We start from the raw sequence: 57,671 nt of genomic DNA on the forward strand, positions 1-57,671 counted from the left end.
CAATCGATAAGCTTGACTAAACTTCATTCTTACCTTTAGTTAATTTTAATCCTGTTTTTACCTAATTTTAGTTTCAACCAATAAGTGTGTTTAAAAACCAAAAGTCTGACTTATTGCATACAACGTCTAGTATAAGAATAGTAGCGGGTTTATAAACACTAACTTTTCGGATTAGACTTGACTATAAATATAAAAAAGCGATTTCGATTAAGCACCGAAACCGCTATTATTTTTATACATTGTTGTACGCAGTTTTATTCTGTCAGCTTTTTCCAAAAGACGATTTTGTCATCTCCTTTTTCATAAAATTCTGGGATTACAGCTTGTTTAGTATAATTACATTTGATGTAAAATTCTCGCGTTAATTCAAACTCTGGTTTTCCTGATGTTTCCACAATCAAAATTCGGTTACCATTTTCTCTTAACTCGTTTTCAATGTATTCCATCATTTTTTTACCAATACCATTTCCTTGTTGGTTTTTATTGACAGCTATTGCATAAAGGTTGTAAGTTCCTTCGGTTAACCTTTCTGGTGCACAGTAGCCAATCGAAATGGGTTTCCCGTTATCTATTGTTGTAAACCAAATATCTGTTGATTTTTCATTGTTGAGATAATCACTTATCATATCATCGAGCAAGTAAGAAGGAAACAATTCGCTTGAATCAAGTACTTTCTTTAATTCTGGAATATCTTGTTTCTTTACTTTTCTAATTTGTCCACTCATTTTCTTTGTTTTGAACACAAAGTTAAAGTTGATTTATGGGCTATGATTGTAAGATTCTGCTATTGTAGGCTTTTGATGGACTTACACCCAAAACATTTTTAAAGGAATTAGTCATATGGGCTTGGTCAAAGAATCCGCTTTGCAGAGAAACTTCCGTTAGGTTAGTATTATCATTCAAGTACAAGTTGATTGCTTGTCGTAGTTTGTTCCAAACAAGGTACTTTTTAATTGAAATTCCGATATGCTCTTTGAAAAGGTGTGAAAGCCTACTATCTGATAGAAATACCTTTGAGGTCAGTCCCGAAATGAGATTTTTGTATTCAAGTTCATTTTCTTCTATGAATTTAATGCTTTCGATAATTCGCTTGTCTGTTGGTGTTTTTAAATCTCTTGTTTTTGTAAAAATATTAAGTTTCGTCAATAACTCATTTTTCTCTGGGAACTTGGTTTTCACGAAAACACCATTTTGAAATGCAATTCCCTCACTAGCCAAAAAATCGGACAAATGGGAATTATGGCTTTCTATCATTAGTATTTTGACTGAACAGTTATTTGAAATGACTTTATGTTCGGTATTCGCGTCAACAATGGCAAAAACTAAATTTTCATTAATCTGTCCATTAGATTGTAATGAAAAAGTGCCATTAATTGCATTTATTATTTCGACAACAGGATGCGAATGGTTTTCCGTATTCAGTTCATTGAATTCGAAACTATAAATCCCTTTTTTTATGTCAAAATCAAAAATTTTCATTGAAAGATTTAGGTTATCTTTAATTGCGTACAACGTTTGTATATACAGTAATGCAGTATATCTGCATTTATGCCGTTGTTGTTTAAATGTTTGTTTTATAGTTCTTTGTTGTCTAGAAATGTATCTAACGGACTTTTAATTTTTGCAAGAGATTTACTAGAAACTCGTGTGTAAATCTCAGTTGTCTTACTGCTACCATGACCTAAAATATTTTGAATATATCGTAAATCAATACCTTGTTCTAACATATGAGTCGCGAAAGAATGACGTAACATATGAGGCGTAACATTTTGTGTTATTCCTGCTCTTAAAGCTGCTCTTTTTAAAATTTTAGCAACACTGCTACTACTATATTGTTTTCTGTTAATTCCTTCAATCAACCAATAATTAGGTTTAAATTCATCTAAATACAAGCGATGTAATTTTTTCATATGTTCAGCAAAAATTGTAGTCCTATCCTTGTTTCCTTTTCCAGACCTAACAAATATAAGATTTTTGTCATATAAAATGTCTTCTTTTCTTAAGTTCAATAATTCACTTATTCGTAATCCAGAAGAATACAGTAAGGCTAGAATAAACTTGTGTTTTAAATTATCAGAATGCTTAAGTATGGCAAAAATTTGATTTTCACTTAATACTTTAGGTAACTGTTTTGGTTTTTTAGGTCGTTCTATATAATATGTTTTTCGATCTTTTTGTAAAATTTGTTCAAAATAAAACTTAATAGCATTTATAGCTTGATTCTGAGTACTAATAGCAACTTTTCTTTTATGGATTAAATAATCTTGAAAATTACGAACATCATTGTCCGTTGCTTCTTCAATAGTTTTTGGATCAAGAAAATTAATGAACTGTTGTAAAAAAGAAGTGTAAACTTTTATGGTGTTCTTACTGTATCTTTTTCTTTTTAATGTTCTTTCGAAAGTTTCAGGAATTGTTTTGTCTTGTTTTTTTGATTGAAGAGGAAGTTGAATCAAATTTCTTACAGAAATATTATTTTCTCGTAATAATTTAATGAGAGTATTTAAGTTATTTTTCGAATGTAATAAATACCATGTTTTTAAACTTCTGCTCCAAGTGGAACCTTTTAGGGTTTTTATTAAATTAATGATTTTAGTATCGTACGGAAATTGAATCGCAATTTGTGATTCGTTTTTGTATGTAATTCCTTTTAAAATTACAACAGTTTTAACTTTCATAACATTCTTTTTATAGCACAGCTAAAATAATAATTTAAATGAAATTAGTTTAAAATGAATGTGATACGGAAGAGTTGTGGTCTGAAGAATAAAATGAGTGAAATAAAAAAAAGTCTAACATTTCTGTTAGACTTTTTTGCTCCCCCTCTTGGGCTCGAACCAAGGACCCTCTGATTAACAGTCAGATGCTCTAACCAACTGAGCTAAGGAGGAGTTTGCGACACAAGATTTGTGTTTTGCGAGTGCAAATATAGGATCATTTTTTAATTATACAAACCATATTATATGTAATTCTTTTTAGTTTTTATCAGAATAATTAAACAGATTAAAAATGAATAAGATACAAAGCGAAAAAAAAGATGAGGTTTTTTAAAAGTAAAAAGGCATAAAAAAAGTTCAACATTTCTGTTGAACTTTTTTGCTCCCCCTCTTGGGCTCGAACCAAGGACCCTCTGATTAACAGTCAGATGCTCTAACCAACTGAGCTAAGGAGGAGTTTGCGACACAAGATTTGTGTTTTGCGAGTGCAAATATATAATCATTTTTTTATTCTACAAACTTTTGTTGAAAAAAAACGATTTTTTTTTTAATTAGTGTCTCAAAATTAAAATCTTAAAATTAAAGAATGCTATTTTACTAAAAGTTGTACTTTTGTATTAGTTATTCTTATTACAGAAAAGTACAATTGTTTTATATGGACAAGTTTTCGTTCTTAAATGCAGCACACATCGGTTTTATTTCAGATTTGTATGAACAATATCAGAAAAACCCAGACGCTGTTGAACCAAGTTGGAGAAGTTTTTTCCAAGGATATGATTTAGCAAACGAGAATTACTCGTTAACTGATGAAGAAGAGATAGAGATTCCTGAAGAAGTTCGCAAAGAATTTCTAGTAATCGATTTAATAAATGGATATCGTACTAGAGGACACCTGTTCACTAAAACGAATCCTGTAAGAGAGCGTAGAAAATATACGCCAACCTTAGATTTAGTAAATTTCGGATTAACGGATCAAGATTTAACAACGGTTTTTAATGCCGGACAAATTTTAGGTATTGGACCGCAAACGTTATCTGTAATCGTTAAGCATTTACAAAACATCTATTGCGATAGTATTGGTGTTGAGTATATGTATATCAGAAATCCAGAAGAAATCAAATGGTGGCAAGATCGTTTGAATAAAAACGACAATCACCCAAGTTATAATTTAGAGGAAAAGAAATACATCTTATCTAAATTAAATCAAGCCTCTACTTTCGAAAGTTTTTTACAAACAAAATACGTAGGTCAGAAACGATTCTCTGTTGAAGGAGGAGAAACTCTAATTCCAGGTATTAGTGTGGCACTTCGCGATGCTGCTGAAAAATACGGAGTTCAAGAGTGTGTTTTAGGTATGGCTCACCGTGGTCGTTTAAATACATTAGTGAATATCTTTAAAAAACCTGTTCGTGATTTATTTAGTGAGTTTGAAGGTAAAGACTTCGAAGATGAAACTATCGATGGAGATGTAAAGTATCACTTAGGTCTTACCTTAAGTAAATCGTACAGAGGTGGCCAAGAAATGAAAATGAACTTAGTTCCTAACCCTTCTCACTTAGAAACTGTAGATGCGGTTGCTGAAGGAATTGTTAGAGCTAAAGTTGATTTAGATTATGATGGAGATGATTCTAAAATTCTTCCAATTTTAGTACATGGTGATGCTGCAATCGCAGGTCAAGGTATTGTGTATGAAGTTGTGCAAATGGCACAATTAAACGGATATAAAACGGGAGGAACAATTCACGTTGTAGTTAATAACCAAGTTGGTTTTACAACGAATTATTTAGATGCTCGTTCTAGTACATACTGTACAGATGTTGCAAAAGTAACATTGTCTCCTGTATTACACGTTAATGCAGATGACGTAGAGGCAGTTTGTCACGCAATGCAAATTGCTGTAGAATACAGAGCGAAATTCAAAAAAGATGTATTTATTGATTTATTAGGATACCGTAAATATGGTCATAACGAAGGTGATGAGCCAACATATACTCAACCTAAATTATATCAATTAATCAAGAAACATAAGAACGCTAAGAAGATTTATGTAGAAAAGTTATTACAAGAAGGGTCAATAACTGATGCTTATGTTAACCAAATTACGGATGAATTCAAAACTCATTTAGAAACTGAATTTAATGAATCAAAGAAGAAAACTACTTCTAAGATTCAAGATTTCATGCCAGATGTTTGGGATGGTTTTGTACGAAGGCAGTTAGAAGATATGTTACAGCCAACAGACACTACTTATTCTGTTGATGCATTAAAAGATATTGCAAAAGTGATTTCTTCAACTCCTGAAGGACATAAATTTCTTCGTAAAGCCGAGAAAAATATTCTTGAGAAACGTAGAAAAATGGTTTTTGAAGATAATAAGTTAGATTGGGGAACTGCTGAAAACTTAGCCTACGGAACTTTACTAGAAGAAGGATTCGATATTAGAATTTCAGGAGAAGATGTAGAAAGAGGAACGTTCTCACACCGTCATGCAATTTTACGTGATGAAAACACTTTAGAACGTGTTAACTTATTAAACACAAATACTAAGAATAAAGGGAACTTCACTATCTACAACTCTCATTTATCTGAATACGGAGTTTTAGGTTTCGATTACGGTTATGCAATGGCTGCACCAAATACTTTAACAATTTGGGAAGCACAGTTTGGTGATTTTGCCAACGGAGCACAAATCGTTTTCGATCAATATATTTCTTCAGCAGAAGACAAGTGGAAGTTACAGAACGGATTAGTAATGTTATTACCTCATGGATACGAAGGTCAAGGACCAGAGCATTCATCAGCAAGAATAGAACGTTTCTTACAATCGTGTTCTACAGATAACTGGACAATCGCAAATTGTTCTACACCAGCAAACATGTATCACATTTTACGTCGTCAGATGAAACGTGAGTTCAGAAAACCTTTAGTGGTATTTACTCCTAAGAGTTTATTACGTTTACCAGCTGCAGTAAGTACAATTGAAGAATTAGCTGAAGGAACTTTCCAAGAAGTAATCGATGATACAATCGATACAGCTAAAGTGAAGAAAATGGTATTCTGTACGGGTAAATTCTATTACGATTTATTAGCGGAACGTAATGAATTAGGTAGAGAAGATGTTGCTTTAATTCGTGTTGAGCAATTATTCCCATTGCATAACGACAAAATTAAAGAAGTTATGGATAAGTATCCAAACGTTGAAAGTTATGTTTGGGCACAGGAAGAACCTAAAAACATGGGAGCTTGGTCGCACATGTTAGAGCGTTTTGAGCACGCAAGATTAGAATGCGTTTCAGATGCATACAGAGCTGCTCCAGCTGCAGGTTCTAAAAAACGTTCAGAAGAGCGTCACAAAGCAATTATTGCTAAAGTTTTTGATAAATAAAAAAGAATAAAATAAATTTCAGATATAAAAATAAATACTGATGGTTTTAGAAATGAAAGTTCCTTCTCCGGGGGAATCAATTACAGAAGTAGAAATAGCAACTTGGTTAGTTGAAGATGGAGACTATGTAGAAAAAGATCAACCAATTGCCGAAGTTGATTCTGACAAAGCTACGTTAGAATTACCAGCGGAAGAAAGCGGAATTATCACTTTAAAAGCAGAAGAAGGAGATGCAGTAGCAGTTGGTGCTGTAGTTTGTCATATCGATATGAGTGCTGCAAAACCAGAAGGTGGAGTAGAGAAAAAGGATGATGCACCAAAAGCTGAAGAGAAAAAAGAAGCGCCTAAAGCTGAACCAGCAAAAGATACATATGCAACAGGAACTGCGTCGCCAGCAGCTAAGAAAATTTTAGCTGAAAAAGGAATTAGTGCAGCTACTGTTAAAGGAACAGGGAAAGACGGAAGAGTTACTAAAGAAGATGCGGTAAAAGCTGTTCCATCTATGGGAACTCCAGGAATGGGAGCTCGTGGTTCTGAGCGTAAGAAATTATCGATGTTACGTAGAAAAGTTGCAGAGCGTTTAGTTTCTGTAAAGAATGAAACGGCTATGTTAACTACGTTTAACGAAGTTAATATGAAGCCAATTTTCGATTTACGTAACGAATATAAAGAAGCTTTTAAAGCAAAACACGGAGTTGGTTTAGGATTCATGAGTTTCTTCACATTAGCTTGTGTAAGAGCATTACAAATGTATCCAGCTGTAAACTCTATGATCGATGGTAAAGAAATGGTTTCTTTCGATTTTCAAGATATTTCAATTGCGGTATCTGGACCAAAAGGTTTAATGGTTCCTGTAATTAGAAATGCTGAAAACTTAACGTTTAGAGGTGTTGAAAGCGAAGTAAAGCGTTTAGCGATCAGAGCTCGTGAAGGTCAAATTACTGTTGATGAAATGACAGGAGGTACTTTCACTATTACAAACGGTGGTGTATTTGGATCTATGTTATCTACTCCAATTATTAATCCTCCACAAAGTGCGATCTTAGGAATGCATAATATTGTGAACAGACCAGTTGCAGAAAACGGAGAAGTTGTTATTCGTCCGATTATGTATGTAGCTTTATCTTACGATCACAGAATTATTGATGGTAAAGAATCTGTAGGTTTCTTAGTTGCTGTTAAAGAGGCTTTAGAAAATCCTGTAGAGTTACTAATGAACGGAGATATTAAGAAAGCTTTAGAAATGTAATTTTTTTATAGCGAATATAAAATCAGAAAGTCCTATGCCTAAACAGTGTAGGATTTTTTTTGTCACATGATTAACCAAGAAAATGAAACTACAAGACCAAGAAACTGCTACAACGAAAAGAATAGAAATATTAGATGTGTACAGAGGATTCGCAATTTTCGGAATTTTTGCTGTGAATATTGTAATCATGAATTCTACATTTTTAAATCAAGATGAATTCGCTTTACAATGGACTTATAGTATAGACACTATTACGCAGAAAGTTTTACAGTTATTCTTTTATACTAAGTTCTTCCCAATTTTCTCTTTATTATTCGGTTTAGGAATTTCAATGCAAGCGATTAAATTGGCTGAAAAAGGGAAGATGAGTACTACATTTTTTGTGAGAAGAATGTTCTTTCTTTTTTTATTTGGAGTATTACATATCAGTTTACTGTGGTCTGGAGATGTATTAAATATGTATGCTTTTTTAGGGTTATTAACGGTGTTTTTTATCAAGAAATCTAACCGACTGATTTTAGGATTATCATTATTGTTTTTACTCTTTCCTTTTTATGATTTAGTATTTGAACAGATATTCTACACCGTGGGTTTTAATCCAAGTCAATTTTTAAAAGATCATTCAGGAGAAACAGTTAGTAAAATAATTAAAAGCGGATCTTACCTAGAAGGTATGCAATTACGTTTTTCAGAATATGGAGCGAATTTTCCTATGTTAGTCGGATTTCTAGCGCCAATAGCTTTATCAATGTTTTTATTGGGATTGTATCTTGGTAAAAATAAGATATATGAATCTCTAGAAAGTTTTATAATTAAAATTAAAAAACCAGTGCTAATTATAGTTGTTATTTCTAATGTATACCGAATATTGTTTCTTTATGTTTTCGTGAAACTAAATGTTTATAAGATTGAAATCGTAAGACAACTTTTTATAAAGTTTATGGTGATTTCTGATGTGATTATGGGATTGTTTTATTTATGGATTATAGGTTGGTTATGGTATAAAACCAAATTCAGAAAAATATTATCCCCTTTAAAGTACGCGGGTAAAATGGCATTAACAAATTATCTAATGCAAAGTTTTATTGGGTTGTTATTATTTTCATCCGTAGGTTTTTCATTATATGAAACAATGAGTCCGTCTTTAGCTTTTTTAACAGCAATATTAGTTTTTGTATTTCAGATTATTATAAGTAAAATCTGGTTGTCTTATTTTAAATTCGGTCCGTTAGAATGGCTCTGGAGGTGTTTAACGTACAGAAAGCTTTTCAAGTTAAAAAAGGATGTAAATTAAACAGGATATGATCATATTTTTTATATTTAACCTGTCACCCTAATAAATCCGTTTTTAATGCACGCTAAGCATTTGTTTTTTGCTTTGTTTATTCTATTGAGTATCATAGATGTTTCTATGATTTATTTTGATTTCAAAGAGTTTTTATGGCTACCTCGTGGTTTAAGTTTAACTGCAATTGTTTTGCACGGTTATTTTTCAACCAAACAAGTTCACACTAGTTTTTGGCTATTGTCATTCTTTATTGTACTTACCGGAGTTTTGTTTTCTTTAAATGCCTATACATTAATAGGGATGTGTAGTTTGTTAGGATTACGATTGGCCTGGCTAAAACTATTATTAGATACAAATACGAAGATTGATCGAGAGATTTTTTTGAAAGTTTTTAGCATAACAACAATGTTTTTTGGTGTTGTTTTATATCTCTTATATGTAGATACAATTTTCTATTACCTCTCTATAGGAACTACACTTAGCTTAATCGCTTTATTAGCTGTCTCATTTTCGTTATTTACTAAAAAAGGTGGAGCTTTCGGAAATAGAGAAATGCTATTTTCTATCATTATTTTTATTATTTCTGATGCGCTTTCAGGTTCAAAAAAAATCACAGGAACTTCAATGTTCTTTATCATTTTAAGTGTAGTGTTATACAATACAGCATATTATTTTTTGATGAAAGCTGTGATGAAAAATGCTAAAAAATAATAATTACTTTTTCGAAAATTTAATCTTCAAACTAGGAAAAGTAACATTGTCTATAACCGTTGTAGATGAAATTTTATAGGCGTAAATAGAATCTTTTATTGTTTTTTCTGAAGTAACAAAATCGTAATTAACTTTAATTTTTTCAATAGAATCTGATACAATAATAATTTGATCAGTTACATGAATATTTTCAATTTTACCATCTTTACCTGAATTGATTTCTAATATTTCATTTTGAGATAATTCGTGTAGTTGATTGACTATATTTTCTTCAAAATCAGGATGTGTCCTTTTTAGTTGCAGTAGTTCAAAATAACGATTAAACTTTTCAGAAATAACTTCACTATTCGTAGTTTCTAAACTAGAAGTTTCTGTGTAACTTTCAGCAACGAAATCATAGGTTTTATTCATCTCTTTATTCGCACAAGCCATAAATAATAAAACTAAAATTATGTAGAGGAACTGTTTCATTGTACAATAAATTTAAGTTTTACAATCTTTCCATTATCAATAACCTTATCTAAAATCTTTAGTCTTTTTAAGGTTTTAGTTGGTGTAGAAATTAGTTGAATAAAGTTCAATTTTGAATATACTTCTACACCTAAATTATTGCCGTAAAAGCGGTAAATTTCAGCATTATTGGCAATCAATTTGTCTAAGTTCTGTTTGTGAGCTTTCCAGTCTTTAATATTGTTATTAGCATAATAATCTAACATTAAAGAATAGTCATCAGAAGCGATTCTTACTTTACTATGATTGTTAGATAAAATACGACGCGTAATGGTATCTGTTTTATGATAGGGAGAACTCACTACGAAAGTGATTTCCTTTGCTGTAGTTTTATATCGAAAACAACCTAAGCTATCAGTTTTAAAATCTAAAGGAGATTCTGTTTTAGATAATACAGTAATATTTAAATGAGATTTGGTAATCGGCACATCTGTAATTTGATCAACAAAACAGAATACAAACTCATTAGTTCTAGGTTTAACTAAGTTCCATCCGATAATACCAATTAAGAGAATTAAAATTCCGAAGAGTATAGGTTTTTTAGGAATAGTGTTACTTCTTTCTTTTTCATTTTTAGTGATGAAGTCATTCCAGTTTTCATAACCAACATACTTACTTAATAAATTTAAAATATCAATTCTTGGTAACTTATCAGAAGTATTCTTGCAGTAGGTATAAAACCATTTTTCACTTACTTTTCCTTTTACTTTAGCGAATAAATCTTCTTGAAAAAGAACAATGTTTTCTCCTTTCCAATCTTCTATTTTTTTTGGAGCACTATGTGTGCTTAAAAAAGTAGCAACAAGCTCTTTTTTAAGTAACTCAAAGTGATAAGATGCAGTTTTCTCCAAAGTTTTAATAGCGTTTTTGATCTTGTAAAATAGTTTACAAAGCTTTTACAAGTGTTTTACAAGGCTAAGTATAGCAACAAAAATAGGTTTGTAAAACGAATTATTAAATATAAAGTTATGAAAGTTTATTCAATCAAAACCCAATTAAAATTGTTGATGCTGTTTTTATTGTTATCACAAGTTTTTGCATGCAGCGACAAATCTTCATCTTATAATGAGAATATCAGTGTTTCAGAAAGCTTTGCTAAGGAAAGTGATTTGAAAGCATTTTCTTCTACTGAGGGAATAAAAAGTAAACCGACTTCAGAAGATATTCAAAAACAGAAGTTAAAAATCATTAAAAAAGGAGAGTTAAAACTTAAAGTTAAAGATGTAAAAGAAACTACCGAACAGATAAAAGTTCTGATAGGAAAATACAATGCATATGTTTCAAATTTACGATATGAAAATACATCTTATCGTCATCAAAATAATCTCACAATAAAAGTACCTAAAGCTCATTTCGATGCTTTAATAGATTCGATAAGTACTTATGCTGAGGTTTTAGATTATGAAAATGTCAGCACACAAGATGTTACTGAAGAATATTTAGATATTGAAACTAGATTGGCGACAAAACTACAGGTTAAAGAACGTTATGAAACAATATTGAAAAAGAAAGCAAAAACAGTAGAAGATATTATTTATGCGGAAGATAAGCTAGGATATATTCAGGAAGAAATTGAAGCCGCACAAGGACGATTAAAATACTTGTCAAACAGAGTTGATTTTAGCACCATTCAAGTAATTCTATATAAAGAAATCACCTATAAAGGAACAAAAATAAAAGGTAAAAATTTCGGAAGTAAATTTATTGATGCACTTTCTTTTGGTTGGACTTTCCTTGAAAATTTAGTGTTAACTCTAATACATATTTGGCCAATAATTGTATTAACAATTGTGGGAATTTTGCTATACAGAAAAAGAAAAAAGTAATTTGAAAGTAAGTTTTAATGGCTTGTTTTTATATCAGAATGCTAGTTTACAAATAATTGTAAGTGTTTCACGAAGAATTTTAAGGGTTACAAAAAGTATAGTCTTATTGTAGTGAAATAGGATTTAACTTGTAGTCAATACTTATTTTAATTAACCAAAATCAATAATTATTATGAAAAAACAGATTTCAAAATTAGGTAAAGCTTTAAGTAAATCAGAGCAAAAAGAGATTAGTGGAGGTATTAATCATCCAGAAACACGTTTTATGTGTCATTTCTGTCTAGGTGAGTGGGTAGTTTGGAATAACATAGGTCATTGTTTCTTAAGATTCGATTCACCTTGTTATAATGATAATTAATTTAACTGGTTTCAAGTGAGTTTTTTACAGCTAAATTTTATTTTCTATTTTTATAAGAAACAATCAAATTATGAAACTAGGAGCATTCTCAATTAGTTTAGCTGTAAAGAGTTTAGAAAAGTCAAAAAACTTCTACGAAACCATTGGATTTTCAGTTTTTGCTGGATCTATGGAACATAATTATTTAATTATGAAAAATGGAAATTCGTTAATAGGATTATTTCAGGGAATGTTTGAAAATAATATTCTGACATTCAATCCGGGTTGGGATGAGAATGCCAATATTGTTGAAGATTTTGATGATGTAAGAACGATTCAAAAACATTTAAAAGAGAATCATATCAAACTAGAAAAAGAAACAGATGAAACTACAACTGGTCCTGCAAGTATAGTTTTTTTCGATCCAGATGGAAACACAATCTTAATTGATCAACACGTATAAAGAAAAATACCTCTCAATTTGAGAGGTATTTTGTTTTAGTTATTTTTTGATCACTTTTTTAATGGTAGATTTTCCATTTAAAGTTACTCTACAGAAATATATTCCGCTAGCTAAATTGCTTTGAGTTTCATTCAGCTTAAACTGATGAATTCCAGAATTAATATTGGTATTCACTATAGTTTGTGAAGCACCATAAATCGAAATAAATTCTATTCGTACAGCAGCTTTTTCTTTAGAGTTAGTAATTTCTACAACAGAGTTTTCATTTAAAGCATTAGGATAAATTAATACTTTGTCTTCTATGAAACCTTGAACAGGAATACTGTTTCTAGAGGAAAGTGTATTCGGATTTTGATCGTACCAAGTTCCGTTGTAATACCAACCTTCAGAACATCTAGATAAATCAGCTGTTTGAGAACTTCCATTATTACTGAAAATTACATTTGCGCAATTGGTATCGGTAAATGTATAACTATACCAACCGTTTACTTCTGTTTGCATACTTTCTCCAGGCCAAGATGTAGTTAAATTAGATGGAGATGTATTCCAGAAGTAAATTTCAGGATCGCTAAAAGAATCCGATTTAAAGTATACTTTTAAATCATTACTATTAGGTTGTTCATCATACCAAGTTCCGTTTAAATACCAACCATCTCCACAACGTTGTAAATCGGCAGTTTGGTTAGCTCCATTATTGCTGAAAATTAAGTTGGTACAATCAATTCCATCAAAAGTGTAAGAAAACCAACCATTTCCAATATCTGTCATGTTTTCTCCAGGCCAAGATGTAGTTAAAGAAGCTGGATTTGTATTCCAGAAATAGATACTAGGATTTGTAAGATTTCCTTTATAATAAACTGTCATACCACTCGATTGCTCAGTAAAAGTATATGTTTCTGAAATGATGTTAGAGGCTAAACCTTCTGCATCAAAAGCAACTGCTTTTACAGTTGTGTTTGTTATGATACTTATCGGACCGTTATAAAGAGGAGAAGAATTTGTTGGTGTAGAATCATCTACAGTATATCTAATTACTGGGTTCGGATCACTACTATCTATAGCAGTTAAACTAACTTCAACTGTTTCTCCTACAGTATATTCACCACCAACTGGACTTACCGATAAACTTGGAGCTTGATTTCCTGTTGTACATGGAACAGGCATTTGATTATCTAATAACAAATCTTCTGTTTGTCCACCACATTGATTGATAATGTAATTTGTGCTCAATATTCCTGGGAATTCATATTTGTACCAGCCTTCACAACCTTCACCTAAAGGAGTCATTTCTACTCCAGGCCAAGCTACATTTGGTAATACGTTTGGTTCTTCTAGCCAATAATAAACTTTAGGAACTTCGCCGCAATCAGAAAAAGCATACAGTGTAAATCCATCAATTTCACCAATAGAATATTTTCTAGTAATTACAGATGATAATTCTCCGTTTGCATTCTGAGCTACGATTTGCACGTCTACGGTTTCAGTAAAAGTTACATCGCCACTATAAACCGTCCAACTGTTTAAGTTGTCTGTACTTAAGTTTAAGTCAGTAGTGTAATATATCGTCGGATTTGGATCGTCTTTATCCGTTGCTGAAGCTGTCATTGTTATAGTATTTGGATCATAACTGCTTTCAGGTGTAACTGTTAGCGAAGGTCTGTTTGTAGGATTTGTTTCTTCTATTAAGATGATTCCATTGCTATGTGCATTGAAAGTCACAGATCCGTTTGAAACTGTTGCTACAGCTTCTGTATAAAAGTCACGTAATTCAGTTCCATTAGGAAATAGAGAAGATACATTCACTGAAGTGTTACCTGATGCACCTACAACAACTACAACTCTATCATCATTTAATGTTCTTGAAAATGTATACGGACTACTAGATAATCTTTGGTGAGTTCCTCCACCAACTGCTAAGTGATTTCTTCTAAATTGCCCTAATCGTTGCCAGTGGTTTTGAACATTGGTGTTTATATTATTCCAGTTCATATAAGAACGAGTTCCTTGTTGTGGATCACCACCTTGCGGACCTTCAGGTCTTCCCGTTTCATCTCCGTAAAAAATTTGTACAGATCCAGGTGCTAATAATAAGCTAGTTCCCCCATTAATTAAATTTCCTCTGTCAAATAAAGAAGTATCATGAGAAGAAATATAACTTAAAGCATTCCAATCTGAAGCTGAATTGATCGAGTTTGCATAATTAGAATAAATATTTTCTAAATCGTTTATATTTCCAGCTCTTCCTTGAAAATCAAAGTTAATTAAACCATCGAATCCATTATCGATATGATATTGAGATCTTCCGAATCCGTAGCCAAAATTTTCTCCAACCATCCAGAATGGTAAATCATCTATTTTTTTAGTCGGGTTATTATTTTTCCAATCTTGTAAAGCAATTACAGCCTGTTCTTTTAAAATTCTCCATGATTCTCCTTCTACATGTTTTTCAGTGTCAACTCTAAATCCATCAATTCCATATTCTCGAACCCAGTCAGTTAACCATTTTACGAAGTGATTTCGTACTGTTCTACGATATCCAGTTCTGTTAAAAAAGTCATTTAGTTCTGATTGTTCTTGCGCTAACTTACTTGAAGACCATTTTCTAAGTAGAATAGGAGGTAATCCAACTTCAGAGTTAGATTCGGTAACAATATCTGGTAAACCTGCTAAAGTTTGTGTGAGTTCGTCACCACCAGGAGATGGATAACCAGGTAATCCTGCACGCATCCAATCACCAGACCACCAATTTCCCCAGTTATTACAACTGTTAGAATAGTTAATAAATAAATCGTGAATACTTGCCCAAGTTTGCCCATTTGAAGGTCTCCAACCTTTCCAGTTATCGTTTACACAACCAAAATTGAATTCTTGCATGTCGTGTAGCGTGTTGTAACCAACATGATTCATCACTACATCCATAACTAAACGAATACCGTGATCGTGTGCTGCATCTACAAAAGTTCTAAACTCATCTTCTGTACCAAAGTTAGCATCCATTTCTGTCCAGTCTAATCCGTAATAACCGTGATAAGCATAATGTCTAAATCCTCCATTTTGACCACCAGAAACCCATCCGTGGATTTGTTCGTACGGAGCAGAAAACCAAATGGCATTAACTCCTAAATCATCAAAATATCCTTCATTGATTTTTTGAGTTAATCCTACAAAATCTCCTCCATAGAAATTACCAACTTCATCAAATCCATAATCGTTTCCATTTCCATCTTTTCCTCTTCCATAAGATTGATCATTGCTTGTTTTTCCGTTTTCAAAACGATCTTGGATTACAAAATATACAGTAGAGTTATCCCAACTAAATGGTTTATCTCGGTTTTCGTTTTGTCCCGCTACAAAAAGACTGAATAGCAAGAAAAAACTTATTAAAAGTGTTCTCATTTGTTTTAATTTTTAAATAAAAGGTTAAATAGGAAGATGCTATCTAAAAAGTATTTGAAAACGTCATTCTGAATTTATTTCAGAATCTCATTTATCTGATTGTCAATTATAGTGAGAAAAAGAAACAAGTTCAGTTTGACGAAATAATTTCTCTATAGATAGCCTCTTTTAAGCTATTTTTTAATAACTTTTTTAATCATAGATTTTCCATTCAGAGTAACTCTACAGAAGTAAATTCCGCTAGCTAAATTACTTTGAACTTTATCTAGTTTAAATTTGTGAATTCCAGAGTCTATTTTAGAATTAACAATAGTTTGAGACGCTCCATATATATTGATAAATTCAATTTTTACAAGCGAATTATTTGCTGAATTTGTTACTTGTACCACAGATTTTTCATTCAAAGCATTTGGGTAAATTAACATGCTGTCTGAAGTAAAACTAGTGTTACTAGTTATACTATTTCTTGAAGAAAGTGTGTCTGGATTTTGACTAGTCCAAGTTCCATTATAATACCAACCATCTGAACATCTAGATAGATCTGCTGTTTGAGAACTTCCATTGTTACTGAAAATTATATTTGCGCAGTCTGTATTAGATAAAGTATAGCTATACCAACCATTAGCTTCTAATTGCATAGTTTCTCCAGGCCAACTTGTGGTTAAGTTTGAAGGAGTAACAGACCAGAAATAAATTTCAGGATCACTAAAATTATCAGATTTAAAATATACTTTTAAATCATTACTTCCTCCTTGTTGATCTTCAGGGTTGCTATCATGCCAGGTTCCATTGAAATACCATCCGTCTCCACAACGTTGTAAATCCGAAGTTTTATTTGCTCCGTTATTGCTGAAAATTAAATTAGTACAACTTACATTATTTAAAGTATAAGAGAACCATCCGTTACCAATGTCAGTCATACTTTCTCCAGGCCATGAAGTAGTTTGTGTTCCTGGGCTTGTACTCCAAAAATATACAGTAGGATTTGATAAGTTTCCTTTGTAATATACAGTCATTGAATCTGATGTGTCTGGATTATCAGGGTTGTCAGGATTATCGGGATTGTCTGGACTTGAATCTCTAGGATCAGTATCATACCAAGTTCCATTATCAAACCAACCATCTCTATCTCTAGATAAATCATCAGTTTTAGCAATTCCATTATCATTAAATAATAGATTTGTACTGGTAACACCATCGAAAATGTATTCGTACCAATCTGTATTTCCAATTCTACTCATTTGCGGTCCAGGCCAATTACTTGGTGGTAAAACATCTGGAGATTCATTCCAATAATGTACATTTACTTGAGACCAAGAGTTTGGTTTTTTAAAGTATACGTGTAATCCTTCTATCGGACCAATAACAAAAGATTTTGTAATTACATCTGAAGCTATTCCGCTATTATCATAAGCAATTGCCTTAATTGTTGTAGAGTTGTTAATGGTAAATGAACTCGAATATCTAGTACTAGATCTACTTGGATTAGAATTATCTGTAGTATAGAAAATATCTAAGTTTCCGCTTCCACCGAAAGCTTCCATAGAAACCTGTATAGGATCTTCAGATCTTGTGTTACTTGGATTAATATTTACAATCGGTTTACTTGGTCCGTTCACACAATTCTCAAAATATCCACCACCACAAGGTCCAATTAAACCAGGTCCGTTTAACACATAAATACCCGCAGAACCAGAAGTCACAGAAAAATTGATTCTTCCACCAGAAGCAAAAACTTCTCTACCAGTTACTGCGTCTCTGTAAACACCGTCGCGAACACCAGAAATTGAAAATGATGCACCACCGTCTTTAGCCAAACCTACAACGACTTCACTGTTTCCGTGAACTCTTTTGTACGAAACTGCATTTCCAGGAGCTTCTTTCCATTCCCAATTTCCTTTTTGTAAAGCAGGAATAGCACGACGCATCGCGTTTAGCTTTTTAATTTGCTGATAGATTTTATGATTTGGAGCTTGATCCATTACATCACCGTAATACGCTCTACCAGTTTTATCAATAGATTCTTGAATTCCAGCTGCATTATGAATGTCTGCAAATTCTCCAGCTTTAAAACGCATTTCAGTTCCATAATATACTGTTGGAATTCCACGCCAAGTGAACATAAAGTTCATACAAGCGGCTAAGTTCTCATCTGTTCCACCATAACGTCTGTTCCAGTCATTATTTGGACCAAAATCATGATTATCCAACCAAGTAACTAATGTTGATGGGTCACTATATAGATTATCATATCTAGCTGCAGCTTTTACTGTAGGAAACGATTGACCTTCTTCAAAAGTTCCGTGAAAAGTGGCTTCACCATAAAAATCAATTACGGCTAAATCTAATGGAGCAGAATTATTTACAGCACCACGCCAAGTATAATAGTGCGGATTTGTTTCTTCTACTGGATGTAACTCATGCCTTTTTTGAGCTACTTCTCCAAAAATGAATAAATCAGGATTTATAGCTTTAAATGCATCAAAGAAATATAAAACATCTTCTTTACTCATATGTTTTAACGTGTCCCAGCGGAAAGCATCAACTCCCATTTCAATATATTTTCTATATGCGTTTACTAAGTAGTCTCTCACTTTTTGACTTCCAGTATTTAAATCTGGCGTGTCTCCTGCAAGAGCTCTGTTCTGTAAGTTTTCTACATCATCAAATCCTTGAGCAAAACCATTTCCAGAATGATGATACCAATCAGGATCACTAGTATCAACATAACTTTCTTTTCCAGGGAAATTGTAAGCTGCTAAGTTTTGATTGTAAGGAGCAGGCATTTTGGCAAGATTGGCTCTACTCCAAATTAATCCGTCGTCTGGATTTGGTGTAATTCCATCATATTCCCAATTCGGATTGTCTTCTGCAGCCCAAGGTTTTGTTGGATCTGTGTTGTACTTAATTTCAGCAACATCTTTAATACCAAATCGTCCTGCATGATTGGTGACTACATCAAGAACGATTTTCATGTCTCTTGCATGAATTTCATTAATCAAATCTTGAAATGTTGCGCCAGGAGATTCTAATCTTGGATCTACTTTGGTGAAATCCCAAGCATGATAGCCATGATAATCTAACGGACTTCGGTTATGTACAATAGGAGTAACCCAAATTGCTGTAAAACCTAAATCTTTAATGTAATCTAATTTTTCAATAAGACCTTTAAAATCACCACGCCAAGTAACATCGTTTGGATCAGTAATACTTGAATTGATGTCTGGATCAGGATTGTATGAAGACCACTCGGTGGGGGCATTGTTATTTGGATCTCCATCGTTAAATCTACTAGTAAGTAGAAAATAAATTGTTTCTTCTCTAAAATCAACTTGAGAGTAAACATTACTAAAAGTTAGTGTAGCAATCAAGAATGCCACAAAACTTAATTTTCGGTAAGTTTTTTTCATGAATAATAGGGTTTGTTTGTAATAAATTGAAGGTTGATAAAAATGTAATTATCTGCAGTATTAATTACATTTTTGACAATTTAATTAATAATTATTGCCTGTTATTCAATGTTTAAAATCGAAATCGATTTCGTGTTGATAAGTTGGTTAAATTTTTTATGATGAAGACTCTAAAACCAGAAATATCACTTATTATCATTAAGTTTCCAGTTGTAATTCATGTATTTAACTTTAGTGTTAGGTAAGATTTTTACCTCAGAATATTGATTAATAAATGTAATGATATCTCCCATATTAAAATCTTCAGGGTACCATTCAAAAACTTTAGATATTTCTATTTCAGTATTAGAAATTTTATTTTTAGAAATGTCGTTAATAAAACTTTGTGTTAATTTTTCTAAAGTTTTTTCTATGTTTTGTTCAGTAAATGTAAAATTCATAAATTTTGGACCAGAATAACTAGCTGCATTCAGACCAAAATGTATACGACCATCATTAAAATGTTTTCTAATAATTCCATGCTCAATTTCATTTAACGTATAAACTTTATCGCCTACTTCAGCAAAACGATAGTTCCAAGCGTCTTTTCCATTTTTTTTAATATATGTAATACTATTTCCTGTGGTATTAGTAATAACAAAACTCATTGAGTTGTTAGAGTTTTGCTTTTCTGTTATATCTAACTTTTTTTTAGGAGGATAATTATCTATAATTATTTTAATTGTATAAGCATTATATGCATTAAGCCAAAAAGCTTTTTTCTTATTTAAACTCCAGTCATCGCTAGGACTTGTTTTTGATAAATAATCAAGGTATATGTTTAAATTACTTGGATTTTCTGCTATATTTTTATAATTGATTCTTCCGTTTGTGTCAACATTTTCTTTTAGAACAGAATTATAGTTTTCAATTTGGCTATATATAGTGTTTATTGATGTTATAAATAGTATAATAAATAGAGGGATTTTCATCGTTGAGTACTGTTTTAGTTAATAAAATCAATTAATCAATCTCAATGTAGAAGTTAAAAGATGTTCTAATATACTTATTTATAAATGAATAAGAAGTTAGCTATTCTTTAATTTTAAAAGATCCAATATAAAAAAGCGAATAACTTTTAAAGTTATTCGCTTTTATGGGGATTATAGCTAAGTATTATTTTTTATCTAGGGAAATTTAAATTATTTATCGTTCAAACTCCAATCATATTCTAAGTAAGAAACTTTAGCGTTGTCGTTTACTTTAGTTTTAGAGTATCTGTTAATGTAATCAACTAAAGAACTTGTTGATGTAAAGTCTTCTTGATACCACTCAAATATTTTTGAAACTTGAATTTCAGTTAAAGTAATTTTGTTTTTAGAAGAATCATTAATAAAATCAGACATTAAACTTTCTAATTTTTCGTCTATGTTTTTAGCAGTAAAAGCATAGTTTGGAAATTTTGGTCCAGATACAGATCCAGCATTAACACCTACGTGAATTCTTGCATCATCGTGCCATCTTCTTAAAATTTTGTGTTCTATATAATCCAAAGAATATGTTTTCTTTCCAACTTTTGCAAAAGGAAGCTTCCAAGCATTTCTTCCTTTAATTTTAATGTCAGTTAATTTTTTTAAAGGATAACTGTCAATAATTAATTTTATAGTGTAAGCATTATATGCATTCATCCAAAATGCCTTTGCTTTTTTAGAAGACCATTTTTTAGTTGGAATTGTTGCTTCTAATTGATTTAAATAGATATCTAAAACAGCTTTGTTTTTTCTTAAACCTTTGTAGTCTAACATTCCGTCAGGTGTTACATAAGTTTTTAATAAAGCGTCAAAAACTTCGTTAGATTGAGACTGCACATTGTGTGCTAATACGGTGATTAATAAAGTAATAAATAGTTTTTTCATTTTTGTGTTATTTTGTCCGCTCGGGGAATTTAATTACACAGATTAAGACGTGAAAAAAAAAAGCACATTACAATTTATCTGAAAAAAAAAATGAAAATTGAAATAATTACTGTTAAAATTTGCCTCTTTTTTTAATGTGTTTTTTTTGAAAAATATTAGTGATTACGCTTCTGTGCCAGTGGTTTGCAGACTTAAAAAAATTAACATTTACACATAAAAAATTATCGTTATTTAATTTTGCTAGGTTTTTTTAATTTTTGTTTAATGTTTTTGTGAAATAGTTAAAATTTTTTATGTTATTTTTATGTTTTTAGCTAATTTTTTGTGTTTTATAGGTTTAATTAGTATTTTTGTTGCATTATAATTAACCGACTATAAACCCTTCAAAAATGAAAAAATCTTTTTTCAAAGCGGCATTTTTTGCCTTGGCTTTGCTATGCACTAATAGCATAAAAGCCCAAAAAACATTCAAAATTGGAGACGAATTTAGTTCTGATGTTAAGATGACTGAAAGTTATCAAAAACTAAAAGAATATAAATTTAGAAACCAAGATGGTAAACCAGAATTAGTATTTAAAAAGGAGTTTTACTCTGAAAATTCTGCGTATGTAAAATTATATTTCAAAGATTTTGATTTAGCACCTGGTGATTATGTAGAAATTACAGGGATGACATCTAACGAATCTATCGTTTACGGTGGAAAAGGAAAAATCGTAGATAGTGATATGAATATGATTAGTGACTTCTGGTCTCAAGTAATTTTTGATGAAAAAGTAGAAGTAAAGTTATATTCAAAGGGAGAAATTAGCAATGAAAAAGGATTCGAAATTTCAAGAGTGGCTTACGGATATAGCAAAGAAAAGCTTGCTGAAATTTTTGACGAAAATCAATCAATACAAGGTAGATCAATTTGTTCAAGTGATAATAAAGAGCAAATTGCATGTTACCAAGGAACTGAAATGTTTGAAAAAGCAAAAGCAGTTTGTCGTTTAATTATTAATGGAAGTAGTAGTTGTACAGGATGGTTATTAGGAAGTGAAGGTCACTTAATGACAAATAATCACTGTATTGGATCATCTTCAGCTGCACAGAATACAGATTTTGTATTTAACTTTCAAAATACGAACTGTTCAGGAACAAGTGCTGCAAGTTCAGATGTTGTAGCTTCATCTTCTACATTTATTAAAACAAGTTCTAGTTTAGACTATACTTTAGTTAAATTACCAACTAACCCTACAGGAACTTACGGATATTTAAGTTTAAGTTCTGCTGCGCCTTCTGCAGGTGATAGAATTTATATTCCTCAACATCCAGGAGGAAGAAGAAAAGAAATTTCTGTAAATGCTGATGCTGATCCAAGTGGAAGTGGATTTTCTAGAGTTTTTCAAGTTTCAAATGGAGGAGGACAACAAGTAAGATATTATGCAGATACTGAAGGAGGAAGTTCAGGTTCTCCTGTTTTAGATTATAACACTCACTTAGTAATTTCTATTCATAATACAGGTGGTTGTCCAAATGGATCTTTTGGTAAATCAGATAATTTAATTACTGCTATTGGAAGTGATATGCCTAATAATGGTGTAGACAACAGTGGAGGCGGAGGAAATCCACCAAATCCAACTGAATGTTCTTCTACAGTAAGTTCTTTCCCATATGCAGAAAGTTTTGAATCTAACGAAGGATGGACACAAGTTACTGGTGATGATGGAAATTGGGTAAGAGATGCTTCTGGTACACCTTCTAGTGGAACAGGACCAAGTTCTGGGGCAAATGGAAGTTTTTATATGTTCTTAGAGGCTTCTACTAATGGAAGTACAGGTCAGATTGGAGCTAATGCTACTGCAATTTTAGCAAGTCCTTGTTTTAATTTATCTAGTTTATCGTCTGCAACATTCTCTTTTAGTAATCATATGTTTGGTACAAGTGTAGGATCGTTAAGATTAGAGGCTTCTACTGATGGTACAAACTGGACTAGCTTATGGAGTGATTCTGGAAATAAAGGAGATCAGTGGAATAGTGTTTCTGTAAATTTAGGAAGTTATGTTGGTCAATCAGAAGTAAGATTACGTTTCGTAGGAACAACTGGTACAAGTTGGTCAAGTGATATTGCTATAGATAATCTTTCATTAACTAGTGGTGGAGGAAATCCAAATCCTTCATGTGCTGCTTTAGATTTCAATGATTTCTCTATTACAGCTTTCTCTAACCAAGATTCAGCTGGAAACTTCTCTGTAGGAAACTCTGGAGCTTCGTTAACGTTAACTAATAATACATGGAAATATATTCCAATGAATTATACTGTTACTGCAAACACAGTAATTGAATTCCAATTCTCAAGTACATCTCAAGGTGAAATTCATGGTGTAGGTTTCGAAGATGATAATTCATTAACATCTACTCGTTACTTTAAAGTACACGGAACTCAAAATTATGGAGTTACCAATTACGATAACTACACTAGTGGAACAGTTACATATACAATTCCTGTAGGAAGTTCTTATACAGGAAATATGGATAGATTAGTATTTATTAATGATAATGATGCAGGTTCTGGAAATAATTCTACGTTCTCTAATGTTAGAATTTATGAAGGTTCTTGTGAGAATGCTAATTTAATTGTTGCTGAATCTTTCGGAACTAGAGTAGATGTTTTAGGTAATGAGGATGAAGATGTGTTTACAAAAGTACAGATTGCTCCAAATCCATTAAAAAGAGGTAATACACTACAGTTATTAGGTCCTGCTAGAAGTTTAAATGATGCTTCTTATAGGGTTATTAACATGTTAGGTCAAACAATAAAGAAAGGTAATATAAATACAAGTAAAGTGATTAATACAAGTCAACTGAACTCTGGAGTTTATATTTTAAGAATTGAAAATAAATTCACGAAGACAAGCAAGCGATTCATTATAGAGTAGTATAATTATAACTTGAATTGATTAGAAAACCCTCTTGAGAAATCAAGAGGGTTTAATTTTTTTTATCAATATTTTAGAAATAAATACTAAAGATCGAATCCGATGCTAACACCTAATTTGTTAGCGATTAATTTTGTGATTCGTTGTTTTACTTCTGGAATTCTTACACTTTCTAATACCGTATTGGCAAAAGCGTACATTAATAAAGCTTTAGCTTCTTTCTTTGGAATTCCTCTTTGTTGCATGTAAAATAAAGCTTGATCATCTAATTGTCCGATAGTACAACCGTGTGAACATTTTACATCGTCAGCAAAAATTTCTAATTGAGGCTTTGCATTTATAGTTGCTTTATCACTAATTAAAACATTGTTGTTTTGTTGATAAGCATTAGTTTTTTGAGCTTCTTTTTCAACAATAACTTTACCGTTGAAAACTCCTGTAGAACGATCTCCATAGATTCCTTTATAATCTTGGTGACTTTCACAATTAGGCTCGATATGATGTACTAAAGTGTGGTGATCTACGTGTTGTTTACCTTCAAGAATAGTAATTCCTTTTTGAATAGAATTTATGTGTTCTCCTTTTTGGTAAAAATTTAAATTGTTTCTAGTGATGTTACCACCAAAAGAAAATGTATGAACAGAACAAACACTTTCTTTTTGTTGTTCAATATAAGTATTGTCAACCAAAGAAGCATTTATGTTATCATTCTGAATCTTGTAGTAATCTACATTTGCATGAGTATTAGCAAAGATTTCAGTTACAGAGTTTGTTAAAACAGGTTGATCTGTCAAACTCTGATGACGTTCAATAATTTGTACATGTGCATTTCTTTCAGCAACAATTAAATTACGAGGTTGTAACATTGTAGCATTTTCAGCACCTGTAGTAAAGTTTATAATTTGTATTGGCTTTTCTACTTCTACATTTCTAGGAATGTAAATGTAAGCTCCTTCATCTGCGAATGCAGTATTTAATGATGTTAAATTATCTTGCTTAGCTATTTTATTGAAGTAATTTTCAATAACAGGCTTATATTTTGATTTCTCAAGAGCAGATGATAATAAACATACATCGATATTATCGTGAGTTGTTTCCGATAAGAAAGAACTATATTTTCCATCAATAAAAACGATTTTATACGTGTCTATATCATGAATAAAGTATTTCTTAACATCAGCTAACTCAATAGCTTTTTCTCCTTTAGGAAAGATGCTGTAATCTTCTTTTAAAACTGAATTTAAAGAAGTGTATTTCCAAGCTTCTAACTTCTTAGTAGGAAAACCTAATTCTTCAAAATTTTGTAAAGCTTTTGATCTGATTTCATGTACGTCTGAGTTTACATTCAATCCGTTTTCAAAAGCTACATATGATGATATTAATTTGTCTTTTAATTCCATGCTTTCAAATTATAGTTGAAGTCAACTAGTTATGAATTTACCTCTTCCTTAATCCAATCGTAACCTTTAGCTTCTAATTCTAACGCTAAAGAAGCATCACCAGTTTTTACGATTTTTCCGTCATGTAAAACATGTACATAATCTGGTACGATATAATCTAATAAACGTTGGTAGTGTGTAATAACAATTACAGCATTGTCTTTAGATTTTAATTTGTTTACACCGTTAGCAACGATACGTAAAGCATCAATATCTAAACCAGAATCAGTTTCATCAAGAATAGCTAATTTTGGTTCTAACATTGCCATTTGGAATATTTCATTACGTTTCTTTTCTCCTCCAGAAAATCCTTCATTTAAAGAACGAGATAAAAACTTACGGTCTATTTCTAATAATTCAGATTTTTCACGAATTTTCTGTAGCATTTCTTTAGCAGGCATTTCTTCTAAACCTTGTGCTTTTCTAGATTCGTTAATAGATGTTTTTACGAAATTAGTTACAGTAACACCAGGGATTTCAACAGGGTATTGAAATGATAAAAATACACCAGCGTGAGCTCTTTCTTCAGGAGCTAGTTCGCTAATATCTTCACCTTCTAATTCAATAGTTCCAGAAGTAACTTCATATTCTTCTTTACCTGCAATAACTGAAGCCATAGTACTTTTACCAGCTCCGTTAGGTCCCATAATTGCATGCACTTCTCCTGCCTTTACTTCTAAATTCAATCCTTTTAAGATTGATTTTTCTTCTACTTCTGCGTGTAAGTTTTGAATTTTTAACATCTTGTTTTTATGCTATTAGCTTAAAAGCTTATTTTTTAATATTATTTTGAACTAAATACTTAATTATCCGACACTTCCTTCTAAAGAAATTTCTAATAATTTTTGTGCTTCAACAGCAAACTCCATAGGTAATTTATTTAATACCTCTTTACTAAAACCATTTACAATTAATGCGATAGCTTTTTCAGTATCAATACCACGTTGATTACAATAGAATAATTGATCTTCACCAATTTTACTCGTTGTAGCTTCGTGTTCTATTTGAGCTGTTTTATTTTTGGCTTCAATGTATGGGAAAGTATGAGCTCCACACTCATTACCCATTAATAAAGAATCACATTGAGAGAAGTTACGTGCGTTCTCGGCTCTTGAACCAATTTGAACTAAACCACGGTAACTATTTTGAGATTTTCCTGCAGAGATACCTTTAGAAATGATTGTTGATTTTGTGTTCTTTCCTAAGTGAATCATTTTTGTTCCAGTATCTGCTTGTTGGAAGTTATTAGTTACTGCAATTGAATAAAATTCTCCAACAGAGTTGTTTCCTTTTAATACACAACTTGGGTATTTCCAAGTTACTGCAGAACCAGTTTCAACTTGAGTCCAAGAAATCTTAGCATTAGTTTCGCATAAACCTCTTTTCGTTACAAAGTTGAAAACTCCACCTTTACCATCAGCATCACCTGGGAACCAGTTTTGAACTGTAGAGTATTTAATTTCAGCATCGTCCATCGCAATTAATTCAACTACAGCTGCATGTAATTGATTTTCATCACGTTGAGGTGCAGTACATCCTTCTAAGTAAGAAACATAACTGCTTTCATCTGCAACTACTAAAGTTCTTTCGAATTGCCCTGTTCCACCTTCATTAATTCTGAAGTATGTAGATAATTCCATCGGACAACGAACTCCTTTAGGAATATAACAGAAAGAACCATCAGAGAATACAGCTGAGTTTAATGCAGCATAAAAATTATCTGTTGGTGGTACAACTGAACCAATATATTTCTTTACTAATTCTGGATGTTCTTGGATAGCTTCAGATATAGGCATAAAAATAATACCCTTTTCAGCTAAAGTTTCTTTAAAAGTAGTAGCAACAGAAACAGAATCCATTACGATATCTACAGCAACATTAGCTAAACGCTTTTGCTCATCTAAAGAAATTCCTAGTTTTTCGAAAGTAGCTAACATTTCTGGATCTACTTCGTCTAAACTATTTAATTTTGGTTTTTGTTTTGGAGCAGAGTAATATGAAATATCCTGAAATTTAGGTTTTTCATAATTTACATTAGCCCATTCTGGCTCTTCCATTTCTTGCCAAATTCTAAAAGCTTCTAATCGCCAATCTGTCATCCATTCTGGCTCATTTTTCTTTTTAGAAATAGCACGAACTATATCTTCATTAAGTCCTTTAGGAAAAGTTTCACTTTCTATATCAGTATAAAAACCATATTCATATTCTTTGGTTTTTAACTCTTCTCTTAAATCGTCTTCGGTATACTTACTCATCGCTTAGTTTTGGGATATTGATGAATGAATGTTATAGAGAAAAGCTCTCTCCACAACCACATGTTCTATTGGCATTTGGATTGTTAAAAACAAAACCTTTACCGTTTAAACCACCAGAATATTCTAGGGTAGTTCCTACTAAATACAAGAAACTTTTTTTATCTACAACAAGCTTAACACCATTTTCTTCGAAAATTTTGTCGCTTTCTTGAGTTTCTTTATCAAAACTTAAATCGTAAGAAAGTCCTGAACAACCTCCGCTTTTTACACCTACACGAACAAAGTCTTTAGTAGCGTTAAAACCATCATCGGTCATTAATTGAACAACTTTCTTTTTAGCTGTGTCTGAAACTTTTATCATACTTTAAATTGATTAAGTCTAAATTGAGTGCAAAGATAAATACAAAATGTCATATTATCCTATTTTTAGAATGAATATGATCTATGCAACTATAATGTTTAACTATATTGTCGTAAAAGTTTAATAATTATTTCTGAAAATTTGGATTATTTACGAATTCAGTATCGGTAAGTGTAAGTAAAAAAGCCTTTAAATCTGCTTTATCTTGATCGGTAAGTCCAACTCCGCCTTGAGCTACTTTTTTCATCAATGGATCTATGGTTGCAGAGTTTTTTAATCCTTCTGAATAATGATCAATAACTTCATCTAAAGTAGCAAATCTTCCATCGTGCATATAAGGTGCAGTAAAAGCTAGATTTCTAAGTGAAGGTGTTCTAAATTTCCCATTGTCATTTGGATCACCACTAATGGCTCCTAAACCAAGATCGGTAAAAGTTTCATCTAAACCGTTGTTATGAAATTGATTATCAGTCCATAGCGGATTGTTTTCACTTCCATGGCAATGAAAACAATCGCCTTTACTTTCTTCCATGAAAACATTAAAACCATTTTGTTCTTCTGGTGTCAGTTGTACTTCGTTATTTAAAAAACGATCAAATTTTGAGTTTCCAGAAATTAAAGTTCTTTCAAATTGAGCAAGAGCTTTCACTACTAGAGTAGAATCAATTTCTACATCACCAAAAGCTTGTTTGAATAAAGTAGGATATTCAAAATGGTTTTTGAGTTTGTTAGCTGCTTCTTTCCAGTCACTATTCATTTCTAGATGATTAGTTACAGGTTCAAAAGCCTGACTTTCTAATCCGAATTCTTTTCCATCCCAAGCAAAACGCTCGTCAAAATTCCAAGCTAAATTAAATAAAGGCATAGAATTACGAGTTCCTAGTCTATTATTTACACCTTCACTAAACTGTAAATTATCTGTGAAAGATTTTGCAGGATCGTGACATGAAGCACAAGAAATTGAATTATCGTTTGAAAGTATAGTATCGAAAAATAATTTTTTTCCTAAAGCTACACCTTCTTGTGTTGTGGGATTTGTACTAGGTAATATTGGAGCAATAAGTTTATCGCTAAAAAGTTTAGGTATATCTAAAGAAATTTCAACAGGTGTGTATGTTTCTTGGTCCTCATTATTATCAGAAGAACAAGAAATAAAAACACTTATTAAAATGAAAGAAAATATACAATTACGAATCATTATCTAAACTAAAAACAGTAGCACCATTAGCATTCATTAATATTTGAGCATCGAAATCTGGCATTAACATTTGATTTAATGTATTTAAATCCCAAGTATTAGGATCTTCAAACCATTGATTAATATCAATATTTACATTGATTACGATATCACTATTTGTAACTTCTATATCAGTTAGACTAATTGGAATCGAAGTATCTTGATATACTGGATTTGCAGGATCTGTAATATTTGCAGCTCTAATTGCATGATAATTAAATCCACTTGGAGTTGTAGTTGTAGTACTTGTATATTTACCATCAAACTGCATGTAGTGATATCCTCCTCCTAGCATTGCAGGTACATTGAAACTTGCAGAATTTAAATCAGCATATACACCATCTGTGTTGTCTTCGTCAGAAAAGCCAAAAGTAAAATTAAGACTGTAAGTTCCATTTAATACAATTTTATCAGTTTCAAAAGATAAATTTTGTTCTTCTCCAAGATCAATAAGTAAATAATCGGATAAATCAGTTTCATTGTTGTTGGCATCAACTAATTTAATATTAGATAATAGATACCTGTATCGTTCAATGCTTACATTATCTTCATTTCTCGTTTCAAATTTTTGTGTATTAAAATCAGCTTTTGTAACAAGGGCATCATCCCATTTATGTACAAAGTTGATTGTGATTTTTTTGCTTTGTAACGTATCATCTTCATTACTAGAACAAGAAATGAAAAGCAAAAGAGTTATTAGTGAAACGATTATTTTATTCATTGTTTATTTGATTTTAACGATTAATAAGTCAGAGAAACCTTTGTTTTCAGTAATGTCTAAATCATTACTATTACTTTCTCCAACTGCGATAATGTTATTATTATCTAATTCAATAACATCATGAAGTAGGTCGATATTGCTACCGCCTATAAATTTTTGCCAAGTTGTGTTCCCCTCAGCAGATATTTTTAAAATCCAAGCATCATTCTGACCATTATTGGTAAACTGATTATCTGTACTTCTAGAATTACCGGCTAAAATAAAACCACCATTTTTACTTGGGTAAATTGATGTTCCTGCATCGAAACTAGAACCGCCATAAGTTTTTTCCCAGATAATATTTCCGCTTTCAGAAAATTTAACCAACCACAAATCACCGCCGCCTTGGTTATTGGAAACATCTAAATCTGTACTTCTAGTATTTCCGATACACAAGAAATTTCCATCGTTGGTTTTTGTTATTTTCGAAGCTTTATCAATTTGAGAACCACCTAAACTTTTTTCCCAAACCAATGTACCTGTACTATTAATTTTAATAATCCAAAAATCATAATCACCTTTCGGATTTGTGATGTCTGTGTCGGTACTATCTGAAGTTCCTAGAATTATAAATCCGTTATCATTAGTTTGTACTACGTCTACAGCAGTATCTGTAAACGTACCACCGAAAAACTTTGTCCATTCTGTATCTCCAGACGCGTTTAATTTAATGGCCCAAAAATCGCCACCAGCATGTCTTGAAGCTATTCTAGAATTTCCTTGTCCACCAGAAGATGTTACATCCAGTTCACCAGTAATTAAAAAACCATTATCTGAAGTTTGAATTACAGAAGTTCCAAAGTCGTTACCAGAAAAGCCAAAAGTTTTTTTCCAACTAATTGCTCCGTTTGAAGTAAGTTTAATCAGCCAAAAATCAGAATTTCCTTCATTTGCACCAACATCTCCATCGTCACTTTTACTGAAGCCTAAAAGTGCGTAGCCGCCATCAGAAGTTTGAATTAAAGAATTTCCACGATCATCTTTAGAACCGCCATAAGAATTTTGCCATTGAAGATTATCGTTGCTATCATATTTCAGCATAAGAAAGTCAGAATCATTTCCCGTTCTAGAAACAACATCACCATCATTACTATCTACATATCCTAATACAGCATAACCATTATCATTAGTAGCTACAACAGAATAAGCGACTTCGTTTCGAGTACCTCCAAAAGTTTTGGTAAAATCAATTTCACCTAAAAAAGAAGGAGTAGGTGGTGGAGTCGGCGTATCATTAGGATCACTACTACAAGAAATAAATATAAATAGTAAACCTAAATATTTTATGTGTTTAAAGTCTATCAATCTTTATTTTAAAATTAATTTCTTACCAATTGTATTGTTGATTTTTACAATGTAAATACCACTTGATTGTTGGGTAAGAGGGATTGTGAAGTTTTTCTGGTTGATATTTTTTTGTTGGAAAACTCTTTTACCTAAAATATTAAATACTTCAATAGATTGAATAGGTTGATCTGTAGAAACTATTCTTGGATTTTCGCGTGCTGGGTTAGGCGTAATGATAAAATTATTCTTTGGTTTGTTTACTGAGTCAGTAGATAAAGTTCCGCTTCTTCTCACTATAAATAAACCTCTATTGATATCATTTATTATAATGTTCCCACTTGGGAAATACGGATAAACACTCCAAGCTCCATCAAATCCAGTATTATCATTAGATGGGAAAGTATCAAAAAATGCAACTTCAGTCATAGGATTGGTAGATGCAGCAATGTTTGTAATATCAAGCACACGCATTCCTGCTGTATAGTTAGCCATAAAATATTCATTACCCTTAACATAACCATTATGGTCAATAGCTCTTGTTAGTCCTGTAAAAGTTGAAGAAAGTCTAGGATTGTCAAGGTCAGAAAAATCAAAAACTAATGTTCTAGTATTTAATCCTAAATCTCTTTCATCAGTTTCATCACCTAGAATAAAATATCTCTGATCGTCTGTAAACCAACCTTGATGTGTATATCCAATTTGAGGGTAATCAATAGTAGCTAATTCAATAACAGCTGTTTTGTTAGTTACATCTAAAATGACAATTTCATTTTCATTACTTCCGATGTAAATTTCTTTTCCTTGGTGTTGAGTATCTGGTCCGTTATAAGTAACAACTTGAGCATCGTGAGAATATCCACTACCTCTATAGTCTCCTAATAACGTAGGACTCATTGGGTTTGAAATATCTAAAAATATAGGTCCGCCACCATTTGTACTTCTACAGCCAACTAAATAAGCAACAGCCTCATCTTCATTTATTACAATATTATGACAACTTCCAACACCAGTATACACTGTATCCGCACTTAAATTAGTGGGAGGAGAAGTTATATTTCTAAGTTTAGTTAAATCAAAAACTTGCACTCCATGTCCACCAACATTGTCAGCAACAATAAAAGCATAGTTGCTATATACTTTAACATCTCTCCAAGCATTAGAACCAGCATTAGAATTTAATCGACCAAGAAAAATAGGATTTACTGGATCAGATATGTCTACAAAGGCAGTACTATTTGACATTGCAGCAATAGCATATTCTTTTCCATTAGAAGGATCTGTCCATCCCCAAACGTCACTTCCATCAGCGATAGAAGAACCAGATAATGTTTGAATGGAAAGGTTAGCCATTAAATCATAATCATTACAAGGATATGAACCTGCAAAACCACCAGTACAAGGTGTTTGAGAAAATGTGTTAGTATTCGATAAAATAGCCAATATTAAGGCTAAAAGTAGTTTTTTTTCAAATTTGATTTTTTTCGGAGCCATAAACAAATTTATGAAATTTGGTGAGTATTTCTTAATTAAGAACATTTTAAATTGAAAAAATCCTAACATTAATTCAAAAAAAATGAATTTTATTGCTTTTGAGTAGTGTTTCTTTCTTAAATCTAATAGTATCTTTGCTAATATGTTGGAAGATAAGAATAAACAAAGAACTTCATTAGCTGAATTAGGAGAATTCGGTTTGATTAACCATTTGACAGAACATTTTAAAATATATCACAACACAACAACCAAAGGAATTGGTGATGATTGTGCCGTAATTTCTGATCAAAAGGAAATTCTAGTAACTACAGATTTTTTAGTTGAAGGTGTGCATTTTGATTTAAGCTATATGCCTATAAAACATTTAGGCTATAAAGCAGTGATGGTGAATCTGTCGGATGTTTATGCAATGAATGCTGAAGCAAAACAAATTACAGTTTCTATCGCGGTTTCGAATCGTTTTCCGTTAGAAGCTTTGGAAGAATTATATGCAGGAATTCAACTCGCTTGTGATACTTATAAAGTTGATTTGATTGGTGGAGATACTACTTCTTCTACCAAAGGAATGATTATTTCTGTAACTGCAATTGGTTCTGCAGAAAAAGAAGATATCGCTTATAGAAACGGAGCTAAACCAAATGACTTAGTTGTTTTGTCAGGAGATATTGGGGGAGCATATTTAGGATTACAAGTTTTAGAACGCGAGAAAGAAGTGTTTAAGGTTAATCCGCAAAATCAACCAGATTTAGAAGCATATTCTTACATTATAGAGAGACAATTAAAGCCTGAGGCTAGAAAAGATATTCCTAAATTACTAAAAGAATTAAATGTTAAACCTACATCAATGATCGATGTTTCTGACGGTTTATCATCAGAGTTAATTCACATTTGTACTCAAAGTAAAGTCGGGTGTAATATTTACGAAGAAAAATTACCACTAGATCCACAGGTTATTTCTACATGTGAAGAATTTAATTTAGATTCAACTACAGTGGCCTTAAGTGGAGGTGAAGATTACGAATTGTTATTTACAGTTTCCATTAAAGATTTTGATAAAATTAAAGGAAATCCGAATTTAACAGTTATCGGACATGTTACAGAAGAAAACCAAGGTTTAAACTTAATAACAAGAGCAAACCAGTCGGTAAAATTAAGAGCGCAAGGATGGAATTCCTTCAATCAAGAAGAATAATATTTCTGGTATAAAATTTGTATATTGTTAGAAAGATTTAACAATAACAAAAAATTAAAAGAAATGGGTTTATTTTCATTTATTAAAAACGCTGGAGCTAAAGTTTTCGGAATTGGTAAAACAACTGAGGAAGAAGCAACTGACAAAGCAAACAGACTAATTGATGCTGTTAATGCATTAGAACTATCTGTTGCAGGTTTAGCAATAAGTGTTGAAGATGATAAAGCAACAGTAACAGGAGAAGCTGTTGATTTAGCAACAAAAGAAAAAGTTGTTTTAGTAGTTGGAAATACAGAAGGTATTGCCACCGTAGAAGATAACATGACTGTTGCTGAAGTTGAAGAAATAGCTGAAGAAGAAATGGCACAGTTTCACACCGTAGTAAGTGGTGACACTTTAGGGAAAATAGCAAAAACATTTTATGGAGATGCAATGAAGTATCCTGTAATTTTTGAAGCTAATACACCAATGTTAAAACATCCAGATAAGATATACCCTGGGCAAGTATTAAGAATTCCACCTTTAGTGGACTAGCCAAAAGTTATACAACCAACAATGAGAAAGCATCACAATCGTGATGCTTTTTCTATTTATAGTAAAGATGTTATTTTATTAACGATTTCATCAGGATGAATACTTCTCATTACATCTTCATAACCGTCAAAAGTTTTGTTCCCGTATATTGAACAAGGTAGCAAAGGAAATTTTTCCAAATCAGGTAAAATGCAAAAATCTTCTGGTTGATTAAAAGGAGCAAATCCAGCATAAGGATGAGTATTTCCCCACAAGGTTATTGTTTTTATATTTTTCATTGCTGCCAAATGTGCATTTCCACTATCCATAGATAGCATTATATCTAAGTTTTCAATAACATTTAGTTCGTTTTGTAACCCATTTAGTTTACCAGCAAGAGAAATAGTGTTATTGTATTTTTCTTCAAGTTTTTCAAGAGTTTCAGAATCATTTTTTCCTCCGAATAAAAATAATTGAATGTCGTTCTTAGCGAGTTGATCAATTACTTTTTCTAATAAATCTAAAGGATAAGTTTTTGATTCAAATGCAGCAAAAGGAGCAATTCCAATCCAAGGTTTTGTTTTATTTCCTAGCTTAGAAATATTGACTGAATTTAAAGGAAGTGTGTCTAAGATTACTTTCTTCAAGTTGATAGGGAATCCTAAATCATTAAAAACATCTACATATCTCTGATGTGAAGTTTTTAATTGCTGAATAGTTTTTTTTGCCTCAGCCGTTAATAGTTTTTTCTCTTTTCTCCCTTTATCAATTTTAGAAACTTTAATGGAGCTAAAAAATTGAAATAAAGTTCGAACTACTTTAGAGCGCAAAACATTATGTAAATCTGCAAAATGCGTTGGTTGTAATTTTTTTAATTCTTTGTACAGTCGAATTAAACCTTTAAAGCCTTTGTGTTTAGAAGTTACTTCAGCAGCGAAAAAATCTACATTTTCAATATCTTTAAATAAAGGAGCTAAAAAAGCTTTCGAAACTACCGTGATTTTTACAGTCGGATGTTGTTGAACTAACGCTTTTATCACAGGAACAGTCATCGCTACATCTCCCATGGCCGATAACCTGAAAACAATAATATGTTTTTTATCTTTCAAGAGTAAAGAATTAAAAAATTGCTTCAAAAGTACGCATAAAAAAATCCACTCAACGAGTGGATTATATTTTAAGTCTTCTGAATTACACTACTAGCAAAACTCGTCATAAGCTTGTGCTAAATTTTGAGCGATCATTTGAGCAGAACGACCTTCAATATGATGTCTTTCTAACATATGAACTAATTTACCATCCTTAAATAAAGCGATAGCTGGAGAAGAAGGAGGAAAAGGAATCATATATTCACGTGCTTTAGCCGTAGATTCTTTTTCTACACCTGCAAAAACTGTAGTTAAGTTTGTAGGGGCTTTATCTGCTCCTAAAGAAGCAATTGCTCCTGGTCTTGCAGTTCCTGCTGCACAACCACATACAGAATTTACCATTACTAAAGTAGTTCCTTCTTTTGCTAACGCAGTATCTACGTCATCTGCAGTATATAATGCTGTAAACCCAGCATCGATTAACTGATCACGCATAGGTTTTACTAATTCTTCTGGATACATAATTATTTATTTTTAGAGGTACAAAGATACTTATAATCTCATTATATTTGAAATTCAAAAGAATAGAGATGGGAAATTTTACAAAATGGCTAGGAGCTGGACTTGGATTCACTTTAGGTGGTCCAATTGGTGCAATTATCGGATTTGCTGTAGGAAGTATGTTAGATGGAGTTGGTATTAAAGATTTTACAAAAGAACAAGAAGATTATAAAAGAACTACAGGAAGAAAAGAGAGACCAAGAGTAAAGCAAACTACAGCGGGGGATTTTGAAATTAGTTTACTGATTTTAGCGTCTATTGTTATTAAAGCAGATGGAAAAATTGATAAAACAGAATTAGATTATGTTCGATTGCATTTCATCAACCTTTACGGAAAAGATAGAGCTAACAGCGCATTTAAATTATTCAATGGAATTATAAAGAAAGATGTGTCTACAAGACAAGTATGTATTCAGATTCGTGAACATATGTCGCATTCTTCTAGATTACAATTAATTCATTTTCTTTTCGGAATAGCAAAAGCTGATGGAAATGTAACTGCATCTGAAGAAGAAGCAATACATAAAATATCAGGTTATTTATATATCAACGAAGCAGATTATAATTCTATAAAAGCAATGTTCTACAATGAAGTAGATAGTGCTTATAAAATTCTTGAAATTACAAAAGAAGCTACAGATGATGAAGTGAAGAAAGCCTACAGAAAAATGGCAAAGAAATATCATCCAGATCGTTTACAAGATGTAGGTGATGAGCATAAAAAAGGAGCTAAGGAGAAATTCCAAAGTATTCAAAGTGCTTATGAGAGTATCAAGAACGAAAGAAATATGTCATAAATAGCCTTGAAAAAGATCAACTAGATGCAGATTTTTAGGCAATTTTAAATAAAAACTAGTAATATGAAAAAAACGTTCCATTCTTGGAGCGTTTTTCTTTTGTTAAAGATTGGAATTACAATAAAATATGTAATTTCGCAAATTCAATATATAGAACGAAAAAATGAGTAAGAATTTTACTGAATACAAAGGATTAAACCTACCTAAAGTAGCAGAAGAAATCTTAAACTATTGGGAGGAAAATAACATCTTTGAGAAAAGTGTTACAACTCGTGAAGGAAATGAACCATTCGTGTTTTTCGAAGGTCCGCCTTCAGCAAACGGATTACCTGGAATTCACCACGTAATGGCACGTTCTATTAAAGATATTTTTTGCCGTTATAAAACGCAAAAAGGATATCAAGTGAAGCGTAAAGCAGGTTGGGATACACATGGTTTACCAGTTGAGCTTGGTGTAGAAAAAGAGTTAGGGATCACCAAAGAAGATATTGGAAGTAAAATTACAGTTGAAGAATACAACGAAGCTTGTAAAAAAGCTGTAATGCGTTACACCGATATCTGGAATGATCTTACTCATAAAATGGGATATTGGGTAGATACAGAAGATCCATATATCACATACAAACCAAAATATATGGAATCTGTTTGGTGGTTACTTAAGCAGATTTATAATAAAGATTTAATTTACAAAGGTTATACAATTCAACCGTATTCACCTAAAGCAGGAACAGGATTAAGTAATAACGAATTAAATCAACCAGGATGTTATCGTGATGTAACTGATACTACAGTTGTTGCGCAGTTTAAAGCAGTTGAAGAAACATTACCTGATTTCTTACAGAATGAAGGAACAATTTATTTCTTAGCTTGGACTACAACACCTTGGACGTTACCAAGTAACACTGCTTTAACAGTTGGGCCAAAGATTGATTATGTTTTAGTAGAAACATATAATCAGTATACTTTCGAACCTATAAATGTTGTATTAGCAAAAAATTTAGTTGCTAAACAATTTGCTGGTAAAAAGTTTAATAAAGTTGAAGCTAAATCAGATCTAATATCATATAAAGAAGGAGATAAACAAATTCCTTTTTATGTAGTTAAAGAATTTAAAGGAGCTGATTTAATCAATATCAAATATGAGCAATTAATCGATTATGTATTGCCATATGAGAATGCAGAAAATGCATTCCGTATTATTGGAGGAGATTTTGTAACTACGGAAGATGGAACAGGAATTGTACATACGGCGCCAACTTTTGGAGCAGATGATGCTTTTGTAGCTAAAAAAGCTGTTCCTGAAATACCACCATTATTAGTTCTTGATGAAAATGGAGAACCGGTACCTTTAGTAGATTTACAAGGTCGTTTCAGACCAGAATTGAAAGAGTTTGGAGGGAAATATGTGAAGAATGAATATTACACAGAAGAGGATGCTCCTGAAAAATCAATCGATGTTGAGATTGCGATTAAACTAAAAACAGAAAATAAAGCCTTTAAGGTTGAAAAATATGTGCATAGTTATCCACATTGTTGGAGAACAGATAAACCAATTTTATATTATCCATTAGATTCTTGGTTTATTAAGGTTACTGAGGTTGGAGAAAAAATGTTTGATTTAAATCAAACGATCAACTGGAAGCCAAAATCAACTGGAGAAGGTCGTTTCGGAAATTGGTTAAAGAACGCAAACGATTGGAATTTATCACGTTCTCGTTTCTGGGGAATTCCATTACCGATATGGAGAACTGAAGACGGAACAGAACAAATTTGTATTGGTTCTTTAGAAGAATTAAAATCAGAAATCGCAAAAGCTGTTGAAGCTGGAGTTATGGATTCAGATATTTTTGCTGAGTTTGAAGTTGGTAATATGTCTGAAGAAAACTATGATAAAGTTGACTTACATAAAAACGTAGTTGATAAAATTGTATTAGTTTCTGCTTCAGGAAAACCAATGCAACGTGAAAGCGATTTAATTGATGTTTGGTTCGATTCTGGTTCAATGCCTTATGCACAATGGCACTATCCTTTTGAAAACAAGGAATTAATTGATAATAAAGAAAGTTATCCAGCAAACTTTATTGCAGAAGGAGTAGATCAAACTCGTGGATGGTTCTATACATTACATGCAATTGGAACAATGGTGTTCGATTCTGTAGCGTATAAAAATGTAGTATCTAACGGATTGGTTTTAGATAAAAACGGACAAAAAATGTCGAAGCGTTTAGGTAATGCTGTCGATCCGTTTACAACATTAACAGATCACGGTCCAGATGCTACGCGTTGGTACATGATCTCAAATGCAAATCCTTGGGATAACTTAAAGTTTGATATTGCTGGAATTGAAGAGGTAAAACGTAAATTCTTTGGAACATTATACAACACATATTCATTCTTTAGTTTATATGCGAATATCGACGGTTTCAACTATAGCGAAGCTGAAATTCCTTTAGAAGATCGTCCAGAAATCGACCGTTGGATTCTTTCTGAACTAAACACTTTAGTTGCTAAAGTTGATAAGTTCTATGCAGAATACGAGCCAACAAGAGCAACTCGTGCAATATCAGATTTTGTACAAGATCATTTAAGTAACTGGTACGTTCGTTTATGTAGAAGACGTTTCTGGAAAGGAGAATATGCACAAGATAAGATTTCTGCTTACCAAACATTATATACTTGTATGGAGACTGTAGCTAAGTTAGGAGCGCCAGTTGCACCATTCTTTATGGATCGTTTGTATAAAGATTTAAATGCTGCTACAGGAAAAGAAACTTTCGAAAGTGTTCACTTAGCAGAATTTCCAAAATACAACGAAGCTTTAGTAGACAAATCATTAGAGCGTAAAATGGAGAATGCGCAAACAATCTCATCTTTAGTACTTTCATTACGTGCAAAAGAGAAGATTAAAGTACGTCAACCATTACAGAAAATAATGATACCTGTTTTAGATGATACTCAAAAAGAAGAAATCTTAGCAGTTTCAGATTTAATAAAATCAGAAGTAAATGTAAAAGAGATAGAACTTTTAGATGATGCTTCAGGAATATTAGTAAAACAAATTAAACCAAATTTTAAAGCCTTAGGTCCGAAATTTGGAAAAGATATGAAATCGGTTTCTTCTGAAATTCAATCTTTTACGCAAGAGCAGATTAATCAGATCGAAAAAGATGGTCAAATTTCCATAGAAATTAACGGAAAAATGATTACTTTAGAAACGGCAGATGTAGAAATTTCATCAAAAGACATCGAAGGATGGCTTGTTGCAAATGCTGATGGTTTAACTGTTGCTTTAGATGTTACGATTTCTGAAGATTTACGTAAAGAAGGAATAGCAAGAGAACTTGTAAATAGAATTCAGAACGCAAGAAAAGATTCTGGTTTTGAAGTAACAGATAAAATCAAGCTTACTTTCTTAAATTTTGAAGAATTACAGCATTCGGTATTAGCGAATGAAAACTACATTAAAACAGAAACCTTAACGAAAGAGTTAGTTTTTGTAGATGCCCTAGATAATGGTACAGATATTGAATTTGATACTATTAAAAGTAAGATGTTAATCGAAAAAGCATAGTAGTATGGCAGAAGATGTAAAAGTAAGGTACTCTGATAGTGACCTACAAGAATTCAAAGAAATCATTCAAAACAAAATGAAAAGTGCCGAAGAGGATTTAGAATTATTAAAATCTTCGTACGAAAACGGTGCTGGAAATGGAACAGACGATACTTCTCCGACATTTAAATCATTCGAAGAAGGAACAGAAACTATGGCTAAAGAGCGTAACATGCAATTAGCTATTCGTCAAGAAAAGTTTATTAGAGACTTAAAAAATGCCTTAATTCGTATTGAAAACAAAACGTATGGTGTTTGTAGAGTTACTGGTAAATTAATTCAAAAAGAACGATTGAAACTAGTTCCTCATGCAACATTAAGTATTGAGGCCAAAAGAAAACAATAAACAAAAGCTTCCTTTTAAGGAAGCTTTTTTATTTTATGAAATACTACATTACTTTAATAATAGTATTCGTTTTTCAGCTTACAATTTTAAGTCAAAACAGCTCAACTAAAAGTTTTGTTTCATCTGCTAATGAAATAGAAATTAATGTCCGTGCACTAGATGAAGTAAAAATCCAAAATTCAAACTCAGCAGAGATCGAAATTCATGTGTTTAGTCAGTCAGAACAACTTTACGATGTTATAATCAATGAGTTTGAAAGTTTATTAAAGCTTGATTTTGAAACAAGTTCTTTTTCTGATACTGTTTTTAGGAAGTATATTACGAAAAGAATAAATAGAGCTTCAGCACTAATTAAAATACCTAAAGGTAAAAACATAACTATAATAGGAGATAATGTAGATGTTATCTCAGAAAGTTATAAAGGAGATTTAAATATCTTCATAGAGAAAGGGCATGTTGATTTACACAAAATACAACAAGATCTGAGTTTAAAATTATATCAGGGAAATGTATATTTCACTTCAGTTGCTTCAAACTTAAACATCACAACAAATACTGGAAAAATTCAGTTGAATAAAAAATCGGTTTCGTCTCCTTATCATTTAAAGCAAAAAAACTTTAAGAAGCAGATCATAATTTCATCTATCAAAGCAAATATCTTTACTCATCAATTATAATCTTCACAATTTTTCACAAAAAGCGTTAAATATTCTTGAGAATTCGTAACAGATTGCAATTTTTGTAAACTAATAGAAACCATTAGAAAAAATTAAACACGAATGAACAGAAACACATTAACTGCTGTTGCTGCAGGATTGTTGTTAGTAGGTTGTAATTCTACTAAGTCATTAAAGAAAGATGATTCTGCAGTTAATAACCCGATAGTGTCTAATATAGACCTAACAAATGTTAAAGAAGATAAAGTACCTGTAGTTATAAATCCAGGTAGATTTACTACAGATAAAGTAACTTACAGATTACCTAGAGTAGTTCAAGGAACATATTCGGTAAGTAACTTTGGTAAATATATAGACGATTTTAAAGCGCTTGATTATTCAGGAGAAGCATTACCTGTTACAAAAGTAGACGAGAATACTTGGGAAATTACAAATGCTACTGCATTAGATAAAGTAACTTATGCCGTTAACGATACTTTTGATCAAGAAAAAGTAGGAGGAATAGGAGAAGAAGTTCCATTTTCACCATCAGGAACAAATATTGAAGACACAAACTATGTTTTAAATCTACATGGATTTATTGGGTATTTCGATACTTTAAAAAAGAATCAATATAAGTTAGATGTAGTTGCACCTTCAAAATTCAAAAGAACTTCTGCATTACAAGAAATAGGAGTAAAAACTAGCGAAGATGGATCAATAATAACTACTAGTTTCTTAGCACCACGTTATTTTGATATTACTGATAATCCTATGTTTTATGGAGAATTAGATGTTGAAGAGTTTAATGTAGGTGATATTAAAATTGTATTAAGTGTATATTCTCCAACTAAAAAGCATTCTGCTAAAAAAATAAAAGCAGTAATGGAGAAAATGATGCAAGCTCAAAAATCATACTTAGGAAGTATTAATAGTACACCGAGATATGATATTTATTTATACTTAGCTGGACAAAATGATGATGCACCAAAAGGTTTTGGAGCTTTAGAACATCATACATCTACTGTGGTTGTATTACCTGAGTTTATGGATGATGCTCGATTAGCAGAATCTATGATCGATGTTGTTTCTCATGAATTCTTTCATATTGTAACTCCATTAAGTGTGCATTCTGAAGATGTTCATTATTTTGATTATGATCAGCCAACATTTTCTAAACATTTATGGATGTACGAAGGTGTAACTGAATACTTCGCAACACATTTCCAGGTGAATAAAGGTTTAGTAAAAGAAGACGAATTCTTTACAAAAATCATGGGTAAAATTAATAGTGCTTCTCGTATGAACGACGCTATGAGTTTTACTAAAATGAGTGAAAACATTCTAGAAAAAGAATATCACGATCAATATATTAATGTATACCAAAAAGGAGCTTTAATAGGAATGTGTATTGATATTTTAATGAGAGAAGAGAGTAATGGAGAAAGAGGAATTTTATCTTTAATGAAAGAATTGTCTAACAAATATGGAAAACACCAACCATTTGAAGATGATGCATTAATTGAAGAGATTACTAAAATGACATATCCTTCTGTTGGAGAGTTTTTAAATACTCACGTTGTTGGAGGAACTCCAATAGATTACAACAAATTCTTTGAGAAAGTTGGAGTTGGAATTTCAGAAAATAAAATCAAAACTGGTTATGTTAGAAATGGTGGAGGTTTTATTTTAAGAGGAGACCAAGCTACAGGAAAAATTGTATTTACTGAAGGAGTAAATGCTAATAGTTTCTGGAAAGAGAACGGAGCACAACCAGGAGATGCAATTATTTCTATTAACGGAACAAAGTTAACTAGAGATAATGCAAGACAAATTATTGGAGGTATGTTTGCTTGGCAACCTGGTAACGATATTGATGTTGTTTTAGAAAGAGGCGGAAAAGAATTTTCTGTAAAAACTAAGTTAACTCAATCGTATACAACAGGAAAAAGCTTAGCTCCTAAATCAGATGCTTCTCAAAAGCAAAAAGATTTATTACAAGCTTGGTTAAAAGGATAAGAAAAAAATAATCATTAAGATTTTCTACAAGAGCAAAACGATTTCGTTTTGCTCTTTTCTTTTTTATATTTTAAAAGATAATAATAACGCTCCCTTAACAACAGTCATAAAATTAAATTCTAATTTAACCTTAAGAAATTGTTGTTTTGAAAATGATAAAAATTGCTATCAAACTAAATTTCATAAGCCCATTTATTGGAGTACTAAATTAACCTAAGTAATAAAATACTTGTTGTAAAACAAGTTAGGTGGAAGTCGAAAAACCTTTGAATAGAGTAGACCCTATAATCAAATAAATAATTGAAATTTTATGAAAAGCTTAAAATTTTTAAAAGAAGAATTATTATCTAAAGCTAGTAATTCGAGAGAACTAAACAGTGAAGAACAAAAAGAAATTGTTGGAGGAGCATATAGTTCTCTTAGTGAGTGTAGAAGATACTGTTATGATGGTCCGTTTAGAGGCTATTGTTATGTAGATTATGTAGTAGGTAATCAGGAATACTGGGAATGTAGAGAGAGTTAAAAATTGAAATGGATATTAGGTGAATATATAATTTCTATTTATCTAATATCCATAATAAACATTGTAGATGGAATATTTAGAAGTTGATTATAATAATATTTTAAACTCTTTACACAAGTTAATTAGTTTAACTGCTAGCGAAATAACAATAGACTCAATATTAATCGTAGGAAGTAATTACGATATAGCATCCAAAAAGAAAATAAGAAAAGGTTCTGATATTGATTTTGTAATACTAAATAACAGTAAAACCTTTGCTGTTAAAGAGAAGTTTCAAGATATAACTTACGATATAGCCTTTATAAATCATACAGATATGGGCGCTGTAGTTTTAGGAGCTTTAAGTGGTTCTCCATTTTTTGGAAAGTTTTTCTCATCAATAAATAAGCATAGTATAATTAAAGATACTGATCGTTTAGGAAGTAAATTTGTGAGTGTCATTACATACCTTTACAATTGTTTTACAGCATCATTTATTCCAAATTATGAGATATCAACCATTTCATTAGATAGTATAGCTGCAAATAAGGATGATTTAGAAAAGAATTCAGTTGAGGAAATGAATTTTGCTTCCATAAGACTTTCTGAGCATACGTTTAATTACTTGTCATATTTGTCGTACCCAATTCACACTAGTGGATCTTACAGAGGGAAAGTAATTGAAAAACAATTTCAGTATACAAAGAATAGAGAAAATCAAGATTGTATTTTAGATAAAAATGATTTGTTAAATATTACGAATTATATCGCTCCTGTTACTGAATACGGATTTTGGGGATTCAATGATGATGAAAATATACAAGAAGCTATTTCTCAAAATAAAATAGAAAATTATTATTACGGTTTTGACAATCTTATTTCAGAAAGAAACATAGTGTTTTTATCAGAAAAAGATATGTTAAAGAATAATTTTAAATTACTTTATGTCAAAAACATTATTCCTTTTTTAAAGGATAATGAGCTAAAGGTTTGTACAGATTTCTTCATATCATTATCAAAAAAACATGAACAAAATACTTTAGAAAATAGAGTTCAATTTTTGTTAAGTGTATTTAATTACTTTAAAAAAGAAGAAAAACATCAAATAATACTACATACTTTAAAAAGCTTGTTTATTATCAAATCTATTCACTTATTAGAAGAAAATGAACATAAAATGAGTATTGAAGTATTTGATGAATGGTTATTACAAACAAAAGATGATTTTTATTTTCCTGAAGATGCTAAAATGGAGGTTGATTTAAATGAAATTTTAGCGATTATTTCTCAGAGTAAATTACAAAGAGAAATGGAAGTTAAAACATGTTATTTGTTTTTTGGAATTATGAAAGCTTTAAGAGTTAACATTGAAGACTTTCATTTCGAAGAATCGTTAGTAGAATAAAATCATTACAATAAAAGAAAGGTCGATATTACTTTCGTAATAAAGACCCTTCTCGTTTGGTTAGTGTAGCTAAATTAAATTAATCCAAAAACTTGGATGTTAATTCAGGTGTTGGTATATAGCAAGATTCCCTTTTGCCGAACCACTTATATCTGTTCTTAGCAATAAAATCGTAAACAATATCTCTTAAAAACTTAGGGAGAATAAAAAATACACTCATTAAGTTTATTGGAAATTTTAGTCGATGCGCAATTTTCAATGCTGCTGTAGATTTGTGAAAAAGTTCTTCTTCAGGTGTAAAGAGTAAAATAGAATCTATTTTAGTCGTATCGATATTAAAATTCTCGATAATATTTTCAGCGGTTTTACCTTGCAAAGAAGTGAAGATAAATCTGTTGTGTTTATCATGTTTCATCACAAATTGCACGCTAGAGTTGCACAAATTGCAAACTCCATCAAAAAGAATAAGATATTTTCCTTTAGGGATATTCATTAAAAGTTACTTATCTATTATATGGTCTTTCATTTATCCAATGAAAACCTCTGTTCGTTAATAAAAATTTCTTTCTATAATCTTTTGTTAGATCAAATTTGATACGTATGGAATCAGATTTTATGGTTCCTTTAACAACAAAATTAGCTGTGTCAATTTCTTTATAAGTTAATTTATAAACCTCTGTGGTATCGTTGTAATCTCTAAGCGTAAGTTTACTTTCTTTTTCATCTAATTCAATACTATACCAGCTTCTTCTCTCATCGATTTTTTCAACACGCAACCATCGTTTAGAATCGATAAGCATGTTTTTCCATTTTACAGTATTATATTTTAATGTATCAGTAACATCAAAAATAGAATCGTTTACTTGAAACTCTTTTACTTCGTAAAAACCTTTTAAAGAACTTTCGCCTCCTTGTTGACTTGTTACAAATACACTATACGGAATTGCATAAAACAAGATCAAAACTTTTAAAACTAAAAGCGTTTTTCTGAGTCCGTTTTTCAGTTTAGGTTTTTCAATTTCTCTAAGGTGAATTGGTTTCTTCAGGAAGAAGAATTTGAATAAATCTTCGAAGTTATGAGCTAGTAAAAATATAGACATTAACACCAAGTGTGTAGAAAGTATTTTTACTGGTACATCATAAAAATAATTGACAGCCATGACATTTGCCGCAGTAGCAAGAGTTATAATTAATCCGAAGGTCAATGTTCTTCTAAATAGTAGAAATACAGCTGCAACTTCAGCTAATCCCATAAATAGGTTGTATCCTTTAGAAAATCCTAAGAACGTCCAAGCTAATCCCATTGGAGACGATTCTCCATACGTTTGATTTAAACGATTATATGATGGATAAGGAAATTGTAGTTTGATTACTTTAACCAATCCGTAGTTAATTAACATCAATCCTACATAAAAGCGAAGCGCTACAGTGAGCCAATAGTATAGTTTTTTATAATTTGATCTGTTTCTATCTAACAAAGACCAAATTACAGTTGTAATAATCGCTAAGCTAAACATTACAAATACAAGTACATAATCGTAGGTTGTGTCACCACTTCCATTCGGACCTGTATTTATTTCGTAGGTTATACCCAGAATTGTTTTTCCTACCCAAGGAATAAAATTGTATAAAAAGACATTGAAAAACTGACCTAAATATCCATAAAAAGGATAGGCGCCGTTATTCATGAATAGAACAAATAAAGCAAAATAGGTAAAGAAAAAACGAAACGATATCTTTTCAATTTTAGTCCATTTTGTTATTGCTATTGAAGGGTTCTCCATAGATTTATTTGAGTTGAAATATTTAGTAAACTCAAATCTATCTTTATCTGTCGAAAAAAAATTGTATTAAATGGACATTAACCTTATTTAAGATTTTTAAAATAAATGTTACTTTTTGATAAAATACTTACTTGATTGAAGAATTGTTTTGGAGTTACTCCGGTTTGATTTTTAAACATTCTATTAAATGAAGCCTGATCGTAAAAGCCTTGATCGAAAGCTATATCTGAAAGTTTAAAATCTTTGTTTTTAATTTTAATTTTTTCCAGAGCATTTCTAAAACGTATATTATTTCTTAAAACAGTAGGTGAACATCTACAATGGGTAATAAATAAGCGATATAATTTTTTATAACTACAGTTTAGTTCTTTTGCAATTTCATGTACATTCAATTTTTCTTCTCGAAGTAAATGTATTGCTTGTATGATAATTTCTAACTCCTTTTTTTCATTGAGTTTAGAAAGAAGATAACTTTCCACAGTCTTTATTTTTTCTTCAATTGGTTGATTAAAAAAATCATTACTTACATCAAAGAAATCGTTAAAATCTTCAATTTGAAAGAAAGGAATATTCGTGAAATCTTGAGTTGTGAATTGAGATAAACCAAATGGAGTGAAAATCATAACAAACTCACGAACACTACCTTCAGTTTTAACTTGTAACGGTTTGGTATATTTATTTAAAGCAGTAAAAGAATTAGGATAATTGGCATTTTCTTTAATAGAAATACAATCATTATTATAACTAACATTTGCCTTTTCAAAAATGCATACGACATTATTACCAGATGGAAAAGCATAGTAACTTTCGTTATGTAATTCCAATTCGTAATAGAAAGAAATATACTTAGAAAGCTCAGTACTCGGATTAATAGTCTTAATTTCCATCATAAGTTAGCAACTTACTATATTTTTTTGATATTGATAAATTTTACTTAAAATAGTTTTTTGCCTGATTGCTACTTACTTTATTCATAATACTTTTCTTATTTTTGTCGCTATTAAATTTTAAAGATGTCTAAGAAAACCATAGCTATACTTACCGTAATTCTAGCAATATTAGTAGATCAAATTAGTAAAGTATATATAAAAACTCATTTCTCATTAGGAGAAGAGATAAAGGTTTTAGGCTTAGATTGGTTTAGAATTCATTTCACTGAAAACAACGGAATGGCTTGGGGATTCGAATTTGGAGGTAAAGCAGGAAAGCTGTTTTTAACATTATTCAGATTAGTAGCTGTTTCAGGAATTATTTATTGGTTGGCTCAAACCATAAAAAGTAAAATTCATAACGGAGTTGTCATAGCAATCTCTTTAATATTAGCAGGAGCAATAGGGAATATTATCGATTCTGTTTTCTACGGAATTTTATTTAGTAAATCTGAAAGAGGAGTTGTAGCAACAATGTTTCCAGAGGAAGGTTACGCAGATATGTTTTTCGGAAAAGTAGTTGATATGTTATATTTTCCAATGTATCAAGGTGAAAGCTTTACTTTTTTCAACGCTATTTTTAATGGAGCCGACAGCTGGATTACAATTGGTGTAATCTTATTATTTATTTTTCATAAGCAAGCATTTCCTAAGACTAAAAAGGAATAAATGAAATGGTATTTTGTACTTCAAATTAAAATGTTGAACAGACATTTAAACGATTTTGGAGTACCACCTGCATTGGCTTATCCGATTTTGCTATTACTTTTTGTATTAGGTTCAAACTTTATCTTCTACTCAATAGAAAGTGAATATGCTGCATATGTGTATCTTTTGGTTGCAGTTTCAACTGTATTGAAGTTAGGAGAAAAAAAACGAAACGATTTTTTAAAGCTCAGTTTTACTAGAAAAGCATATGGTAAAATAAGAATATTAGAAAATGTTTTAATTCTAATTCCATTTGCAATCTACTTGATTTATGAAAACGAATATTTACAAATTTTGTATCTCTATTTACTAGGATTGATTTTTAGTAAATTCACCGTAAGTACTCCATCTAGTTTTGTAATTCCAACACCATTTAGCAAACAACCTTTTGAATTTTCTTCAGGCTTTAGAAAGACATTTTACATCTATCCGGTAGTGTATTGGCTTACTTACAAATCGGTAGAAGTACAAAATTTTAATCTTGGAATCTTTTCTTTGTTGTTATTGTTCTTTACGCTGATTTCCTACTATACAAAAATGGAAAATCAGTTTTATGTTTGGAGTTTTAAATACTCAGCTAAAGAATTTCTTTTTAAAAAAATAAAAATAGGAGTCAGGTTTGCAACTTTATTAAGTCTACCCATTTTTACAACACTTTGCGTTTTTTTTACTGAATTTATTGTAATAGTAGTTGTTTTTCAATGTTTATGCTTTCTCTATTTAATACAAGCAATTATTGCAAAATACTCCGACTTTCCGAAGCAAATTAACCTGCCAAATTCAATGATTTTTGCATTAAGTTTATCTTTAATTCCTTTTGTAGTTATTACATTTCGATATTTTTATAATAAATCTATGTTGAAACTAAAATCCGTTTTAAATGATAAACATTAAACAACTATCTAAAAACTATGGAACAAATTCAGTTTTAAAAGATATTAATATAGATTTTGAAACAGGAAACGTATATGGAATAGTAGGAGAGAATGGCGCAGGAAAAACTACATTTTTTAATTGTTTATCAGGAATAGAAAAATACAAAGGAGAAATCCATTCAGTAAAGAACTTAAAAGATACTATAGGTTTTTTACAAACAGAGTTTTATTTCTTCCCTAAGATTACAGGAAGAGAATATATTCAGTTCTTATTAAACGCTAGAGCAGTTAAGGTAATAAATATAGATGAACGTAATATTTTCAATCTTCCGTTAGATAAATATGCTGTGAACTATTCCACTGGAATGAAAAAGAAATTAGCGCTAACAGCTATTTTACTACAAGAAAACACAGTTTACATTTTAGATGAACCTTTTAATGGAGTAGATATTCAAAGCAATATTGTGATTACCGAAATTATTCATGAATTAAAAAGACTGAATAAACTAGTAATTATTTCTTCTCATATTTTTTCAACTTTATCTACTACTTGTGATGAAATTCATGTGTTGGAAGAAGGGAGTTTTACCAAAAAAGTTATGAAAGAAGATTTTGAGGCTTTAGAAAGTGAAATGAAAGCCAAAACATTATTAAACACAATAGATCGATTAGATTTAAAATAAAAAAGAGACTACGTTTAGTAATCTCTTTTTATATAAAAATATTGTTTTTAGGGCTATTCTAAAGCACCTAAATAACGTTCAGCATCTAATGCAGCCATACAACCTGTACCAGCAGCAGTAACTGCTTGTCTGTATTCTTTATCTTGAACATCACCAGCAGCAAAAACTCCAGGAACATTCGTTTTAGTCGTTTTACCGTTAGTAATTAAATAACCAGTTTCATCCATATCTAATACACCTTTGAATAATTGTGTATTTGGAGTATGACCGATGGCGATAAATACTCCAGTTACAGGAATATCAGTTTTATCTCCAGTTTGATTGTTTACAGCTCTAACACCTTCAACAACATTATCTCCTATAACTTCATCAATTTCAGTATTAAATAATACCTCAATGTTTTCAGTTTTATTTACTCTATGTTGCATAGCCTTAGAAGCACGCATATAATCTTTACGAACTAACATTGTAACTTTGCTACAAATGTTAGCTAAGTAAGTAGCTTCTTCAGCAGCTGTATCACCAGCACCAACAACAACTACATCCTGACCTTTATAGAAGAAACCATCACAAGTAGCACAAGCAGAAACTCCACCACCAATTAAACGTTGTTCACTTTCTAAACCAAGATATTTAGCAGTTGCACCTGTAGATATAATTACAGTTTCAGCTTCTAACTCAGTAGTTTCATCAACTACAACTTTATGAATTCCTCCTTCTTCAGTAGAGAAATCAACTTTGGTAACCATACCAAAACGAACTTCTGTACCAAAACGTTCAGCTTGATTTTTTAAATCTTCCATCATAGCAGTACCGTCTGTACCATTCGGGTAACCTGGAAAATTATCAACTTCTGTGGTCGTTGTTAATTGACCACCCATTTGCATACCTGTATACATTACAGGTTTCATATCAGCTCTTGCAGCATAAATTGCAGCAGTGTATCCTGCAGGCCCAGAACCGATTATTAAACATTTTATTCTTTCTACAGTATTTGACATTGGGTATTTTTTATAGAACTACAAATGTATATTTTTTTTATTTGCGTTTGAGCAATATACATATATTTCTACTATTAGACGATAATTAAAACTAATCTTACATTAGTTTTTTATTCAAAAACATTAGTAATGTTAGAAAAAAGTTATATCTTTGTCGCCCGTTAAACGGGGTGTAGCGTAGCCCGGTCATCGCGCCTGCTTTGGGAGCAGGAGGTCGCAGGTTCGAATCCTGCCACCCCGACGAAAATTAGCCTTGTAAATATAATGTTTACAAGGTTTTTTTATGCTTTATTTATTCAATCCATTTTCTAAAATTACTTGTAGTCGAGGCACTTGTAATTAGGTGTTGTTTGTAGTTTTTAATTGAAATTGCTAATCTATCACCAAAATAAGGTTCTATTTTTTCAATGAAATTGATATTAATAATTTCTCCCCGATTGATTTGAAAGAATTCTTTAGGATTTAATTCTTTTATCAAATCGGACAGTTTATATCGAAATTCATTTTCTTTTCCATTGTTATCAATCGCAATACATTTTCCAGAATTAGACAAAATTGCTCCAGTATTTTTAGTACTTAATATTTTAATCTCTGATTTTGTTTTTATAATAATTCGTTCTTTGTAATTATTTGTAAATCCGTGAATGGTTTTAAATATTTTCTCCCAATTTACTTCTTTAGTTTGTAACGACTTAAATTTTTCCATTGCTTTGCTAAACTTATTATAACTAATAGGTTTTAATAAGTAAGCTATTCCGTTTACTTCGAAAGCATCTTGATAAAAAGTATTATAGGCTGTAGTGAATATAATTGGAGACTTAATAATATTTGTATTCAATAAAGAAAAGACATTACCGTCTAACAATTCAATATCAGAAAAAACTAAATCTACCTGTTTATTGGTAGCATACCATTTTTCAACTTCTTCTTTACTTTGTAATGAAGCTACAATTTCAATTTTATCATTATACCTAAGAATATGATCTGAAATGATTTCAATATTTATAGCTTCGTCTTCTATAATTAGTACTTTCATATTTCTGATACTAAAGGGATTTCAACAATAAATTCATGATTAGTTTCTGTAAAGACAACTTCTTTATTAAAATTTATTTGGTATTGACGTTTCAAATAATCATTTCCAGTTCCTGTTCCTAAAGTGAAATCTACTTTATTTAATTTATTCTTTATTAAGATTGATTTTTTTTCGCGAGAAAGTGAAATTATTAACGGATTTTCTTCATTTCCTTTGTTATGTTTTATAGCGTTTTCAATACATAACTGCAATGAACATGGAATAATGAAACCTTCACTATCTTCAATATTGTTTTCAATTTGATAAGCTTTTCCGAATCGTTTTTCCATTAAATTCATATATTTTTTTAAGAAAGAAATTTCATGCTCTAATTTAACTAATTGCTTTTTTCCATGATTTAAATAGTAACGGTATACGTCTGAGAAGTCATCGATAAAATCTTCTATTTGTTCTGGTTTTTTTCTAGCTAAACCAGATAAAACACTTAAGTTATTAAATAAAAAATGAGGTTCTAAGTTCTTCTGAAGCATTTGAGACTGTAGTATTGCTTTTTCTCTTGCGGTTTGTTCTAGTTCTAGTGTTGTAGTTTGTGACTGTCTGAAATATAAAAACGCTGTGGTTACTGCAAACACATCGCTAAGTATAAATGCAACAGACAATGTATTTATTAATCGTGGTGCAATGTCATATTCCGAATTACTTACAGATTTCCAAAGAATAAAATCGGCAAGGATACCAATACTATTGAATAAGAAAAAAGATAAAATATAAACTTTTACGAATTTTAGAATTGTATTGGTTCTATCCACTTGATTAATAAGCTTCCATGAAATTAATACAGATATTAATGAAATAGATGCAAATAATAATACTGAGAAATGATCGAAATAATCATAAAAATCAATATCCCCTATAGTTCTTACTTGATGTAAAACAAAGATTTTTATTGCATTTCCCAATAGCAAAAGTGTTAGCACAATAAAAATTTGTTTCAGATTTATTTTTAGATTAAAAATCTTCACTTCTTAGTAATTTTAAGTTTGAAAAATACATTTTTTGTTTATAATAAAACTGTTTAAACCTTATTTTATAGCTCTAATTTGCTCGTCTTTATTTCCTGATTTGCGTTGTTTAACTTTTATCTTTTTGTTACCAAAACTGTAGTTTAAACTAAATTTTACACTTCGAGTATCAAAATAATTATAATAGGTTTGATCTACACCATTGGTTTTTATATTAACATCAGTAGCTTTTCGTCTTAAAATATCGTTTATAGCTACAGTACAATTCAATTTCTTATCTAACAATGAAAATTTTAATCCTAAATCTAAACTTACCATTTCTGATATAGAGAAATACATTAACTTTTGAGGTGAAGCATAAACTAAAGTTGTTTCCGCTTGAATAGTTTTGGCCTCATTTAATTGAAATGTATTTCTGTTGTATAATTGAAAATTCCAACCACTTAATAATTCAGCATTTAAATTAAAACCATCTTTATAACGTGTATTCATTCTCGATAAAGTGGCTTGAGTTGTTGTGTTCCACCATTTTGTTGGATTGTATAAAAAAGTTTCTGTTAATCCGAAGTTATAAGCTTTATAAAAATTTTCATAAGTAACTATAATTCTTTGCTGTGCTCCATCTTCAGCTCTAACGATATTGAAATATCCGTCATCTACATAACTTACAAATGCTTTACTTATAAGTTTTCCTTTAAATATATGTTTGAACTCTAGGTTTTCTGAAATTTGAGGATTTAAAAAAGGATTTCCTTCTTGATATGAAATAGAATTAATATAAAAACGAAACGGATTTAACAGCTCAAAACTAGGGCGTTTAATTCTTCTGCTATAACTTAAGTTAAACATGTTTTCTTTACTTGGGTTGTATCCTATGAAAACAGATGGGAATAATTTATTGTATGAATTAATATTTGTTTGATTATTCGTTCTGGAAATTCCTTTTGTTCTTGTATTCTCAAAGCGTAATCCGATTTTAGTTTGCCATTTTTTTCCTAATGGTTTAGATACATCAGCATATAAAGCATTAATGTTTTCTAAATACATAAATTCATTACTCTGTGTAGGATCAAAAACTGGTGTTCCTGTTGTTCTATTGTAAAAAGATACATCACTATTTGTTTCAGTAAATGTAGTTTTAACTCCGTAAGAAAAATTAGCCCATTTATTTGGATGTTGAACGTCTATTCTTCCACTATAATTTTTAATTTTCTGATTATTGCTATTTTCAGCTTCAAAAAAATTAGGATTAGTGATGAATTGTTCACTACTAAAATTTCTAGTATTCGCATTTTCGAAATTGAAATAATCAACATCTACAGACAGTTTTCGTCCAAGTGTATCTAACTGTTGAATAAAATGCGCATTTATTGAATGATTCTGATTAATGAATTCAGCGTTACCCTTATTATCTGTAAATGTTCCATTACCATCATTCGTCAAAGTTGTTCCTGTATCAGCAATTCTTTTATCTTCATAGGAACCAGAATATAAAACTCCTATTGTAGTATTATTTGTTAAATTATAATCCAATCCAAGTCTACCAGAAATCCTATTTTCTCTATTTTTCATATCTAGAGTAGTAATTGTAGAAGCCGATGGATAATTAATATTAAACTCATTGAATTGAGCTGAATTCCCTTTAGTTCCATTTAAAGAGGCAACAAGACTTATTTTCTCTTTATTATAGTTAAACGTATTTCCAACATTAAATAAAGGAAAGGTAGCTTGTGAATAAGAAGTTCTAATTTGATTATTCCAGCTGTTTTCCTTTGATTTTTTCAAAACAATATTAATAAGTCCACTATCACCTTCGGCATCGTATTTAGAGGGAGGAGTTGTTATAACTTCAATGTTTTTAATATCATCAGAAGGAATAGTATTTAAATAAGCTATTAATTCATTGCCTGATAATTGAATAATTCTATCATTTACCATTACACGTACATTTCCTTTACCTACGATAGCAAGTTTGTCTGTATCAACATTTACACTTGGAGTAGATTTTAATGCGTCAAGTGCAGTACCACCTGTTCCAGCTACAGTATTTTCTAAATTAAAAACCAAACGATCTACTTTTTGTTGAATTAATTTTTTACGAGCAGTAATTACAACCTCTTGTAATTGTTCTCCTTTTTCTTGTAAAACAATAGTTCCAATATTAGATTGAGTTGGGAATATTTTTTTAGTAGAAAATCCAACAAAACTAATTTCTAAGAATATATTTTCTTTTTTTGTTTTGATAGAAAATTCACCGTTTTCATTCGAAATTACTCCTGTGATAATTGAATTGTCAGTTTTATTTTTTGCTACAATATTAGCAAATGAAATAGGTTGATTTTGTTTGTCGATTACTTTGCCAGTGTAAGTTTGTCCAAATCCGATAGTACAAATAAAAACGATTAAATAAGTAGCTATAATTTTCATAGTTGTATAATATTTCATGTTTAATTACACCTCAAAAGTATCTTGAGGGTGAAAGTTTTGAAATAGCTATACAATGAATTCAAGGAAAAATGAAATGAATTCAGGAAATCATTTCAAAGAGTTCTTAGAGATAGACAAAAAAGCTTAATCAAGATTGATCAAGCTTTTTTTATTTTAGAATATTATGTTTTTTAAAAATAGTTATACAACTATAATTCACTACATTTTAAAGTTACCTTTTGAATTTTTCTAGAGGTGTATGAAGTTAAATACAGATCACCATTCCCGAAAATAAAATCTTGAAAATTATCTGGAGCATTTGCAAGAATAGTTGACATATTGCCAGATATTTGATCTACTTTTAAGATCTCTTTTGAACCATAATCAAGTAAATACAGATCGTTTCCTATAAAGTTGATTTCTCTAGGAAGATTTATTCTAGTAGCGATATCTGTGAGTTGAGGTGAATTTTCTGTAATATTAATTTTTGAAATTTGTCCACCAGAAAACCTATTAGGTCTTAATATCATAAAAAGTTCATCTCCTTTAAAGACAATATTAATTGGAGCCAATATAGGTTCAATTACAACTTCTTTTTTTATTTCGGAGCTAGTAACATCTATTTTATAAATTGTACTCTGACCTGAATTAGTACTATTACCTAAATCAGCAACATATAAATCATTACCTTTAAAAGCCAGGTCCGTTGGTTTTAAAAACGTTGCTATACTTTCTGCTCTAGGAGAATCGGCAGTAACATCTATTTTGTAAATATTTCCAAGGTTGTTACCATTTCTACTTTCTGCTGCATAAAGGATATTGTCTTTAAATACAAGAGCCGATATAAGTGGAACTTCAAATAGGGTAGCCGATTTGGGTATTAACACAACTTCTTTTATTGTTGGTGAAGCTTCAGTAATATATTTTTTACAGCTCCAATTTTTAAATTTTCAACCTTTAGTGTAGTGCATTTTTTTTGAAGTGTACAATTTCCATCTTCTACAATAGGTTTTAAACATATTTCATAAGTTCCATTTTCAGTGAAAGTATATGAAAGCGTAGCAGTATTTGCTGTTGAATTATCAATTCGTTTGTTGTCAATATACCATTCATATTTTAAGTTTGAAAAACTATCAGAATTAAACTCGTATGTTGCTTCACAAGTTGTTGTGTTTTTATTATTGACAACAATTTTAATTTTATCTAATTCACTACATTCAGATGTTGAATTGCTAAGTTCCTCATCATTAGAACAAGAAAATAGTGTAGAAAGTAACGCCGTAATTAGTAAAGTTTTTTTCATAATATCATATTTATGTTTAACTATACTATTACAACTGAGCAAAATAATTCCCTACAGTTTATTTGGGTAAATATTATGTTTTAAAACGTAACTCTAAATACTAAATTTGGCGTAAAACCTAAAGAAATGGTTTCTTCAGAAACTAAAGTATCGTCTCCAAAATTATTTGATAAATAAAATCGTTTTTGCAATTTATTAGTTCTATTGTAAAGGTTTAAAAACGATACTCCTAGTTTTCCTTTCCAACGTTTGTTTTTAGAAATATTGAATTTATATGTA

The 57,671-nt window shown here is 30.9% G+C and carries 49 protein-coding genes and 3 tRNA genes (1 of these 52 running past the window's edge); 21 read left to right on the forward strand and 31 right to left on the reverse strand.

All coding sequences use genetic code 11. From position 1 onward, the window contains the following. Positions 1-254 precede the first annotated feature (254 nt). The 5 genes from Q1A15_RS09110 to Q1A15_RS09130 all read right to left on the reverse strand — a co-directional run bounded on the left by Q1A15_RS09110 (position 255) and on the right by Q1A15_RS09130 (position 3,173). Positions 255-725: a GNAT family N-acetyltransferase gene (locus Q1A15_RS09110; RefSeq protein ID WP_299622154.1), complete on the reverse strand. Its 471-nt coding sequence runs from the start codon at positions 723-725 to the stop codon at positions 255-257. A gap of 40 nt (positions 726-765) precedes the next feature. Beyond that, positions 766-1,479, reverse strand: coding sequence for an AraC family transcriptional regulator (locus tag Q1A15_RS09115; protein ID WP_299622157.1), 714 nt, complete (start codon positions 1,477-1,479; stop codon positions 766-768). A gap of 95 nt (positions 1,480-1,574) precedes the next feature. Next, the gene (xerA, locus tag Q1A15_RS09120; RefSeq protein WP_299622160.1) at positions 1,575-2,678 is read right to left on the reverse strand and encodes a site-specific tyrosine recombinase/integron integrase; all 1,104 of its coding nucleotides are present in this window, start codon (positions 2,676-2,678) and stop codon (positions 1,575-1,577) included. A gap of 139 nt (positions 2,679-2,817) precedes the next feature. Then, a tRNA-Asn gene (locus Q1A15_RS09125) sits at positions 2,818-2,891 on the reverse strand. Between the two features lie 208 nt (positions 2,892-3,099). Beyond that, positions 3,100-3,173 (reverse strand) — tRNA-Asn (locus Q1A15_RS09130). 199 nt (positions 3,174-3,372) lie between these two features. Between Q1A15_RS09130 and Q1A15_RS09135 the strand changes: the two genes are divergently transcribed. The 4 genes from Q1A15_RS09135 (at position 3,373) to Q1A15_RS09150 (ending at position 9,350) form a co-directional block, all read left to right on the forward strand. Then, positions 3,373-6,102, forward strand: coding sequence for a 2-oxoglutarate dehydrogenase E1 component (locus Q1A15_RS09135; RefSeq protein WP_299622163.1), 2,730 nt, complete (start codon positions 3,373-3,375; stop codon positions 6,100-6,102). Positions 6,103-6,142: 40 nt separating this feature from the next. Next, positions 6,143-7,351 carry a 2-oxoglutarate dehydrogenase complex dihydrolipoyllysine-residue succinyltransferase gene (gene odhB, locus Q1A15_RS09140; RefSeq protein WP_299622166.1) on the forward strand — a complete coding sequence of 403 codons (1,209 nt, stop codon included), beginning with the start codon at positions 6,143-6,145 and terminating at the stop codon, positions 7,349-7,351. An 82-nt stretch (positions 7,352-7,433) separates the two neighbouring features. Next, the gene (locus Q1A15_RS09145; RefSeq protein ID WP_299622171.1) at positions 7,434-8,645 is read left to right on the forward strand and encodes a DUF418 domain-containing protein; all 1,212 of its coding nucleotides are present in this window, start codon (positions 7,434-7,436) and stop codon (positions 8,643-8,645) included. Positions 8,646-8,702: 57 nt separating this feature from the next. Beyond that, the gene (locus Q1A15_RS09150) at positions 8,703-9,350 is read left to right on the forward strand and encodes a hypothetical protein (protein ID WP_299622175.1); all 648 of its coding nucleotides are present in this window, start codon (positions 8,703-8,705) and stop codon (positions 9,348-9,350) included. Positions 9,351-9,353: 3 nt separating this feature from the next. On the opposite strand, the gene Q1A15_RS09155 is transcribed toward Q1A15_RS09150, so the two are convergent. Continuing rightward, positions 9,354-9,821: a hypothetical protein gene (locus Q1A15_RS09155; protein WP_299622178.1), complete on the reverse strand. Its 468-nt coding sequence runs from the start codon at positions 9,819-9,821 to the stop codon at positions 9,354-9,356. After that, the gene (locus Q1A15_RS09160) at positions 9,818-10,711 is read right to left on the reverse strand and encodes a hypothetical protein (protein ID WP_299622183.1); all 894 of its coding nucleotides are present in this window, start codon (positions 10,709-10,711) and stop codon (positions 9,818-9,820) included. The genes Q1A15_RS09155 and Q1A15_RS09160 overlap by 4 nt, the downstream gene beginning before the upstream one ends. Before the next feature lie 117 nt (positions 10,712-10,828). Here Q1A15_RS09160 and Q1A15_RS09165 point away from each other — a divergent pair, with 117 nt between their 5' ends. The 3 genes from Q1A15_RS09165 to Q1A15_RS09175 all read left to right on the forward strand — a co-directional run bounded on the left by Q1A15_RS09165 (position 10,829) and on the right by Q1A15_RS09175 (position 12,486). Next, on the forward strand, positions 10,829-11,686 hold the full coding sequence (locus Q1A15_RS09165) for a DUF4349 domain-containing protein (protein WP_299622187.1): 858 nt from the start codon (positions 10,829-10,831) through the stop codon (positions 11,684-11,686). A gap of 172 nt (positions 11,687-11,858) precedes the next feature. Continuing rightward, entirely contained in the window at positions 11,859-12,044 is a 186-nt protein-coding gene (locus Q1A15_RS09170) for a hypothetical protein (RefSeq protein WP_299622190.1), read from the forward strand. Positions 12,045-12,114: 70 nt separating this feature from the next. Next, entirely contained in the window at positions 12,115-12,486 is a 372-nt protein-coding gene (locus tag Q1A15_RS09175; protein WP_299622194.1) for a VOC family protein, read from the forward strand. Between the two features lie 39 nt (positions 12,487-12,525). Here Q1A15_RS09175 and Q1A15_RS09180 read toward each other — a convergent pair whose 3' ends face one another. The 4 genes from Q1A15_RS09180 to Q1A15_RS09195 all read right to left on the reverse strand — a co-directional run bounded on the left by Q1A15_RS09180 (position 12,526) and on the right by Q1A15_RS09195 (position 21,187). Further along, positions 12,526-15,882, reverse strand: a complete 3,357-nt coding sequence (locus tag Q1A15_RS09180; RefSeq protein ID WP_299622198.1) for a starch-binding protein — start codon at positions 15,880-15,882, stop codon at positions 12,526-12,528. 173 nt (positions 15,883-16,055) lie between these two features. After that, positions 16,056-19,292: a starch-binding protein gene (locus tag Q1A15_RS09185; protein ID WP_299622201.1), complete on the reverse strand. Its 3,237-nt coding sequence runs from the start codon at positions 19,290-19,292 to the stop codon at positions 16,056-16,058. Positions 19,293-19,477: 185 nt separating this feature from the next. Beyond that, positions 19,478-20,263 (reverse strand): DUF547 domain-containing protein, encoded by a 786-nt coding sequence (locus Q1A15_RS09190; RefSeq protein ID WP_299622204.1) that lies wholly within the window; start codon positions 20,261-20,263, stop codon positions 19,478-19,480. A gap of 210 nt (positions 20,264-20,473) precedes the next feature. Next, positions 20,474-21,187, reverse strand: a complete 714-nt coding sequence (locus tag Q1A15_RS09195) for a DUF547 domain-containing protein (RefSeq protein ID WP_299622207.1) — start codon at positions 21,185-21,187, stop codon at positions 20,474-20,476. A gap of 389 nt (positions 21,188-21,576) precedes the next feature. On the opposite strand from Q1A15_RS09195, the gene Q1A15_RS09200 reads away from it, so the two are divergent. Beyond that, positions 21,577-24,105 carry a trypsin-like peptidase domain-containing protein gene (locus tag Q1A15_RS09200; protein WP_299622212.1) on the forward strand — a complete coding sequence of 843 codons (2,529 nt, stop codon included), beginning with the start codon at positions 21,577-21,579 and terminating at the stop codon, positions 24,103-24,105. Positions 24,106-24,191: 86 nt separating this feature from the next. Here Q1A15_RS09200 and sufD read toward each other — a convergent pair whose 3' ends face one another. The 8 genes from sufD to Q1A15_RS09240 all read right to left on the reverse strand — a co-directional run bounded on the left by sufD (position 24,192) and on the right by Q1A15_RS09240 (position 32,935). Continuing rightward, positions 24,192-25,505, reverse strand: a complete 1,314-nt coding sequence (gene sufD / locus Q1A15_RS09205; protein ID WP_299622216.1) for a Fe-S cluster assembly protein SufD — start codon at positions 25,503-25,505, stop codon at positions 24,192-24,194. A 29-nt stretch (positions 25,506-25,534) separates the two neighbouring features. Continuing rightward, complete coding sequence (gene sufC / locus Q1A15_RS09210) at positions 25,535-26,287, reverse strand: Fe-S cluster assembly ATPase SufC (RefSeq protein WP_299622219.1); 753 nt, start codon at positions 26,285-26,287, stop codon at positions 25,535-25,537. Between the two features lie 63 nt (positions 26,288-26,350). Beyond that, complete coding sequence (gene sufB / locus Q1A15_RS09215) at positions 26,351-27,799, reverse strand: Fe-S cluster assembly protein SufB (RefSeq protein WP_299622223.1); 1,449 nt, start codon at positions 27,797-27,799, stop codon at positions 26,351-26,353. Between the two features lie 31 nt (positions 27,800-27,830). Next, on the reverse strand, positions 27,831-28,160 hold the full coding sequence (locus Q1A15_RS09220) for an iron-sulfur cluster assembly accessory protein (RefSeq protein WP_299622227.1): 330 nt from the start codon (positions 28,158-28,160) through the stop codon (positions 27,831-27,833). Positions 28,161-28,287: 127 nt separating this feature from the next. Continuing rightward, positions 28,288-29,358, reverse strand: coding sequence for a cytochrome c peroxidase (locus tag Q1A15_RS09225; protein ID WP_299622230.1), 1,071 nt, complete (start codon positions 29,356-29,358; stop codon positions 28,288-28,290). Further along, entirely contained in the window at positions 29,348-30,118 is a 771-nt protein-coding gene (locus Q1A15_RS09230; protein ID WP_299622233.1) for an MbnP family protein, read from the reverse strand. Before Q1A15_RS09230 ends, Q1A15_RS09225 begins: the two co-directional genes overlap by 11 nt. Positions 30,119-30,121: 3 nt before the next feature. Further along, a complete protein-coding gene (locus tag Q1A15_RS09235) occupies positions 30,122-31,462 on the reverse strand; it encodes a hypothetical protein (RefSeq protein WP_299622236.1) in 1,341 nt (446 codons plus the stop codon). A gap of 3 nt (positions 31,463-31,465) precedes the next feature. Then, positions 31,466-32,935: a choice-of-anchor B family protein gene (locus Q1A15_RS09240; RefSeq protein ID WP_299622239.1), complete on the reverse strand. Its 1,470-nt coding sequence runs from the start codon at positions 32,933-32,935 to the stop codon at positions 31,466-31,468. 142 nt (positions 32,936-33,077) lie between these two features. Between Q1A15_RS09240 and thiL the strand changes: the two genes are divergently transcribed. Both thiL and lysM read left to right on the forward strand, forming a co-directional pair. Then, on the forward strand, positions 33,078-34,127 hold the full coding sequence (gene thiL, locus Q1A15_RS09245; RefSeq protein WP_299622242.1) for a thiamine-phosphate kinase: 1,050 nt from the start codon (positions 33,078-33,080) through the stop codon (positions 34,125-34,127). A 63-nt stretch (positions 34,128-34,190) separates the two neighbouring features. After that, positions 34,191-34,661 carry a peptidoglycan-binding protein LysM gene (gene lysM / locus Q1A15_RS09250; protein WP_299622245.1) on the forward strand — a complete coding sequence of 157 codons (471 nt, stop codon included), beginning with the start codon at positions 34,191-34,193 and terminating at the stop codon, positions 34,659-34,661. Positions 34,662-34,717: 56 nt separating this feature from the next. Here lysM and Q1A15_RS09255 read toward each other — a convergent pair whose 3' ends face one another. Then, positions 34,718-35,749, reverse strand: a complete 1,032-nt coding sequence (locus Q1A15_RS09255) for a glycosyltransferase family 9 protein (RefSeq protein ID WP_299622248.1) — start codon at positions 35,747-35,749, stop codon at positions 34,718-34,720. 90 nt (positions 35,750-35,839) lie between these two features. Next, the gene (locus tag Q1A15_RS09260) at positions 35,840-36,250 is read right to left on the reverse strand and encodes a BrxA/BrxB family bacilliredoxin (RefSeq protein ID WP_299622251.1); all 411 of its coding nucleotides are present in this window, start codon (positions 36,248-36,250) and stop codon (positions 35,840-35,842) included. Between the two features lie 68 nt (positions 36,251-36,318). Between Q1A15_RS09260 and Q1A15_RS09265 the strand changes: the two genes are divergently transcribed. The 7 genes from Q1A15_RS09265 to Q1A15_RS09295 all read left to right on the forward strand — a co-directional run bounded on the left by Q1A15_RS09265 (position 36,319) and on the right by Q1A15_RS09295 (position 45,624). Then, complete coding sequence (locus Q1A15_RS09265) at positions 36,319-37,086, forward strand: TerB family tellurite resistance protein (RefSeq protein WP_299622254.1); 768 nt, start codon at positions 36,319-36,321, stop codon at positions 37,084-37,086. A gap of 163 nt (positions 37,087-37,249) precedes the next feature. Next, positions 37,250-40,657, forward strand: a complete 3,408-nt coding sequence (ileS, locus tag Q1A15_RS09270; RefSeq protein ID WP_299622257.1) for an isoleucine--tRNA ligase — start codon at positions 37,250-37,252, stop codon at positions 40,655-40,657. Positions 40,658-40,661: 4 nt separating this feature from the next. Continuing rightward, positions 40,662-41,042 (forward strand): TraR/DksA C4-type zinc finger protein, encoded by a 381-nt coding sequence (locus Q1A15_RS09275; RefSeq protein WP_299622260.1) that lies wholly within the window; start codon positions 40,662-40,664, stop codon positions 41,040-41,042. Between the two features lie 35 nt (positions 41,043-41,077). After that, positions 41,078-41,719, forward strand: coding sequence for a hypothetical protein (locus Q1A15_RS09280; RefSeq protein ID WP_299622263.1), 642 nt, complete (start codon positions 41,078-41,080; stop codon positions 41,717-41,719). Between the two features lie 102 nt (positions 41,720-41,821). Further along, positions 41,822-43,717: a peptidase M61 gene (locus tag Q1A15_RS09285; protein ID WP_299622266.1), complete on the forward strand. Its 1,896-nt coding sequence runs from the start codon at positions 41,822-41,824 to the stop codon at positions 43,715-43,717. A 310-nt stretch (positions 43,718-44,027) separates the two neighbouring features. Next, a complete protein-coding gene (locus Q1A15_RS09290; RefSeq protein ID WP_299622269.1) occupies positions 44,028-44,240 on the forward strand; it encodes a hypothetical protein in 213 nt (70 codons plus the stop codon). 67 nt (positions 44,241-44,307) lie between these two features. After that, positions 44,308-45,624 (forward strand): hypothetical protein, encoded by a 1,317-nt coding sequence (locus Q1A15_RS09295; protein ID WP_299622272.1) that lies wholly within the window; start codon positions 44,308-44,310, stop codon positions 45,622-45,624. A gap of 79 nt (positions 45,625-45,703) precedes the next feature. On the opposite strand, the gene Q1A15_RS09300 is transcribed toward Q1A15_RS09295, so the two are convergent. From Q1A15_RS09300 to Q1A15_RS09310, 3 genes are all read right to left on the reverse strand, one after another. After that, complete coding sequence (locus tag Q1A15_RS09300; RefSeq protein WP_299622275.1) at positions 45,704-46,117, reverse strand: thiol-disulfide oxidoreductase DCC family protein; 414 nt, start codon at positions 46,115-46,117, stop codon at positions 45,704-45,706. A 10-nt stretch (positions 46,118-46,127) separates the two neighbouring features. Next, positions 46,128-47,408: a hypothetical protein gene (locus tag Q1A15_RS09305; protein WP_299622278.1), complete on the reverse strand. Its 1,281-nt coding sequence runs from the start codon at positions 47,406-47,408 to the stop codon at positions 46,128-46,130. A gap of 83 nt (positions 47,409-47,491) precedes the next feature. Continuing rightward, positions 47,492-48,298: a helix-turn-helix domain-containing protein gene (locus tag Q1A15_RS09310; RefSeq protein ID WP_299622282.1), complete on the reverse strand. Its 807-nt coding sequence runs from the start codon at positions 48,296-48,298 to the stop codon at positions 47,492-47,494. Positions 48,299-48,421: 123 nt separating this feature from the next. On the opposite strand from Q1A15_RS09310, the gene Q1A15_RS09315 reads away from it, so the two are divergent. The 3 genes from Q1A15_RS09315 to Q1A15_RS09325 are packed head-to-tail and all read left to right on the forward strand — an operon-like array spanning position 48,422 to position 50,603. After that, a complete protein-coding gene (locus Q1A15_RS09315) occupies positions 48,422-49,006 on the forward strand; it encodes a lipoprotein signal peptidase (protein WP_299622285.1) in 585 nt (194 codons plus the stop codon). Next, on the forward strand, positions 49,007-49,939 hold the full coding sequence (locus Q1A15_RS09320; RefSeq protein ID WP_299622288.1) for an ABC transporter permease: 933 nt from the start codon (positions 49,007-49,009) through the stop codon (positions 49,937-49,939). Continuing rightward, on the forward strand, positions 49,926-50,603 hold the full coding sequence (locus Q1A15_RS09325) for an ATP-binding cassette domain-containing protein (RefSeq protein ID WP_299622291.1): 678 nt from the start codon (positions 49,926-49,928) through the stop codon (positions 50,601-50,603). The genes Q1A15_RS09320 and Q1A15_RS09325 overlap by 14 nt, the downstream gene beginning before the upstream one ends. A gap of 53 nt (positions 50,604-50,656) precedes the next feature. Here Q1A15_RS09325 and trxB read toward each other — a convergent pair whose 3' ends face one another. Further along, positions 50,657-51,604: a thioredoxin-disulfide reductase gene (trxB, locus tag Q1A15_RS09330; protein WP_299622294.1), complete on the reverse strand. Its 948-nt coding sequence runs from the start codon at positions 51,602-51,604 to the stop codon at positions 50,657-50,659. Between the two features lie 166 nt (positions 51,605-51,770). Here trxB and Q1A15_RS09335 point away from each other — a divergent pair. Further along, positions 51,771-51,845 (forward strand) — tRNA-Pro (locus Q1A15_RS09335). A 51-nt stretch (positions 51,846-51,896) separates the two neighbouring features. On the opposite strand, the gene Q1A15_RS09340 is transcribed toward Q1A15_RS09335, so the two are convergent. From Q1A15_RS09340 to Q1A15_RS09365, 6 genes are all read right to left on the reverse strand, one after another. Beyond that, a complete protein-coding gene (locus Q1A15_RS09340) occupies positions 51,897-52,640 on the reverse strand; it encodes a LytTR family DNA-binding domain-containing protein (protein ID WP_299622297.1) in 744 nt (247 codons plus the stop codon). Further along, a complete protein-coding gene (locus tag Q1A15_RS09345; RefSeq protein WP_299622300.1) occupies positions 52,637-53,599 on the reverse strand; it encodes a sensor histidine kinase in 963 nt (320 codons plus the stop codon). Before Q1A15_RS09345 ends, Q1A15_RS09340 begins: the two co-directional genes overlap by 4 nt. Before the next feature lie 123 nt (positions 53,600-53,722). Next, positions 53,723-56,107, reverse strand: coding sequence for an outer membrane beta-barrel family protein (locus tag Q1A15_RS09350; RefSeq protein ID WP_299622303.1), 2,385 nt, complete (start codon positions 56,105-56,107; stop codon positions 53,723-53,725). 191 nt (positions 56,108-56,298) lie between these two features. After that, a complete protein-coding gene (locus Q1A15_RS09355) occupies positions 56,299-56,976 on the reverse strand; it encodes a hypothetical protein (RefSeq protein WP_299622306.1) in 678 nt (225 codons plus the stop codon). 8 nt (positions 56,977-56,984) lie between these two features. Further along, entirely contained in the window at positions 56,985-57,392 is a 408-nt protein-coding gene (locus Q1A15_RS09360) for a hypothetical protein (protein WP_299622309.1), read from the reverse strand. 80 nt (positions 57,393-57,472) lie between these two features. Next, positions 57,473-57,671, reverse strand: partial view of a carboxypeptidase-like regulatory domain-containing protein gene (locus Q1A15_RS09365; protein ID WP_299622312.1) — the end only. The gene runs 2,372 nt beyond the window's last position; the window shows 199 of its 2,571 coding nt (coding positions 2,373-2,571); its start codon lies beyond the right edge, outside the window — the gene reads right to left on this strand; the stop codon is at positions 57,473-57,475.

The organism is uncultured Tenacibaculum sp., assembly GCF_947495995.1.
Lineage (GTDB): Bacteria > Bacteroidota > Bacteroidia > Flavobacteriales > Flavobacteriaceae > Polaribacter.

What these genes read in the sequence shown, in the direction of transcription:
- Q1A15_RS09135 (WP_299622163.1), top strand. Translation starts at nt 3,373, where the DNA reads ATGGACAAGTTTTCGTTCTTAAATGCAGCACACATCGGTTTTATTTCA.
- Q1A15_RS09155 (WP_299622178.1), bottom strand. Translation starts at nt 9,821, where the DNA reads ATGAAACAGTTCCTCTACATAATTTTAGTTTTATTATTTATGGCTTGT.
- Q1A15_RS09145 (WP_299622171.1), top strand. Translation starts at nt 7,434, where the DNA reads ATGAAACTACAAGACCAAGAAACTGCTACAACGAAAAGAATAGAAATA.
- Q1A15_RS09325 (WP_299622291.1), top strand. Translation starts at nt 49,926, where the DNA reads ATGATAAACATTAAACAACTATCTAAAAACTATGGAACAAATTCAGTT.
- Q1A15_RS09285 (WP_299622266.1), top strand. Translation starts at nt 41,822, where the DNA reads ATGAACAGAAACACATTAACTGCTGTTGCTGCAGGATTGTTGTTAGTA.
- trxB (WP_299622294.1), bottom strand. Translation starts at nt 51,604, where the DNA reads ATGTCAAATACTGTAGAAAGAATAAAATGTTTAATAATCGGTTCTGGG.
- sufC (WP_299622219.1), bottom strand. Translation starts at nt 26,287, where the DNA reads ATGTTAAAAATTCAAAACTTACACGCAGAAGTAGAAGAAAAATCAATC.
- Q1A15_RS09225 (WP_299622230.1), bottom strand. Translation starts at nt 29,358, where the DNA reads ATGATTCGTAATTGTATATTTTCTTTCATTTTAATAAGTGTTTTTATT.
- sufB (WP_299622223.1), bottom strand. Translation starts at nt 27,799, where the DNA reads ATGAGTAAGTATACCGAAGACGATTTAAGAGAAGAGTTAAAAACCAAA.
- Q1A15_RS09340 (WP_299622297.1), bottom strand. Translation starts at nt 52,640, where the DNA reads ATGAAAGTACTAATTATAGAAGACGAAGCTATAAATATTGAAATCATT.
- Q1A15_RS09240 (WP_299622239.1), bottom strand. Translation starts at nt 32,935, where the DNA reads ATGGCTCCGAAAAAAATCAAATTTGAAAAAAAACTACTTTTAGCCTTA.
- Q1A15_RS09280 (WP_299622263.1), top strand. Translation starts at nt 41,078, where the DNA reads ATGAAATACTACATTACTTTAATAATAGTATTCGTTTTTCAGCTTACA.
- Q1A15_RS09305 (WP_299622278.1), bottom strand. Translation starts at nt 47,408, where the DNA reads ATGGAGAACCCTTCAATAGCAATAACAAAATGGACTAAAATTGAAAAG.
- Q1A15_RS09165 (WP_299622187.1), top strand. Translation starts at nt 10,829, where the DNA reads ATGAAAGTTTATTCAATCAAAACCCAATTAAAATTGTTGATGCTGTTT.
- ileS (WP_299622257.1), top strand. Translation starts at nt 37,250, where the DNA reads ATGAGTAAGAATTTTACTGAATACAAAGGATTAAACCTACCTAAAGTA.
- Q1A15_RS09185 (WP_299622201.1), bottom strand. Translation starts at nt 19,292, where the DNA reads ATGAAAAAAACTTACCGAAAATTAAGTTTTGTGGCATTCTTGATTGCT.
- Q1A15_RS09265 (WP_299622254.1), top strand. Translation starts at nt 36,319, where the DNA reads ATGGGAAATTTTACAAAATGGCTAGGAGCTGGACTTGGATTCACTTTA.
- thiL (WP_299622242.1), top strand. Translation starts at nt 33,078, where the DNA reads ATGTTGGAAGATAAGAATAAACAAAGAACTTCATTAGCTGAATTAGGA.
- Q1A15_RS09350 (WP_299622303.1), bottom strand. Translation starts at nt 56,107, where the DNA reads ATGAAATATTATACAACTATGAAAATTATAGCTACTTATTTAATCGTT.
- Q1A15_RS09190 (WP_299622204.1), bottom strand. Translation starts at nt 20,263, where the DNA reads ATGAAAATCCCTCTATTTATTATACTATTTATAACATCAATAAACACT.
- Q1A15_RS09150 (WP_299622175.1), top strand. Translation starts at nt 8,703, where the DNA reads ATGCACGCTAAGCATTTGTTTTTTGCTTTGTTTATTCTATTGAGTATC.
- Q1A15_RS09110 (WP_299622154.1), bottom strand. Translation starts at nt 725, where the DNA reads ATGAGTGGACAAATTAGAAAAGTAAAGAAACAAGATATTCCAGAATTA.
- Q1A15_RS09300 (WP_299622275.1), bottom strand. Translation starts at nt 46,117, where the DNA reads ATGAATATCCCTAAAGGAAAATATCTTATTCTTTTTGATGGAGTTTGC.
- Q1A15_RS09175 (WP_299622194.1), top strand. Translation starts at nt 12,115, where the DNA reads ATGAAACTAGGAGCATTCTCAATTAGTTTAGCTGTAAAGAGTTTAGAA.
- xerA (WP_299622160.1), bottom strand. Translation starts at nt 2,678, where the DNA reads ATGAAAGTTAAAACTGTTGTAATTTTAAAAGGAATTACATACAAAAAC.
- Q1A15_RS09320 (WP_299622288.1), top strand. Translation starts at nt 49,007, where the DNA reads ATGAAATGGTATTTTGTACTTCAAATTAAAATGTTGAACAGACATTTA.
- Q1A15_RS09220 (WP_299622227.1), bottom strand. Translation starts at nt 28,160, where the DNA reads ATGATAAAAGTTTCAGACACAGCTAAAAAGAAAGTTGTTCAATTAATG.
- sufD (WP_299622216.1), bottom strand. Translation starts at nt 25,505, where the DNA reads ATGGAATTAAAAGACAAATTAATATCATCATATGTAGCTTTTGAAAAC.
- Q1A15_RS09275 (WP_299622260.1), top strand. Translation starts at nt 40,662, where the DNA reads ATGGCAGAAGATGTAAAAGTAAGGTACTCTGATAGTGACCTACAAGAA.
- Q1A15_RS09360 (WP_299622309.1), bottom strand. Translation starts at nt 57,392, where the DNA reads ATGAAAAAAACTTTACTAATTACGGCGTTACTTTCTACACTATTTTCT.
- Q1A15_RS09260 (WP_299622251.1), bottom strand. Translation starts at nt 36,250, where the DNA reads ATGTATCCAGAAGAATTAGTAAAACCTATGCGTGATCAGTTAATCGAT.
- Q1A15_RS09195 (WP_299622207.1), bottom strand. Translation starts at nt 21,187, where the DNA reads ATGAAAAAACTATTTATTACTTTATTAATCACCGTATTAGCACACAAT.
- Q1A15_RS09230 (WP_299622233.1), bottom strand. Translation starts at nt 30,118, where the DNA reads ATGAATAAAATAATCGTTTCACTAATAACTCTTTTGCTTTTCATTTCT.
- Q1A15_RS09310 (WP_299622282.1), bottom strand. Translation starts at nt 48,298, where the DNA reads ATGATGGAAATTAAGACTATTAATCCGAGTACTGAGCTTTCTAAGTAT.
- Q1A15_RS09290 (WP_299622269.1), top strand. Translation starts at nt 44,028, where the DNA reads ATGAAAAGCTTAAAATTTTTAAAAGAAGAATTATTATCTAAAGCTAGT.
- Q1A15_RS09315 (WP_299622285.1), top strand. Translation starts at nt 48,422, where the DNA reads ATGTCTAAGAAAACCATAGCTATACTTACCGTAATTCTAGCAATATTA.
- Q1A15_RS09200 (WP_299622212.1), top strand. Translation starts at nt 21,577, where the DNA reads ATGAAAAAATCTTTTTTCAAAGCGGCATTTTTTGCCTTGGCTTTGCTA.
- odhB (WP_299622166.1), top strand. Translation starts at nt 6,143, where the DNA reads ATGGTTTTAGAAATGAAAGTTCCTTCTCCGGGGGAATCAATTACAGAA.
- Q1A15_RS09180 (WP_299622198.1), bottom strand. Translation starts at nt 15,882, where the DNA reads ATGAGAACACTTTTAATAAGTTTTTTCTTGCTATTCAGTCTTTTTGTA.
- Q1A15_RS09115 (WP_299622157.1), bottom strand. Translation starts at nt 1,479, where the DNA reads ATGAAAATTTTTGATTTTGACATAAAAAAAGGGATTTATAGTTTCGAA.
- lysM (WP_299622245.1), top strand. Translation starts at nt 34,191, where the DNA reads ATGGGTTTATTTTCATTTATTAAAAACGCTGGAGCTAAAGTTTTCGGA.
- Q1A15_RS09170 (WP_299622190.1), top strand. Translation starts at nt 11,859, where the DNA reads ATGAAAAAACAGATTTCAAAATTAGGTAAAGCTTTAAGTAAATCAGAG.
- Q1A15_RS09295 (WP_299622272.1), top strand. Translation starts at nt 44,308, where the DNA reads ATGGAATATTTAGAAGTTGATTATAATAATATTTTAAACTCTTTACAC.